Source organism: Nafulsella turpanensis ZLM-10 (assembly GCF_000346615.1).
Taxonomy (GTDB): domain Bacteria; phylum Bacteroidota; class Bacteroidia; order Cytophagales; family Cyclobacteriaceae; genus Nafulsella; species Nafulsella turpanensis.
The window spans coordinates 1-57,671 of the sequence record NZ_ANNU01000052.1; the positions used below are offsets into that span (position 1 = coordinate 1).

Annotated in this window: 46 protein-coding genes and 1 pseudogene (1 of these 47 running past the window's edge); 29 read left to right on the plus strand and 18 right to left on the minus strand. The window is 44.3% G+C overall.

Annotated features, from left to right (window positions below; genetic code table 11):
• Window positions 1-636 precede the first annotated feature (636 nt).
• Window positions 637-1,950, minus strand: coding sequence for a S41 family peptidase (locus F752_RS0118495; RefSeq protein ID WP_236614034.1), 1,314 nt, complete (start codon window positions 1,948-1,950; stop codon window positions 637-639).
• Window positions 1,951-2,978: 1,028 nt separating this feature from the next.
• On the opposite strand from F752_RS0118495, the gene F752_RS24565 reads away from it, so the two are divergent.
• The 15 genes and pseudogenes from F752_RS24565 to F752_RS24575 all read left to right on the plus strand — a co-directional run bounded on the left by F752_RS24565 (window position 2,979) and on the right by F752_RS24575 (window position 23,207).
• Window positions 2,979-4,052 carry a sensor histidine kinase gene (locus tag F752_RS24565; RefSeq protein WP_017733242.1) on the plus strand — a complete coding sequence of 358 codons (1,074 nt, stop codon included), beginning with the start codon at window positions 2,979-2,981 and terminating at the stop codon, window positions 4,050-4,052.
• Window positions 4,033-4,794 (plus strand): LytR/AlgR family response regulator transcription factor, encoded by a 762-nt coding sequence (locus tag F752_RS0118510; RefSeq protein ID WP_017733243.1) that lies wholly within the window; start codon window positions 4,033-4,035, stop codon window positions 4,792-4,794. The genes F752_RS24565 and F752_RS0118510 overlap by 20 nt, the downstream gene beginning before the upstream one ends.
• A gap of 84 nt (window positions 4,795-4,878) precedes the next feature.
• Entirely contained in the window at window positions 4,879-6,327 is a 1,449-nt protein-coding gene (locus tag F752_RS0118515) for a serine hydrolase domain-containing protein (protein WP_017733244.1), read from the plus strand.
• 148 nt (window positions 6,328-6,475) lie between these two features.
• Complete coding sequence (locus F752_RS0118520; protein ID WP_017733245.1) at window positions 6,476-7,393, plus strand: ABC transporter ATP-binding protein; 918 nt, start codon at window positions 6,476-6,478, stop codon at window positions 7,391-7,393.
• Entirely contained in the window at window positions 7,390-8,160 is a 771-nt protein-coding gene (locus tag F752_RS0118525; RefSeq protein WP_081604605.1) for an ABC transporter permease, read from the plus strand. The genes F752_RS0118520 and F752_RS0118525 overlap by 4 nt, the downstream gene beginning before the upstream one ends.
• 432 nt (window positions 8,161-8,592) lie before the next feature.
• Window positions 8,593-9,327 (plus strand): sensor histidine kinase, encoded by a 735-nt coding sequence (locus F752_RS24570; protein WP_081604606.1) that lies wholly within the window; start codon window positions 8,593-8,595, stop codon window positions 9,325-9,327.
• Window positions 9,328-9,336: 9 nt separating this feature from the next.
• Window positions 9,337-10,095, plus strand: a complete 759-nt coding sequence (locus F752_RS0118540; protein ID WP_017733249.1) for a LytR/AlgR family response regulator transcription factor — start codon at window positions 9,337-9,339, stop codon at window positions 10,093-10,095.
• A 161-nt stretch (window positions 10,096-10,256) separates the two neighbouring features.
• A pseudogene (locus tag F752_RS25880) lies at window positions 10,257-10,445 on the plus strand (integrase core domain-containing protein); the annotation flags it as partial.
• Between the two features lie 239 nt (window positions 10,446-10,684).
• The gene (locus tag F752_RS0118545; protein ID WP_017733250.1) at window positions 10,685-11,596 is read left to right on the plus strand and encodes an ABC transporter ATP-binding protein; all 912 of its coding nucleotides are present in this window, start codon (window positions 10,685-10,687) and stop codon (window positions 11,594-11,596) included.
• On the plus strand, window positions 11,593-15,180 hold the full coding sequence (locus tag F752_RS0118550; protein ID WP_026135837.1) for a M1 family aminopeptidase: 3,588 nt from the start codon (window positions 11,593-11,595) through the stop codon (window positions 15,178-15,180). The genes F752_RS0118545 and F752_RS0118550 overlap by 4 nt, the downstream gene beginning before the upstream one ends.
• Window positions 15,181-15,331: 151 nt before the next feature.
• Window positions 15,332-16,864, plus strand: coding sequence for a sensor histidine kinase (locus tag F752_RS0118555; RefSeq protein ID WP_017733252.1), 1,533 nt, complete (start codon window positions 15,332-15,334; stop codon window positions 16,862-16,864).
• 20 nt (window positions 16,865-16,884) lie between these two features.
• The gene (locus tag F752_RS0118560; protein ID WP_017733253.1) at window positions 16,885-17,565 is read left to right on the plus strand and encodes a LytR/AlgR family response regulator transcription factor; all 681 of its coding nucleotides are present in this window, start codon (window positions 16,885-16,887) and stop codon (window positions 17,563-17,565) included.
• A 1,005-nt stretch (window positions 17,566-18,570) separates the two neighbouring features.
• Window positions 18,571-21,003 carry an outer membrane beta-barrel family protein gene (locus tag F752_RS0118565; RefSeq protein ID WP_017733254.1) on the plus strand — a complete coding sequence of 811 codons (2,433 nt, stop codon included), beginning with the start codon at window positions 18,571-18,573 and terminating at the stop codon, window positions 21,001-21,003.
• A gap of 87 nt (window positions 21,004-21,090) precedes the next feature.
• Window positions 21,091-21,450 (plus strand): BlaI/MecI/CopY family transcriptional regulator, encoded by a 360-nt coding sequence (locus F752_RS0118570; RefSeq protein WP_040664876.1) that lies wholly within the window; start codon window positions 21,091-21,093, stop codon window positions 21,448-21,450.
• Between the two features lie 59 nt (window positions 21,451-21,509).
• Window positions 21,510-23,207, plus strand: coding sequence for a M56 family metallopeptidase (locus F752_RS24575; protein WP_160164140.1), 1,698 nt, complete (start codon window positions 21,510-21,512; stop codon window positions 23,205-23,207).
• A 177-nt stretch (window positions 23,208-23,384) separates the two neighbouring features.
• Here F752_RS24575 and F752_RS24580 read toward each other — a convergent pair whose 3' ends face one another.
• A complete protein-coding gene (locus F752_RS24580; RefSeq protein ID WP_017733257.1) occupies window positions 23,385-24,602 on the minus strand; it encodes an IS256 family transposase in 1,218 nt (405 codons plus the stop codon).
• 925 nt (window positions 24,603-25,527) lie between these two features.
• Here F752_RS24580 and F752_RS0118590 point away from each other — a divergent pair.
• Window positions 25,528-25,770 carry a hypothetical protein gene (locus tag F752_RS0118590; RefSeq protein ID WP_017733259.1) on the plus strand — a complete coding sequence of 81 codons (243 nt, stop codon included), beginning with the start codon at window positions 25,528-25,530 and terminating at the stop codon, window positions 25,768-25,770.
• 528 nt (window positions 25,771-26,298) lie between these two features.
• Here the strand turns inward: F752_RS0118590 and F752_RS0118600 are convergent.
• On the minus strand, window positions 26,299-26,754 hold the full coding sequence (locus F752_RS0118600) for a GNAT family N-acetyltransferase (RefSeq protein WP_017733261.1): 456 nt from the start codon (window positions 26,752-26,754) through the stop codon (window positions 26,299-26,301).
• A 1,275-nt stretch (window positions 26,755-28,029) separates the two neighbouring features.
• Here F752_RS0118600 and F752_RS25560 point away from each other — a divergent pair.
• Window positions 28,030-28,230: a hypothetical protein gene (locus F752_RS25560; protein ID WP_017733263.1), complete on the plus strand. Its 201-nt coding sequence runs from the start codon at window positions 28,030-28,032 to the stop codon at window positions 28,228-28,230.
• A 52-nt stretch (window positions 28,231-28,282) separates the two neighbouring features.
• Here the strand turns inward: F752_RS25560 and glmS are convergent, their stop codons facing one another.
• From glmS to F752_RS0118625, 3 genes are read right to left on the minus strand one after another with little or no spacing between them, the layout of a single operon-like run.
• Window positions 28,283-30,121 carry a glutamine--fructose-6-phosphate transaminase (isomerizing) gene (glmS, locus tag F752_RS0118615; RefSeq protein ID WP_017733264.1) on the minus strand — a complete coding sequence of 613 codons (1,839 nt, stop codon included), beginning with the start codon at window positions 30,119-30,121 and terminating at the stop codon, window positions 28,283-28,285.
• Between the two features lie 28 nt (window positions 30,122-30,149).
• Entirely contained in the window at window positions 30,150-31,520 is a 1,371-nt protein-coding gene (locus F752_RS0118620) for a DUF4270 family protein (protein ID WP_017733265.1), read from the minus strand.
• The gene (locus F752_RS0118625; RefSeq protein WP_026135838.1) at window positions 31,504-32,316 is read right to left on the minus strand and encodes a glycogen/starch synthase; all 813 of its coding nucleotides are present in this window, start codon (window positions 32,314-32,316) and stop codon (window positions 31,504-31,506) included. The genes F752_RS0118620 and F752_RS0118625 overlap by 17 nt, the downstream gene beginning before the upstream one ends.
• 130 nt (window positions 32,317-32,446) lie before the next feature.
• Between F752_RS0118625 and panC the strand changes: the two genes are divergently transcribed.
• The 7 genes from panC to F752_RS0118660 all read left to right on the plus strand — a co-directional run bounded on the left by panC (window position 32,447) and on the right by F752_RS0118660 (window position 38,253).
• Entirely contained in the window at window positions 32,447-33,298 is an 852-nt protein-coding gene (gene panC, locus F752_RS0118630; RefSeq protein ID WP_017733267.1) for a pantoate--beta-alanine ligase, read from the plus strand.
• A 33-nt stretch (window positions 33,299-33,331) separates the two neighbouring features.
• The gene (gene panD / locus F752_RS0118635) at window positions 33,332-33,679 is read left to right on the plus strand and encodes an aspartate 1-decarboxylase (RefSeq protein WP_017733268.1); all 348 of its coding nucleotides are present in this window, start codon (window positions 33,332-33,334) and stop codon (window positions 33,677-33,679) included.
• A gap of 5 nt (window positions 33,680-33,684) precedes the next feature.
• Window positions 33,685-34,710 carry a lysylphosphatidylglycerol synthase transmembrane domain-containing protein gene (locus F752_RS0118640; RefSeq protein ID WP_017733269.1) on the plus strand — a complete coding sequence of 342 codons (1,026 nt, stop codon included), beginning with the start codon at window positions 33,685-33,687 and terminating at the stop codon, window positions 34,708-34,710.
• Window positions 34,703-35,191, plus strand: coding sequence for a D-glycero-beta-D-manno-heptose 1-phosphate adenylyltransferase (gene rfaE2, locus F752_RS0118645; protein WP_017733270.1), 489 nt, complete (start codon window positions 34,703-34,705; stop codon window positions 35,189-35,191). The genes F752_RS0118640 and rfaE2 overlap by 8 nt, the downstream gene beginning before the upstream one ends.
• Window positions 35,192-35,206: 15 nt before the next feature.
• Window positions 35,207-35,896 (plus strand): zinc metallopeptidase, encoded by a 690-nt coding sequence (locus F752_RS0118650; protein ID WP_017733271.1) that lies wholly within the window; start codon window positions 35,207-35,209, stop codon window positions 35,894-35,896.
• Between the two features lie 169 nt (window positions 35,897-36,065).
• The gene (locus tag F752_RS0118655) at window positions 36,066-37,205 is read left to right on the plus strand and encodes an acyl-CoA dehydrogenase (RefSeq protein WP_017733272.1); all 1,140 of its coding nucleotides are present in this window, start codon (window positions 36,066-36,068) and stop codon (window positions 37,203-37,205) included.
• Window positions 37,206-37,332: 127 nt separating this feature from the next.
• Window positions 37,333-38,253, plus strand: coding sequence for a helix-turn-helix domain-containing protein (locus F752_RS0118660; RefSeq protein ID WP_017733273.1), 921 nt, complete (start codon window positions 37,333-37,335; stop codon window positions 38,251-38,253).
• Here the strand turns inward: F752_RS0118660 and F752_RS0118665 are convergent.
• From F752_RS0118665 to F752_RS0118680, 4 genes are all read right to left on the minus strand, one after another.
• A complete protein-coding gene (locus F752_RS0118665; RefSeq protein ID WP_017733274.1) occupies window positions 38,239-39,009 on the minus strand; it encodes a phosphoglycerol geranylgeranyltransferase in 771 nt (256 codons plus the stop codon). The two genes, F752_RS0118660 and F752_RS0118665, sit on opposite strands and share 15 nt — an antisense overlap.
• Window positions 39,010-39,023: 14 nt before the next feature.
• Window positions 39,024-39,362 (minus strand): hypothetical protein, encoded by a 339-nt coding sequence (locus tag F752_RS0118670; RefSeq protein WP_017733275.1) that lies wholly within the window; start codon window positions 39,360-39,362, stop codon window positions 39,024-39,026.
• 81 nt (window positions 39,363-39,443) lie between these two features.
• A complete protein-coding gene (locus tag F752_RS25565; protein ID WP_017733276.1) occupies window positions 39,444-40,037 on the minus strand; it encodes a phage holin family protein in 594 nt (197 codons plus the stop codon).
• A gap of 121 nt (window positions 40,038-40,158) precedes the next feature.
• Window positions 40,159-41,346, minus strand: a complete 1,188-nt coding sequence (locus F752_RS0118680; protein ID WP_236614035.1) for a Na/Pi symporter — start codon at window positions 41,344-41,346, stop codon at window positions 40,159-40,161.
• Window positions 41,347-41,697: 351 nt separating this feature from the next.
• Here F752_RS0118680 and F752_RS0118690 point away from each other — a divergent pair, with 351 nt between their 5' ends.
• Window positions 41,698-42,831: a hypothetical protein gene (locus F752_RS0118690; protein WP_017733279.1), complete on the plus strand. Its 1,134-nt coding sequence runs from the start codon at window positions 41,698-41,700 to the stop codon at window positions 42,829-42,831.
• A 200-nt stretch (window positions 42,832-43,031) separates the two neighbouring features.
• Here the strand turns inward: F752_RS0118690 and F752_RS0118700 are convergent, their stop codons facing one another.
• From F752_RS0118700 to F752_RS0118745, 8 genes are all read right to left on the minus strand, one after another.
• On the minus strand, window positions 43,032-44,240 hold the full coding sequence (locus F752_RS0118700) for a M20 metallopeptidase family protein (protein WP_017733280.1): 1,209 nt from the start codon (window positions 44,238-44,240) through the stop codon (window positions 43,032-43,034).
• A 2-nt stretch (window positions 44,241-44,242) separates the two neighbouring features.
• Window positions 44,243-44,779 carry an SPOR domain-containing protein gene (locus tag F752_RS0118705; protein ID WP_152425205.1) on the minus strand — a complete coding sequence of 179 codons (537 nt, stop codon included), beginning with the start codon at window positions 44,777-44,779 and terminating at the stop codon, window positions 44,243-44,245.
• Between the two features lie 182 nt (window positions 44,780-44,961).
• Complete coding sequence (gene secA / locus F752_RS0118710) at window positions 44,962-48,354, minus strand: preprotein translocase subunit SecA (protein ID WP_017733282.1); 3,393 nt, start codon at window positions 48,352-48,354, stop codon at window positions 44,962-44,964.
• A gap of 227 nt (window positions 48,355-48,581) precedes the next feature.
• Entirely contained in the window at window positions 48,582-49,370 is a 789-nt protein-coding gene (gene dapF / locus F752_RS0118720; protein ID WP_040664893.1) for a diaminopimelate epimerase, read from the minus strand.
• 548 nt (window positions 49,371-49,918) lie between these two features.
• On the minus strand, window positions 49,919-50,272 hold the full coding sequence (gene rplS, locus F752_RS0118725) for a 50S ribosomal protein L19 (protein WP_017733285.1): 354 nt from the start codon (window positions 50,270-50,272) through the stop codon (window positions 49,919-49,921).
• A gap of 96 nt (window positions 50,273-50,368) precedes the next feature.
• Window positions 50,369-51,067: a tRNA (guanosine(37)-N1)-methyltransferase TrmD gene (gene trmD / locus F752_RS0118735; RefSeq protein ID WP_017733287.1), complete on the minus strand. Its 699-nt coding sequence runs from the start codon at window positions 51,065-51,067 to the stop codon at window positions 50,369-50,371.
• A 109-nt stretch (window positions 51,068-51,176) separates the two neighbouring features.
• Window positions 51,177-51,704 (minus strand): ribosome maturation factor RimM, encoded by a 528-nt coding sequence (gene rimM / locus F752_RS0118740; RefSeq protein ID WP_017733288.1) that lies wholly within the window; start codon window positions 51,702-51,704, stop codon window positions 51,177-51,179.
• A 15-nt stretch (window positions 51,705-51,719) separates the two neighbouring features.
• Entirely contained in the window at window positions 51,720-52,283 is a 564-nt protein-coding gene (locus tag F752_RS0118745; RefSeq protein ID WP_017733289.1) for a 30S ribosomal protein S16, read from the minus strand.
• 370 nt (window positions 52,284-52,653) lie between these two features.
• Between F752_RS0118745 and F752_RS0118750 the strand changes: the two genes are divergently transcribed.
• From F752_RS0118750 to lpdA, 4 genes are all read left to right on the plus strand, one after another.
• Window positions 52,654-55,446: a 2-oxoglutarate dehydrogenase E1 component gene (locus tag F752_RS0118750; protein WP_017733290.1), complete on the plus strand. Its 2,793-nt coding sequence runs from the start codon at window positions 52,654-52,656 to the stop codon at window positions 55,444-55,446.
• Window positions 55,447-55,529: 83 nt separating this feature from the next.
• On the plus strand, window positions 55,530-57,149 hold the full coding sequence (gene odhB / locus F752_RS0118755) for a 2-oxoglutarate dehydrogenase complex dihydrolipoyllysine-residue succinyltransferase (RefSeq protein ID WP_017733291.1): 1,620 nt from the start codon (window positions 55,530-55,532) through the stop codon (window positions 57,147-57,149).
• A gap of 30 nt (window positions 57,150-57,179) precedes the next feature.
• Window positions 57,180-57,548, plus strand: coding sequence for a four helix bundle protein (locus F752_RS0118760; RefSeq protein ID WP_017733292.1), 369 nt, complete (start codon window positions 57,180-57,182; stop codon window positions 57,546-57,548).
• A 38-nt stretch (window positions 57,549-57,586) separates the two neighbouring features.
• A protein-coding gene (lpdA, locus tag F752_RS0118765) for a dihydrolipoyl dehydrogenase (protein ID WP_017733293.1) crosses the window boundary here: on the plus strand, window positions 57,587-57,671 show its 5' portion. The gene runs 1,316 nt beyond the window's last position; 85 of the gene's 1,401 nt are visible here — the first part of the coding sequence; it begins with the start codon at window positions 57,587-57,589; its stop codon lies off the right edge, out of view.

Consider the following 57,671-nt stretch of genomic DNA (forward strand, 5'->3'; position numbering starts at 1 on the left):
ATGAATTGTTACCACTAAAAATAAAAAGGTCGGAAGAAAAAATCTTCCGACCACTCCTGGTAGCTTTGCCTGGTCTTTTTTGATACATCTTATATGGGACTTCTTTGGGATGGAAAAAAGTCGGTACACTTCAAATTGGAACTTGCCAAGATTTAATCATTTTAAGCCTTTTTCAAAATGGACAAACTTTATTCTTTCACTACAAAGTGTAGCTTGTGGAAACGGTTCGGACAAAATAATATTTGTGAATAAGGGATGAAGTAGCCTAGGGAGTGTTTTTGAGAGGAATTTATAGCTGCTCTCTGGGTAATAAAGAGGATATACTTTCGTGCCTTAGGATGTAATTTTAGATTTTAAAATAAATGGTTTTTCGGTTTGTGGAAATTGAATGAGAGCAATAAGTCAAAACTTAACCTGAGAGCATGTTTAAATTTTGAGAAAGGTATAAAAAAGGCGTAAGCGTCCCATTCCATAGAAAGTGGGAGGCTAAAACTACCTTTCCGCCAATAAAGCCGATAAGCTGATATGCCTGGCTCCTGTGGAATCTTACAGAAGCTTTCCTCTTTGGTTATTCTTGATAAAGCAAGGGGTAGACGGGTTTAATTTCCATGCCACTAAAGATAAAAGAATTTTACATTATTCTATTCTTATGACTTCTTCCGTCCTGCCGTCCTGGTACAGCAGGAGTAGCTTCCAAATACTTCCGTCTTCATTCTTGATGCCTTTTACCCTGAGGTAATCCAGATCTTGGATGCTGAAAGTATCTTTTGTCAGCGGGGTCATTTTCTTTTTCGGGTAATTGTATTCTTGGAAGTACAATCCATCTTCATAAAGCAGGAGCTTTCTGTCTCCGTACCTTCCTGCAAAGGGGGTTAACTCTTCATGGCTCAACTGAATCGGATGGAGTTCTGCCTCCACTATATTTAGCTCCCAGCTTAATTCCGCTCTTTCCATTGAAGAGGAACTGGAATCCCGTAATTTGGCTAGAGCAAGGTATCGGGCCTTCAGCAGTGCCTTGTCTGCCTCTGAGGGTATATCCGGCATGACGCCTCTGCCCTCCCAATTCGTTTTCGTTACTGCATTGATGGCTCTTGCCACCGGTACATTAAGGACGAGATCATCATTGACTGCGAAGGACTGGGTAGGGTGGGCGCCTCCTCCTGTTACTTCCCCTACGATAGTGGCCCTCTTTTGCGTCTGAAGATTATAGGTGAGTTCCTCCGCTGCCGAAAAAGTAAAGCCACTGGTGAGCACATACAGCTCCACTTCCGGCATCCGGGGACCCTCTACTGTTTTTAAAGTATAATAATCTTTGGTGGTATTGGTGGGGCGATCGTACAGGCTGTTGTAATGAATGGGTTTTTCCTTGAAGAAATAGCTCATGATTAACTGCACCATTTCAGGATGTCCTCCTCCGTTCTTTCTCAAATCAATAATAAGGGCATCGGCATTGCGAACAAAACCCATGGCAGATGCTACTGTCTGGCGGGCTTCCTTTTCTGGTGGGGCAAACTGCCTGAAATCTATATACCCAATATTACCTGGCAGGTGCTCCACCTTTACAAATCCAAAGTTCAACCTCTCCGCCATTCGGATCTGCTCCTGTTGAAAAGCAGAATCCTGTTTTTGAGATTCCCATTGACGGATGAAAGCTACCTGCCTGGGATTGTAGTGAAGGCCCAAATGTAGGTCGCGGTGTGTTCTTTGCAGATCTCTGTGCAGGGCCTGGGCAAACTCCTGATAAGTAGACTGTTGCTGGTAAGCATCTTTCTTATTCTGCTTCCGTAGGAATGTTGCCATTTCCCTGGCCTTGTCCGGAAATACATAGTTTTTAATAAGGAGTGCGCTTACATTTTTTATTATTTCATCCTTTTCTGCCTCAGAAAGGGAGGCTTTTTCCTGTGCCAGAACGGGCAGGCTCATTACAAAAATAAAAAGTAGACCAATCATTTTTTTCATAGTCGAAAGGGAATTGGTGAACAATCATTTCTTATTAAACAGTAGGCAGGGAAAAGGATCCACCTTGCGGAGGGGAAAAGTAGGAAACTGCTTGTCCTTTTTTCCTGCAGCTAAGTAGTTTTGGTAGAGTGAAATAAATTAAGTTATAACTTACTAAAGTTATTTATAATTATGGTAAAAAAGAAGAGGCGATGACAGAAATCTTGAGGAAAGAGAGATGTTTGCTTCAATAGGTTTATTGCTTTTTATCCATTTTATTGGTGTGAAGAGCCCGAGGGAAGATTTGCTATTGTGTCAGAAAAATGAAGGCAAAAAGATTCATTACCCATTTTAATAAACTTTTATTAATACTGAAGTTGCCTTAAATTATGGTTCCTTACCACTTTTGATGACTGTTTATCTATTTTAGCAGTACCTTTTAAAAACATTGATTGAAATACGTAAGTAGTTACTTATAGTTTTTTGCTTTAAATTTCCTGACCCCATTGCTGGTATTGGGTGGCGTATCACACCGATCCTCCCGATTATGGGTTTCTTTACCCGCTATTCGGCAGCGTTCCAAGGGCTCATGGCTCATCATGATTGGAGTGACTGCAGTTGCCCATTCTACATTAATTAATGGGCTGGTATGCGGAACCGCGAAGAGGGCATTAAATACCATTTTCTGGTAATAGGAGTGGAGGTGAGATTGGCGGTGGTAGATAATGAAAAATGGCGGCCCGGCCACTGCCTTTCAACAAGGAAGGCTAAGCTGCCGGAGTATCAAAGGCGCAGGTGTATCCTTCAGATGGAAGGTTCCCGATCAACTGCCTTTCTTCACTTTGCTCACTTGCTTTATTACCCGGTTCAGCCCCGGTTTTTCCCGTTTCAGCAGGAAACCTTTATTCATGATTTTTTCCTTGTGTACATTTAGGATAATAAATGCTTAGGGCAGCTGAAAAGCAGGATAAGTTTGGCAGCGGTGAAAGGAGCTGCCACCTGCAATGGCATTAGATAATACTACCAAAGGGTGAGCTTATATGGAAACGACTACTAATTATGAAGTTGAAAGAGTCTGGCGGTGGCTTAAGTGGGCATATGCCATTAGCGTAAGTGTATTTATTTACATTCTGCAAATATTGATGAGCCTACATGGAGAACCTGTGGAGCTGCCTCTGTGGGGTTACATCCTGATATTCATTTCATTGCTCCTGCTCTGGACTCTCTGTGAATGGATTCATCATAAGCTGCATGTAGCTAAAGCAAAAGCAAGTATAAAACTGGTATTGCTGCAGGTAGTGCTTAGCCTTGCCGGTAGCCTGTTGGTGTATTTGTTAGTCTACCTTTTAGTCAGGCAGGGGGGAAAGCCTATTGAAGGAGCCCGTGAGCTACTGGAAGGGGAGGTTGTAATAGTACTGTTAAGTATTTGGATGATTTTCTCCTGTCTCACGATAATTTTTCTTTTGGGAAGTTACCTGATTATTCACTGGAAGCAATCAGCTGTAGAAAGCCAGCAGTTGAAGAAGGAAACCGCCCTGGCCACCTATAATGCACTTAAGAGCCAGATAAACCCGCATTTTATCTTTAACAGCCTTAATACCCTGCACGCTCTTATCCATGAAGACCCAAAGGGAGCTGCCCAATTCCTGGAGCAATTAAGTGAAATATTACGGTATACTCTACAGAACCGGAATAGCGAGGTGGTGCCTGCCAGGGAGGAGCTTGCTGTTACCGAGGCATACCTGCAGCTCTTTAAGGCAAGATTCGGAAAATTGTTCAGCTATACCATAGAGAACAATGGTCAAATAGATGATTTCCAGATCGTAAGTCTCACCTTACCTACACTTTTAGAGAATGTTTTCAAACATAATGTGCTCTCCGGGGAGGCGCCTCTTCTGATTAAGATTAGAAGGGAGAATGGTTACCTCATCGTTGAAAATACAAAGGGCGCTGCTAAAGAGGCAGGGCATTCCCTCGGAGTTGGTCTGAGCAACATCAGGGAGCGCTATGGTTTATTAGGAAGTGAGCCTGTGGTGGTTGAAGATACCGCCAGCTTATTTCGTGTGAAAATACCGCTACTTCACATCATGACTTATGAAGATTCTAATTATTGAGGATGAGTCAGCTGCTGTAACTAATCTCCTGCGATTACTGCAGCGGCACCTACCAGAGGCAGAAGTGGTAGGTACATTGGAAAGTGTGGCAGGGGCTGTTAAATGGTTCAGGTCAAATCCGCAACCGGATTTAGTACTGATGGATATTGAGCTGACAGATGGCAGGAGCTTTGAAATATTACAGCAGGTGCAGGTAGAGGCCGATGTTATCTTTACCACAGCCTACGATGAGTATGTGCTTAATGCTTTTGATTTTAACAGTGTGGATTATCTGTTGAAACCGATTCGTGAGGAAAAGTTTGCCCAGGCTGTTTTAAAATTCAGGCAGCGGCACATCAGGCAGCTTTCTTTTGAAAAGTTAGCCCATATCCTAAAAGGTGCTGAGGCTGCGGATTCACCTTATAAGAAACGCTTTTTAGTAAAAAAGGGAAACAAACTGCTGAGCATTAAGCAGGAGCAAATATCCTACTTCTACCGTGATGAATACGTGTTTCTGGTAACGAGGAAGGGAGCAAAGTTTCCGGTTAATCAAAGTCTGGAAGAACTGGAGACCATAGTAGATCCGGCTGCTTTCTTCAGGCTGAACAGAAAATATGTGGCGCACATAGAAGCCATCTCAGACGTGGAAAGCTACGATAAGTCTCGTTTGCGTATTGAGCTTCGCCCGTCTAATAATGAATCCATCATTATCAGCCAGGAAAAGAGCCGCCTTTTAAAAATATGGATGGAGAATGCTTCCTGAGTCTCCTGGTAATGGGAGATTCGGTTTTTAAACAACGGAATGCGATTCATTCCCGGGCAAATATAAAATCGTAAAACAAATATCATGAAAAATTTTACCCGAATAACGGCCTGCGTAAAGCAGGCATGCGCCAGTGCTTTGCCTATTCTCGGCATACTCACTGTGATAAGCTGTGCCCCTAAAGGATATCTATCAGATACCTCATCTCCGAATATCGATTTAAAAAGAATAGAGTCAGTTGCAGATTCCCTGGCTTACGCGCATCTGGCTGAGAATTTTATGCCGGGCATGACAGTGGCCGTAGCCCGGAACGGAGAGGTTGTTTTCTCCAGAGGGTATGGCAAGGCCGATGTGGAAATGGGAGTGGCCGCCGGCACAGAAACCGTCTATCCGATTGCTTCTATCTCCAAACAATTCACAGCAGCCACTATTATGCGGCTGGTGGAGAAGGGAAAGATTTCTCTGGAGGATTCGATAACCAAGTTTCTGCCCAACTATCCTGTGCAGGGTCATCATGTAACAGTACACCACCTGCTCAATCATACATCCGGCATTAAGAGTTATACGGATTTGGGTGAGGAAGCTCAGCAGAAGCTCAGGCAGGGCCTTTCTTATGAAGAAATGCTTGAGTTGTTTGCCAAAGAGCCTTTCGACTTTAAGCCCGGTGAGCATTTCCGGTATAACAACAGCGGGTATTATCTTTTAGGGCAAATCATCGGCAAGGTTACGGGGATTCCTTACGAAGCGTATGTAGAAGAGGAGTTGTTACAACCATTAGGACTTCACCACACGCTGTTTGGAAGTCCGGAGCGTATCATTCCTAAGCGGGCAAAAGGCTACAAATATGAAAGGAGCATAGACGGGAAACTCCTAAATGCATTTCCTCCCCATTTAAAGAATAATGCTGCGGGTGGATTATACTCCACCGCTGGGGATTTAGTCCGCTGGACCCACCTGCTGCACAGCGGAAAGGTGGTTTCCCCGGAGTCGCTGCAAAAAATGACCACGCCGACTGCACTTTCCTCAGGCGGAACCAGGACCTACGGCTATGGACTGGACCTGGCGCAGCTTGGCGACCATCCAAAAGTGGTCCATGTTGGAGACATCGATGGCTTCAATTCTTCTCTTGCCTTCTATCCTGAAGATAGTCTTACAGTGGTAGTGCTGGCAAATTCTGACGATACGCAACATCAGGAAATCGAAGAGTTTCTGGCGCGAGCGGCTTTGGGGATGGAATTGCCCCAGGTGCCTGACCTGCCGGTAACCGCAGAGGACATGGCCCGGTACGAAGGAACCTATTTGCTTGAAATGGGAAAGAGAACTGCTGAGCTGCAGGTATTGAATGTTAATGGTAAGCTGAAAGTACAACTCGGTGGAGGAAAAGCTTTCCGTCTCCGCTCCCAGGGGAATCATGCCTTTATTCCCGTCATAGATGATGAAATCCGGCTGGTTTTTATGGTGAAAGATAAGCGTGCGGAAGGTGTTGTTGTCCACCAGGGCGAGCGGGTATCATACGGTAAAAAGAAGCTTTAGGCGTGAGTCTGCCCGGTTTTAAGCCGGACATTCCCTTTTTTTCAAAGCAAGAATTTTAATGTGGCCCTTGAGAAGGTTCAGCCAGTGACGTATAACGGAAGTGGGGGAATCATTCAGGCCCAACGGAAATTATCAGAAGCCCCCAGCCATGAGTAATACAGCTGTAATTAGAACATCCGGACTCCACTACCACTACTCTTCTAAAGAGGCATCAATCTTAGTGGACATCAACCTGCAGGTTGAACGGGGCAGTGTATATGGCTTTCTGGGGCCAAACGGTTCCGGGAAAACAACTACCCTGAGCTTACTGCTGGGTTTACTGAAGAAGCAGAAGGGCAGCATTGAAATCTTTGGGCAGGAGCTTCAGGCAAACAGAATCGACATTCTGAAAAGAATAGGTTCTTTGGTTGAAAGCCCATCGCTTTACAATCACCTAACCGCCAGAGAAAACCTGCAGGTGTACCGTTCTATTTATGGAGCGCCGAAAAAACGAGTGGAGGAAGTATTGCAGCTGGTGGGACTGGCGAATACGGGCACGAAAAAGTATGGAAATTTCTCCCTTGGTATGAAGCAACGACTGGCGATTGCACTGGCCCTATTGCCACGCCCTGAGTTGCTTATTCTCGATGAACCCACCAACGGACTTGACCCAAACGGAATTGTAGAGCTGCGTGAACTGATTTATAGGCTGAATAAGGAAGAAAACATTACGATGCTTATCTCCAGCCATCTCCTTTCAGAGGTGGAAAAGATGGTCAGCCATGTGGGGATTATCTTTCAGGGAAGGATGTTGTTCCAGGGTTCCCTAAAGGAGCTTCATCATGTTCAGAAACAACAATCGCTGATTACCATCCATACATCAGATAATGGAGCTGCTATGAAGGTTCTGCAGGACTATGAGCCTGAGAGAAATTTGGATGAACTATCAGTTTCCTGTAATAGCCTCCAGGATATAGCCCTTATCAACAGATTATTAGTTGAAAACGGCATTGATGTATACCTGTTGCAGCCCTGGAAAAAAAGCCTTGAACAACTTTTTATGGACTTTACCACTACTGATTTATGAGCTTTATTTTGTCATTACAGTCGGAAATATTAAAGACCAAACGAACCGTGCTTTGGTACCTGACAATATGTGCTGCTGCAGTTGTTCCATTAATAATGATAACTGATACAGTTATTTCACCTGAAGCAACAAATGCATTTAAGATGGACCCTTGGAATCTCTATTTTAAAGCAGGAATGGACTATGCAAGCACCTTGGTTTTGCCTGTATATGTTATTCTAATTTGCACCCTGCTTCCCCAAATAGAGTATAAGAACAACACATGGAAGCAACTTTTAGCCTCCCCTCAGTCTTTAAGGAACGTGTTCTTCTCCAAGCTTTTTCTTATACAGTTATTGATTATTCTATTTTTTTTTACCCTCAGTTTTTTGATGGCTTTTTCAGCTCTTTTGGTAAATGTACTTGTTCCGGATTTTAATTTACTTCAATACAGCATTGACTGGGAAAAATGGTTTATTTTAAATTTGCAGGCCTACTTTTCTATCCTCGGTATAAGTGCATTTCAATTTTGGCTAGGCTTAAGGTCCAGGAGTTTTATAATTCCCGTAGCTGTAGGCATTGGCCTGATTATGCTGGCAGCAGTTCTGCATTTTGAAATTAAGTGGGAAAATGTAGATATGTTTCCTTTTGCTTTTCCCATTCTTATAATCATGTCAAAGTACCAGTCTGTTTTGCCTCTTATTCTTTGGAGTTCCCTGGCTTATGCTGCTTTCTTTCTTGGACTTGCTTTCCTTGATTTCAGGCTGAGAAAGATAAAAGTGGGATAATGGACTTTTGATAATGATGGTGCGACATTATTCTTGACAGGATTGCTATAGTGCATGATGGATGCTGTAGAGCTAAAAGTAGCTACCAAAAAAAATATTATATTGGCCTTATATTATGTTCAGTTTTTAATACCATCATCAAATGAAGTTCCAACTCTTAAATCCTTCTTCTGCCTTATCATTGGCCATTATTTTTCCAATGCTGTTCCTCCTGCACCCTTTGTCTTCCTTTTCCCAGGGAAGAACTTCTGAGGGAGTTGTGATAGATAGCTCAGAAGTAGGGAATGTTACTACTCACCCTGTTTACAAAGTAAAATCTAAATCTAACGATCATTATGAGGTAAGTTTCCTGATATCCGTCATACGACCCGCAGGATTCTTACGCAGGTAGGCCTATCCCTGTAATATACGGTAGGCGTTAACTTTCTGCTAATGCTGATAATGTATGCATTATCGATAGTCCCTTATCAGGTGGACTTTCACCTGAGTGCTCTTTACATGGGCTTGATCATTACAGCCATTATCTCGTCGATATATGAAACCGTTTTTTATTTTCAGCTCTGGAAAGAAACGCTCCTGGAAAGTGAGCGACTGAAGAAGACAGAGGCTGTTTTGCAGTTTGAAAGTCTGAAAAATCAGGTTAATCCGCATTTTCTTTTTAATAGCCTGAACACCCTCTCTGCCCTTATCCGGCTTGATCCGGATAAGGCAGAGCTTTTCGTTAAGGAATTCTCCCGGATTTATCGCTATGTGCTGGAGGTGAAAGATAAAGCATTTGTACCACTGGAAGAGGAAATAGACTTTGTCCTGTCCTATGTTTTTCTTCAAAAAATAAGATTTGACAATCAGTTAATCTTCAACAGTAAGCTCCCTCCTGAGGTGGGTTTATATTTTATTCCTCCACTTATTCTCCAGAATCTGGTGGAAAACTGCATTAAACATACTACCATCAGTGAAAAGTATCCTCTACGTATAGAGTTGACCGTACAGGACGGAATTTTGACGGTAAGAAATGCTCTGCGGGAAAAAATCCACACCACCAACTCTACCCGAACCGGACTCAGCAATATAACCCAAAGGTTGAGGTTGCTCAATGAGCAGGAGCCGCGCTTCTACAAAAAGGATGGTTACTTTTACGCTGAAATTCCACTCACCGAAGCTGAATAATCCCTGATTATGGAAGCTATTATTATTGAAGATGAAAAACTGGCCGCTCAACGATTGAAAATGATCGTTCACAAAGTTGCTCCGGAAATCAATATTAAGACGAAACTGCCAGGCGTGGAAGAAGCGGTACATTATCTGCAGCAGGAAGAGCCGGAACTGATTTTCATGGATATCCATCTGTCTGATGGCAGCAGCTTTGGAATATTTGAAAGGGTAAAAGTAACCTCCCCTGTTATTTTTACTACTGCGTATGATGAATATGCTTTAAAAGCCTTTAAAGTGAATAGCGTAGATTACCTGCTTAAGCCTGTGGAAGAAGAGGCCCTTTCCCAGAGCTTACAGAAATTCAAGGCACTGAAGCATGGCCGGAAGATAGCCATAGTAGATTATGAGCGACTACTAAAGACCTTTAACGACCAGAAAATCCATTACAAGCAAAGGTTCCTGGTAAGTTTCGGGAATAAAATTAAAACCATTAGAACAGAAGATGTTGCCTATTTTTATGCGGACAGCAAGGCAGTTTTTCTGGTGGAAAAACCAGGCAGTAAATATGTGCTGGATGAAACGCTGGACCAGTTGCAGGAAACCCTCGATCCTGTTCAGTACTTCAGAGTCAATAGGGGCTTTCTGGTGAGTGTAGATGCTATTGAGCAGATGTACAGTTATTCCAGAAGCCGTATTAAAATTGACTTAAAGCCAGCAGCACCAAAAGAGTGTATAGTCAGCACTGAAAAAACGCCGGATTTTAAAACTTGGCTGGGGCAATGAAAGCTTTTGTTCGGGAGTATATTTTAAAGATAGAAGCCCGCTTTGCCAATCAATGCCAAATGAGATTCAGCAAATAAAATTCAGCAAGATAGGAAGGAATCAAGGCTAAGGCAACGAAGGCAAGTACCAGTAGTTGACGAGTTCTTTCCGTACCCCTTGCCCTTGAATCATTCAATGGAACCTTCCGAGATGAATGCCTGAATGAGAATTGGTTCTTATCCTTGGAAGACTCACAGGAAAAAATTGAGGAATGGAGACAGGAGTACAATTGCTTCAGACCTCATAGTTCCTTGGGGGATTTAACGCCCGAAGAGGCGATTGAAAGACTGAATGTAAGCCCGGCTTTTTGATTTTACGCTGGCCCTAATATTGGGAGGACCTCATTTCTTAGACTATAACTGAATCTGGAGAGGTGTGTAAAGGGTGCCTTTTTCCTGAAATTTTCTTAATGCTTTAGCTTCGTCACATTTTCTTGGCCTTTCGTCACTTTTACTTTGGGTTTTGAAAAATTTGGCTGACTTTTCCCACAGTTCCCAAAAGTACTTCTAATGCTAGGGGATGAACTGTTGAGAAATTTTATCACTCAATTATGGAACTAAACATTCGGAGCATTTCCAAAACCTATTCTAATGGAGTCCATGCGCTAAAAAACGTCAGCCTGACAATTCCGCAAGGCATGTACGGGCTGCTGGGCCCAAATGGAGCAGGTAAGTCTTCGCTCATGCGCATTCTGGCCACTTTGCAGGAGCCGGATGAAGGTGAGATTCATCTTGGAGAGATAGACATAATTCGCCAGAAGGACGAGTTGCGTAAAACATTGGGTTACCTCCCTCAGGAGTTCGGGCTCTTACGCAATGTAAGGGCAGAGGAGCTGCTCAACCATTTTGCTGTACTGGAGGGTATTACCCAACGGAAGGCACGGCGTGAGGTTGTGGAGGCGTTGCTTCGTCAAACGAATCTCTGGGACAAGCGCAAGCAGAAGGTGGGAGGCTTTTCGGGTGGAATGCGACAACGTTTTGGTGTGGCAGTAGCCCTGCTGGGGAATCCACAGCTGATGATCGTTGATGAACCTACTGCCGGTTTGGACCCAGCGGAACGGGTGCGTTTCCTGAACCTGTTAAGTGAATTGGGAGAGAACAGTGTAGTGATCCTCTCGACGCATATCGTGGAAGATGTCTCGGAACTCTGCACCCGCATGGCCATTATCAAGCGTGGAGAGATACTTTTGGAGGCTCAGCCGCTAAGTGCTGCCAGGGAGTTGAAGGGACGGATCTGGCGGCGGGTAGTTGAAAAGAGCATGCTGTCTGAGTTGGAACGCGAGAACAGCGTCATTTCCACAAAGTTACTTGGGGGGGGTACTGTAGTGCATGTCTACAGCGAGGGGAAACCGGGTAAAGAATATGAGTCGGTGGAACCTGATTTAGAAGATGTTTACTTCAGTACAATGGCAGGACTACACCATCGGACAAGTGAGCAGCAATGGCAGGAGGTGGAACCATGAACTTCTGGGAAATCTATCGATTTGAGGTCACTTATCAGTTAAGGCGTGCTTCAACCTGGATCTATTTTACAACTGTTCTGGGGCTTACTTTTCTGTGGATCACGGGCTTTATCGATAATGCCCGTAGTGGAGAAATTCATCTAAATTCCCCACTAATAATTGCAGGAATTACTGCTTTTTCCAACCTGTTTGGCTTGTTGATTATAGCAGCACTAGCCAGCGATGCAATCCTAAGGGATAATCAGGCAAGGATGGACCAATTGCTCTACACAACCCCACTCAGCAAGATTACCTGTCTGGGAGGTCGGTTCCTCGGCACTTTTTCCCTAGTCAGTGTGCTGATGTTGGTAGTAGTTCCTCTGGGGCTGGTAGTGGTCAGCATTATGCCAGCGGTGGAGAGTAACGATTTTGGGCCTTTCCGCCCTATGGCTTACATTGGTTCTTCTCTTTTATTTACCTTGCCATATATGTTCATTGCCACAATGCTGCTCTATTCAATGGTATTGCTTGGCAGAAATGCTATGCTGAGTTATATGGGGGGTGTGCTGCTTTTCCTATGTACAGTTTTCAGTACGAACGTAGTAGGAGGGATTTGGAGCCAATGGGAATTGGGGAAGCTGCTGGACCCATCAGGTTTTACCATATTAAAGGAACTGCGGCTATCTTTAACAGCATCTGAGATGAATGAACAAGTAATTGAACTGGAAGGATCCCTGTTAACTAACCGCCTTCTCTGGCTAAGCATTTCAGGAATTTTATTCACACTGGCATACCTGCGCTTTGGGCTATCCGGCCCCACAGCGGGTAAAAGGCGTAAGACGGTTGTGCCGGATAGCACTACCCTGGTGCGAGAAAGAAAAGCTCCGGTCTGCCTGCCATCTGTTCCTAGAGCATTTGGCTTTAAGGCTCGGGTGCAGCAGATACTTTATCTTACATTCTACTCCTTTCGGGAGATGGCAGCCAGTCATGGCTGGCTGGTAGTGCCGGCTATGGCAGTTATTCTCTTCCTTATGCTGCCTGAACTGCTGGAGGGGCCACTTGGTGTTCCCGCACTTCCGACTACAGGAAGAGTAATAGGCCATTTTGACCACTTTGTCATTGGAATGATCGTTGCCATGCTCATTACCTTATATGCAGGACAACTGGTCTGGCGGGAACGGGAGGCGCGCATGAATGAAATTGCTGACATCCTTCCAGTTTCGAATGGGGTACAGCTCATAAGCAAGCTACTGGCCCTTACGCTCATGGTTTTTGCAGTGCAGGTGGTGTTGATGGTGACAGCCATAAGCACTCAGGCCTGGATGGGTTATTCGGAGTTATTAGAGACAGGATTGTACCTGAAGGTCTTTTTTTGTATACAGCTGGTTGATTATCTTTTGCTCATACCTGTTGCTTTGGCTGTTCACGTTCTGGTAAATCAGAAATATGTAGGACACCTGCTCATATTACTTTTTTACTCCTATACGATTTTACCTGAAATGCTGGGAATTGAGCATAACCTGTTAATATATGGATCTGACCCTGGCTTAACTTATTCTGAAATGAGTGGCTTCAATCTTTCCATCGCTCCATGGTTTTGGTTCAAACTCTATTGGGCAGGCTGGGCTCTTCTCTTTATTCTGATGGCTAAGCTATTCTGGGTGCGGAGTGTGGAGCCTGGTCTGAAGTGGCGGGTAAAGGGAGCACAGTTAAATCTTACTGTTCCAAATATTATAGGAGCGGAGGTGATTATGATTCTCATTTGTGCATCAGGTACTTTTATCTTCTATAACACCAATGTGCTGAATGAATTTCGCACAGCAGGTAAGGGAAATGAACGCCGGGTAGAATATGAACAGCGTTTTGGAAAGTACCGTGGAGCTCCGCAGCCTCAACTGACAGCAACAAGTTTACATGTGGAGATTTATCCTGAACTAAGGGGGGCAGTGATTCATGGGGTCTTTCGGTTAGAAAACAAAACCAGCGTGGAGATTGATACCATTCATCTGGCCATCGCCTCTGAAGTAATCACTGGTGTAGTAGATTTCAGCCGACAGGCACAGTTGATAATCGCTGATGAAAAGCTGGGGCACCGGATTTATCGTCTTGAAAAAGCGCTCCAACCCGGGGATTCGCTACGGCTGAGTTTTGAGGTTTCTTATCAGTCACAGGGGTTCCGGAATCGTGGAATTAACCCGGATATAGCTGGCAATGGAACTTACATTAGGAATATTGACTGGCTGCCTGCCATTGGTTATCAGCCAAACAGGGAGCTGAATAAGGCTGAAGAGCGAAAAGCCTATGGGCTTGCTCTACGCTCAGCTGTTCGCTCTCTTTACGACAAGGAGGCGCGAAAAGACCACTCAGGACGTGAGCGGATACATTTTGAGGCTACCATTGGTACAGATGCTGACCAGGTTGCCCTCGCTCCCGGTGCATTACGCCAGGTTTGGGGGGAAAAGGGGCGACACTATTTTCACTACAAAACAGACAGTGCCATTCGGAATAGCTACCCCATTCTTTCTGCAGACTATGCAGTGCACGAGACCCGGTGGAAAGGTGTTGAGATTCAAATATTTTATCACCCAAGGCACAATCAGAACCTGGAGCGGATGGCTCAAAGTTTGCAGGCCTCTCTGGCTTATTATTCTAAATACTTTGGGCCTTATCCGCACCGCCACCTAAGACTTGTACAATATCCCGGCGAAGGGAGTCTGACCTCCTTTCCTGGCTTGATTACCTATCCGGAGGAGTTCGCCCTCCTTCAGCCTGAGGAGGACCCAAGGAATATTGACATCCCTTTTGCCGTAGTGGCGCATGAGGTAGCGCACCAATGGTGGGGGAATCAACTCATACCTGCCTATGTGGAAGGGGCTCCCCTGATTACTGAGAGCTTGGCTTGGTATAGCGCACTGGGGGTGGTGCAGGAAACTTATGGTGTAGAGCACCTCCGGAGGTTTCTGGATGTCATGCGCGAAGCTTATTTAACACCTCGCAGTAAAGCCAATCTACCTCTTCTTCGTGCTACTGATCCGTTTCTCGCTTATCGAAAGGGGCCTTTTGCAATGTATGCGCTTCGTGAGTATTTTGGTGAGAATCAGGTAAATATGGCACTACAGCACCTGCTAAGAGAATACAGTTTAGGTGAGTCTCCCTTACCAACGTCTCTCGACCTCTACAGACAACTGCAGTCGGCAATGCCTGACTCACTAAATTACCTATTGCGTGATCTTTTCGAGCTAAATACTTATTGGGAACTAAAAACGGAACAGGTGTGGGCAGAGCCATTGGAGGAAGGTGAGTGGCGTGTGACTTTAGAGGTGCTGGCAAGGAAGGTTGCTGTGGATAGCCTTGGTGCAGAAACAGAGCTACCCATGAATGACTTTATTGAAATTGCGGTCTTTGCCGATGAAGCTTCAAAAAAGACAATTTACCAGCGCAAACATAGAATCCATTCAGGTAATCAGCGAATTACAGTCCTGGTTCCATTGGAACCGAAAAGAGCTGGCGTCGATCCCCGGGGCTTGCTGATAGATACAAAGATGACCGATAATAGTAAAAAGGTAGCAGTAGGAGGAGTGCGGACGCAACCAAAGCCTAATTAAGTAACAGACATTTGAATCTCTGAAAAAAGGACCTTTTATGGTCCTGTGTATTGGCAGGTATAAGTTGAAACAGAAGCTTGAATCTGTTTGGTAGAAAGTTTCTGCTATTTTAGGAGAGAAGTTTTCTTTTGCTAGCTGGAAAATTGTGAAAATGAGAAGTTTAATTAGAAAGGTTGTAGATTTTAAGAAAATTGAATTTTGGGCACTCACCACTTTCTTTGTGTTTATGCTCTTCTTCTTTATTAGAGATGGAGTTCAAGGGTCTTCTACAATAAATCCGACTAACAAGACCTTCTTTGAGGAGGCGGGAGCTCAATTCAGTTTTTATAGGAATTACTTTTTTCCTCAACTTGTTCGCCTAATTATCCTCTTTCTAACTTTTCTAATGCTGAATTTTGTTGTCATTCCCAATTTGGTAAGAAAGGAAGCGGTTCCCAGAAATATATTTTTAGTGGTTGTGTTGTTTTTACTGTGTGCCATGGTCTTGTGCGTAACGAATATTTACCTGAAGAGCTATCTTTTTTCTCACTACCAAAACGTGCTGGGGGCTTATATCAGGATTTTCCAGGAAAGCTTCCTGTATTCTACCTGGTTACTTTTATTATTAGGGTTTTACTCGGCAATCAAATATTCCGGGCTTTACCTACTGTCCTGCGTGGAAGTCCTCCGGAAAAAGTACCGGTTTATAGATTTTAACGGGCTTGCTGCCCTTGTTCTGTGGATGATGGGGCTGTTTCTTCTATTGATAATAAATGAAGATAATAAACAAATAGCTGCTGTCTGGGGAGTAGTAGGTTTATCCGGGATTTTCCTTTACTGGTACTCCTTCTATTTACTTATTCCAAATTCTTTAATCAAAAAAAGAAGTATTCTTGTTTATCTAGGAAAAGTCATATTTACTTTAGTAGTTGCTTTCCTTCCAACAACCTTTTTATTAATGCCATTGGTTATTCTTGATGATGTGGCCTTCAGTATCAGTCTTTTCAATACTATTTTTCAGTTGTTCATAACTGCGCCACTGAGCTGGCTACTTTTCAAGCGAAAAATGAGGGGAAATGAAGAAATTTATATTTTGAAGAAGAAATTAAGGCATTCAAATGCCAGCCTCGATTTCCTTCGATCTCAGATTAATCCACACTTTCTTTTTAATGCACTGAACACTATTTACGGAAATGCCTTGGTGGAGAGAGCCGTGCGTACTAGTGAAGGAATAGAAAAATTAGGCGATATGATGCGATTTATGCTCCAGGAGAATATGCAGGAGAAAATTTCACTGGCTCGTGATGTTGAAAATTTGAACAACTTCATCAGTCTTCAGACGCTACGCACCGATCTTAATGCTAATATACAAATACAGGCGGAGATCGAGCAGCAAGCGAACAGTGTTGAGATAGCCCCGATGCTGTTGATCCCTTTTATTGAAAATGCTTTTAAGCATGGGGTCAGTTTCAGGAAACCTTCCTACATAAACATTGTCTTAGAGCTAAAAGATAATATTCTTTATTTTGAGGTACATAACAGTAAACATGCAAAACAAGAAAGTGACTCTGAGAAGAATAAAAGTGGCACTGGCCTGGGCAATGTAAAACTGCGTTTACAACTTTTATATCCCGATAAGCATGAGCTTGCTATCTGTGAAACAGAGAAAGAATTTTCCATTCATTTAATGATATACTTATCTTAGTTTAACCCCATCTACTTTACATGAAAGCAATTGCCATAGATGATGAGCCTGTAGCTTTGGAAGTTGTAAAGCAGCATGCTGCCAAGGTTCCTTTTCTTGAACTAAAAGCGACATTCACAGAAGCCTTTAAGGCATTGGATTACTTGCAGGAAGAGAATGTCGACTTACTGTTTCTGGACATAAAGATGCCTGATATAACCGGTATTGGCTTTTTCAATAGCCTGTCTAAAAAGCCGCTATTAATCTTTACTACAGCATTCTCGGAGCATGCGGTAACGAGCTTTGAAATGGATGCGGTAGACTATCTGCTTAAACCCTTCTCCTTGTCTCGTTTCATCAGAGCCTGCAATAAGGCTTTTGAACTTCATAAATTGAGGAATGCTACTGACCTACCTGATTATATTTTCTTAAAAACAGGGTATGAACAATTGAAAGTTTTATATGATGATATTTTATATGTGGAAGCTGCAGGTAACTATGTGACCTTTGTTTTAAAGGATAAAAAGATAATGTCGCGTAGTTCTTTTAATGAAGCAATTAACCTTTTGCCAGCTGCTAAATTTGTAAGGGTTCATCGATCCTATATTGTGGCAGTTAGTAGAATAGAGAAGGTTGAGAGGCACCAGCTAACAATTGGGAGTCAAAAGTTGCCTGTGAGCGAAGCCTATAGAGAGGGTCTTACATCCATTCTTCATAAATAATTTTTATTTTTTGTTCCATTTATTAGGGGCGGATCAGGAATCTAAAATGGGAAAGGGTTAAAGGCTGGGAGTAGATGAATTTTTATTATTGTGTAGGGGCTCTCTGAAGGACATGCTCATTAGGGATGGTTACCCTGATAGTAAAACTTCTTGCGATAAGAAATTCTAAAGGATACATACAAACAAAAGATTCAAATTCTGACATTTTCCAAAACATCCTGATAACATGAGGAAAGCCATTGATCGCCTTTAAATCTGCGTTCTCATTCTCTGCTGCTTAGAGCGGACTTAAGCTTTACCATTTTTACCCATGGTGCCTAGTTTTAGCCGGACCATTTAAGCTTAGAGGCAGGAATAAGACAAAGAGACGCGAAGCGCCTGCGTCAAGTAATTAGTGGCTGTAATAAACTGTAAGATACTCAAGGAAAGCAGGTAAGAGAGGTCTTTCTGCAGGTGAGAAGTCTCTGTAAATATCATGCTGTTGTGGAATACCAGTATTTTAGCTTTCGTACAACCTGAACGAACGGCCGTTTGTCCTCTTTCATGACAGAAATTTTATGCTGTTAATCAACCTTTCTCCTAATTTCTTCTGCTGTTAAACGGTCCATTTATTTTACCAGGAAGTCCACATTAAATTTCTCACCAATTTTTTGAATCTCATAACTCATAGCCTTAGGAGAAGGAACTGGGCTGGAGGGAGTAGTTTTCTTCTTTAGGAATCCTTTTTTATCAGCAGAATTAGTATCTCAAGAAAAAAATACTAATTAGTTAGTAGTGATACTAATTAATTAGTATTATGTTTGTAGCAGAAGCCTTTTCTTGGGAGTTTACCCATTGTAAAGCACAAATTGTACAGGTTTTCTTAAGCCTGTACGAAGTTTCTGCAAGATTCCTTCTTATTTCTGATCTATTGTGTAGGATTAAAATTGCCACAAAAGTAATGTAAGAGAAAGAATTCCTGATTTTAAATATCAAGCTCTTTACCAAAACTTAAATTTCATCAACATGAAAAAGCTTATCTGCATTTCATTCTTTTTTTTTCTCCTGTTTGTTACCCAGACTGTCCTTTCTCAGGATACAGGGTTTCTTATCGGAAATGTAAAGGATGAAAACGGTGCTCCCATTGGTTTTGCTACCATAGCAGTCGTACAGACTTCAGATACTGCCATTGTTACAGGAACAGTAGCTGATGAACATGGTCAATTTAATATCAAAACTCCAACAACCGGTTCTTACTTTCTTCGAGTGAATGCACTTGGGTTTGCCGCTCTTGAAACACCTGTCTTTGAGATAACTGGTGTTAATTTTAATAAAAATTTTGGTGATATCATTTTGATAGAAGATGTGGTTCAGTTACAGGAGGTGAGTGTTGAATCAATGAGACCCACCATTACTCAGGAGGCCGATCGTATGGTGGTGAATATAGAAGGAACGGCACTGGCGGCAGGTAACACAGCTTATGCAGTCCTTTCCAAGGTTCCAGGTGTTTTTATCGATCAGGATGGTAATATCCAGCTTAATGGTAAGAGTGGAGTGGCAGTAATGATCAATGAAAAGCTTACCTATCTTTCTGCACGGGACCTGCGTAATATGCTGGAGGGTATGTCCGCCGAAAATATAAAAAGTATTGAGGTCATTACCAATCCTTCCGCCAAATATGATGCGGAGGGCACTTCCGGTATTTTGAACATCAACCTGAAAAAGGATATTTCGCAGGGAATGAGCGGGAGCGTCTATACCGGCTATAACTATAATTTTAAGCAGCATGGCTATTCCACAGGCGGGAATATTCACTTCAAAAAGGGCCGGTGGAATTCTTTCCTGAGCTTGGATGCTGCGCGCAGAGTTGGGGGACGGGAGGCTACTTTTACCAGAATATTTTATGGCACTGACCAAACGACTTATTTTGACCAGGTAGCCACTGGAAACTATATCAGCACCGGACCTCCTTCTGTGCGCCTTGGAACAGACTTTGAACTGAATCCCCGCCACAGCATTGGTTTTATGGCCAATTATACCACGAATAAGTTTGAGTCAGAATTCCTTACAGACACCTACATAGGCAGTGCCCCATCCAGTCCTTTGGTACATATTGATGCTGAAAATTATAACAGGAATACTTACACAAATTATACTACAAATCTTCATTATGTCGCAAAATTAGACACTGTTGGTACAGTGATTTCAACCGACCTGGACTATGTAAAGATCATCAATGGTGGAGAGGCTAACTTCTACAACTATTTCACTGATCTTTCCACTGGTTTGGAAACAAAGGATTTCCTGTACACGAATTTCCCAGGCGGTTTTGATATTTATTCGGCAAAATTAGATTTTGCCCTTCCTTTTACAAAAGAACGTAAACTCGAGCTGGGTGCTAAAGCCAGCAGGGTGGTCTCCGATAATGACTCCCGCTTCTATTTTAATAATGATGAGCAGCCCGTGCTGGATCTTAGTCGTACTAACCACTTTATTTATACGGAAAGTATTTATGCCGCCTATGTCAACTGGAATAGCAAGCTCGGAGAAAATCTTACACTGCAGGCAGGGCTTCGGGCTGAGCAAACAGATTCAGAGGGAAATTCTCTGACTACGGGAGAAGTTACGAATCGCCGCTATTTTGACCTTTTCCCCAGCGTTTTTGTGCAGCAAAAGATAAATGAAAACTATGGGATAAACTACAGCTATAGCCGCAGACTCATTCGTCCCAACTATGGAGCCCTGAACCCATTCAGAGCTTACAGGGACCCTTATACCTGGTACCAGGGAAATCCGTATCTGCGCCCGCAGTACACCAATTCATTCAGGATAACCCAAACCTACAAGGAGGTGTATAATCTCACATTAAATTATGAGTATAACATCGATGTAATGGGAGAGATACCGATACTGGATGTAGAGAACGCCACCACCATTTATACAACGGGGAATCTGGATAATGAAAATTATATTGGCATCACCGGGAGAGCACCGCTGCTGATTGCAGAATGGTGGGATAGCCAAAACACCCTGGTGCTTTCCTACAGCAGATTCAGTACGATTTCAAATAATGGACCATTGGTAAATGAACAGATATTCTCAATGCTACAATCGAACCACACCCTTCAGCTACCCCTGGAGGTGCGCATGGAGTTGAATTTGTTGCTCCGAGGCCCGGCAGCTTCCGGTTTATACCATATTGCGCCCATGCACCGGGTGGACATTGGCTTCAGAAGGAGCTTTTTAGAGAAAAAGATCGAACTTAGTTTGAGTGGCAATGATTTGTTCAAAGGTTACCGTTATTACTGGACTACTGACATCAATGGCAACGTCAATGAATTTGACCAGTACTTCCGCGTTCGCAGTATCAATGTTTCGCTTCGCTACAATTTCAGCAAGGGAGAGGCAGTGGAGAAGCGTCGGAATACAAATCTGGAAGAGCTGAACCGGACAAATTAGAAAAAGTAACTGTCAATTCGGATTTTCCAGCTGTTAAATAAAAGCACTAACTCATTAGTAGTATATTTAAAGTAAACTTTTAGACGAATGAAACTAGCTACAAGAGAAGAACAGATTATGCAGGCTTTCTGGGAGCTGAAGAAGGCCTTTATACGGGATATTATCCCGCTGCTTCCCGATCCTAAGCCTCACTATAATAGCGTAGCCACGATGGTGAAAATTTTGGAAGAAAAAGGCTTTTTAGCGCTTGAAATGATCGGCAACATGAAATGTTATTACCCTGTTGTTGCCCGGGAAGATTACCAGAAGCATACGATGAAGGATATTGTAAGCCAATACTTTGGTAACTCCTATCCAAAAATGCTGGCCTTTTTTGCCAAAGAGGAAAATTTAAGCGAGGAGGATTTAAAAGAAATCATAGAAATCATTAAACCTAAAAAGAAATGATACCCTATGTTCTGCACGTGGCCCTTATTCTCACCGGCTGCTTTGCCTTTTATAAAGTGTTGATTCAAAAAGAAACCTTCTTCCAATTGAACCGCTTTGTTCTACTAGGTTGCCTTATTTTATCTTTTGGTCTTCCATTTGTTCCAGTTCCTGAACAGTGGGCGTTTAGAGCACAGGAAGTATCCTCTTTTATAGAGAAGCCTGGTCTCGGGATGCAAAACCACCCCCGTGTTGTTCCTGAAATGGCACTAGAGGAGAGTCTGCCTCCCTCCAAAACAGAGTCTGCGCCAAAGGAGGTAATAAGTATTCAAAATACTTTTACACTTGTTGTTTGGCTTTATTGGATTGGAGTGGCCGCTTTTGGTATAAACTTTATACTGCAATTCACTATCCTACTGTATCGTTCTTATACTAGCCCCATTATCAGAGATGGACAGTTTCGAATTGTAGAGCTTTCTGGCGATAAGGCACCATGCTCGTTTGGTAATACCATTTTCATCAATCCAGAGAAGTATGAATGGGAGGTTTATAACCAAATTCTTGAGCATGAAAAAGTACACGTTCAGCAAAAGCACAGTCTTGATCTGGTAATAGCGGAATTAATGCTTGTTTTTCAATGGTTTAACCCTTTTGCTTGGCTTTACAGAAAGGAACTGGAAAATAATCTGGAGTTCTTAACAGATGATAAGGTGCTCCAGCAGGGAGATGTTGAGAAGACCAGTTACCAGGTGAGTCTTCTAAAAGTGTCTGCACCACATTTTCCCCTTAGCTTTACAACCAATTATAACCAGTCCCTCCTTAAAAAAAGGTTAGTAATGATGAATGCTAAGAAGTCTAACCTGAATGTTACCTGGAAATATCTCTTCCTATTCCCCCTCCTGGCTTTGTTTATCTGCTCGTTTAACGAACCTCTAGTGTCTGGGCGAAACTCTGCTGACGATAGCCAAAAGGAGGGAGAGAATCTATCATTAGAGGCTGAAGGTTCGTGGATTGCCAAGTTGGAAGGAAATCATATTATGATGCAGTTTTTCGACCACTATGGGGAACGAGGCAGTGCTTTTTTAATTAGTGAGTTGAAGGGGCTCCTAAAGAATGATACTGGAACTATCTCCCTGGCTCGGGAGGCAGGAACCTTATATTTCAGTGGGAGGCTAGAAGGAGATGAAGGCATGGGCCGATATAAATTCATAGGTAATCCTGATTTTAATGAGGCTATGTACAAAGAAGGAATTGATGTGGAGGGCGGAAAAGAATCCATGACATTCTTCTTACTGGATATCACTACCTCTTATGTGCTGATGCTCAAGGAACATGGCTATCCTGGGTTAAGAAAGGAAGATCTTACTTCTTTGGCAGCACAGAGTGTGGGTAAGCAAGAAATCAAGGAACAGGCTCTTTTAGATGTGCCTGAGCCGAAGGAGGAGGATGAAGATCCGTTAAGTGTTATGATTAATTTCAAGGCATCAGGCGTGACGGAAGAGTACATCAGGAGCTTTGAAGGCATGGGCTATAAGAATATCTCTCCAGGGCATCTGATCAACTTCAAGTCACTTGGAGTGACTCCGGAATATGTGAAGAGTTTTGAAGAGGCTGGCTATAAAAATATACCATATGGAACCATTGTTGATTTTAAGTCTGTGGGAGTGACTCCCGAATTTATAAAAAGCTTTGAGGATGCAGGGTATAAAGATATTTCATACAGTACTATTATTAACCTTAAAGCGACAGGGGTTTCACTGCCAACAAAAAATAAATAGTATTTAATAAAGCACTTTTGTGTTGGTAATGAAATGAGGCAATAAGAAGGTCATTTCATGTAAAATCTTTTTCCAGAGGGAGTGTAAATGGAACTGTGTCAGCTGGCTTTTTTCTGTGAACGGCCTTGTGCCTTCACAGAAAAAAGTCAAACCTTTCCATGCTGCTTGATTCTTTCCTCAAACATGATATAAAGCTGGGAGAAAACGGTCCGCCGCCGCGGTCAATGGCCAATTACGTAATGGCATCGTCCATTTTTTGGAGACATTCATCACCACCAGGTAAATAAGCTTCTGTAAGGCTGTATCTGAAGTAAAGGCACCTTTCGTTTTCGTCACTTTTCTCACCTGGCGGTGGAATCCTTCAATCGTATTGGTCGTATAAATGACCCTTCTGATTTCATGGTCATAGGCAAAGAAGGTGGAGAGGTACTCCCAGTTATTCAGCCATGACTGAACAGCTACAGGGTATTTTCTGTTCCATTTTCCTTCCAGAGCTAACAGATTCAGATAGCCTTCATCTTTATTGACAGCCTGATAAACTGGTTTTAAATCAGCCATGAATTCCTTCTTGTCTTTTTCCACCACATAGCGCATGGTGTTGCGAATTTGATGGATAACGCAGGTCTGTATCTGAGCATGAGGAAAAACAGCCTCTATAGCTTCAGGAAACCCTTTTAATCCATCTACACAGGCAATCAGAATATCCTCCACACCTCTGCTTTTCAAATCAGTAAGTACTGAAAGCCAGAATTTAGCCCCTTCGCTCTCTGATATGTACATGCCTATCAGCTCCTTTCTTCCCTCTTGTGAGATACCTAACACATTATAGACAGCACGGCTTACTACTCTTCCCTGATCTTTTACCTTATAATGTATACAGTCCAGATAGACAAAGCAATACAGGCTCTCCAGTGGTCTTACCCGCCACTGGTTCATAGCTGGTATTACCTTATCTGTAATCTCTGAGAGCTGAGTAGCGGAGAGCTCCATACCGTAAATCTCCTGAATATGAGAAGAGATATCTCTGAGGCTGTTGCCCATGCCGTAAAGGGCAATCACTTTCTCTTCCAGCCCTTCTGTGATGATAACCTGTCGCTTACCTACTACCTGAGGCTCAAAAGTACCTTCTCTATCTCTGGGAGTCTGTAAATCAAACTCGCCTGAAAGACTCTTTACCTGTTTAGTGGCTTTACCATTCCTGCGGTTCTTTAAAGGAGTATCCCTGGATTTCTCTTCCTGTAGGTGAGCGGAGAGTTCTCCTTCCAAAGCCGATTCCAGAAAATGCTTTAAAAGTGGAGCGAAAATACCATTTTCACCTGTTAAGGACTTGCCTTCATACAAGCCCCTGATAGCCTCCTGCTGGAAGCGTTCGTAATCAAATTTCTTCTCGGACATACATTCTGTGTTAAAGCTAAATTAATTATTTTTCTAACTTTGACACAGTTCCGTGTGCAGTCTCTTTCCAGATGGTTATAGATTCTTTATTTCGAAGTTGTTGGCTTAGCGGAAGTCGGCTTTTGGCTACTTTTGGTAAAAGAATCCTTGTGTTTAGCCTATCTGTAAGCCAATTCGATTCGTTACTTTAAGTGCTTTAGTGGCAAAACGTTAAGAACGTATCATCTTCTAAAATAAACTCAATATCCTTAATTTGGAATAAAAAAAGACACCTTCTGCAGCATTTCAAGCTGTTGTTTTTTCATTACAGTATCTTTGCTGTTGTGATTGTATTTTTTTTCTTTGCTTTCTTTTGCCTTTAACAACTCGAGTTAGTGGGGGCTTAACAAAAAAGCTTCGTGAGCTTTTTCAAAGCCTTGTTCAAAAAAAGTTCAATACAATTTATGGGTGCTTACCCTTGGCAAAAGAACTAAACCCTTCTTAGCTTTTTCTTATCATTTTAACTTTGGTCCCTAGCTTTATCTATGTTTTGGAGTCTATCATTTTTCCAAGGCCAAAGAAGTAGAGTGAAAATGCAAAAGGTAATCTTCTCTTGATGTTAGCAATTCTTTTCTGTGTGTCCGAACCTAATAAAAACTAATGCGTTAGTAGTAATACTAATATATTAGTAGTATATTTATTTTGTGCTATTAGACAAGTGAAGCTGTTTTCAAGAAAAAACGCAGCAATTAAGAAGGCAGGATCAGGATTCCATCGTGGTTTTATTCTTCTGCTTCCTACTGTAAATCTTCTCTATTGGAAATTTGTCTCTAAGACAGGGCTGAATTTTAAGAGAGAGAATTTTAGGAATGGCTGCCAAAGACTTGAAAAAGCAGAACTTGGCTTCTGGTATATTTTAATAATTCTTTAACTAAAAGATGAAAAAATGAAAACAGTTAAAACAAACACAGGAAGTCGGAAATTGAAAGCAATTCTTTTCTCAGGTTTCTTTACTTTTCTTACCGTCAGTTGTGAAGATAGGGCAATGGAAGAATTGAGGCAAGTAAGCGAGATTCCTTCTGCTCCGGCTATTCCTTCTGAACCTAATGCTGCTACAGAGGCAGAAATTCCCCCTGCGCCTCCGGCACCACCTGTACCTACTGATCCCGGCCCTCTTGAAAAAGAGTGAAGTGGACGAAGCCACTAACCAATATCCAAAGGTAAGCCCCTGCCAGAGAGGCGGGGGATCCTTTCTCAAAGGCAGGGTTAAATCAAAAAGAAGCAAACTCAGTTCGTAAAAGGTTTAAACTTGGTACACTGGAGCAAGTGGGTCTTTATTTTTAAGCCAATAAAGATTTAGCTTTTGAAGTATAAAAATAAAATTTGGGCTGAGAATCTTCCAAAAGGAGTAATTATTGAGGTAGAGGTTATACTCCGCTTTGCAAATAGGGGGTGTAATCAGCGATAGCTGAATGGTCATTCTGGAGGTGGTTACTTGTTGGGATTCTTGTCAGAAACCTCTTAAGAAATGGAGGAGTCAGTGACACATGGATATACTTCAAGAAGAAAACAAACTTCTTTAAGAGCAGCTAATCTATGCTGAAAATCGTGCTGAAAAGACGGTTTCAGGTGGTTGTCTTTATTTAGTGGAGCTCAAAAGGTACTTCTTTTGGTCCTGTGTGTTAGAGAATGGCTATTTCAGCCTTTTTTGTTTGTGCTAAGAGGCAGTCGCTTTCCGTTGTTCCCATACTTTTTTTGATAATTCAAAGCGAATCTCTCCATCTTCGTTCATTTCAGTTATTTTCCAACCTGCTTTTAAATAGAAAGACTCAGCCCGAGTGTTAGGGTCAGTTGAAAGCCACAACTGTTCTAATGATGCATGTTCGAAGCACCAGTTGACCATGGTATTGTGCAGGCGTAAACCAATTCCTTTGCCTTCAAAATCAGGTAGTACAAACAAAGCCCAAATACTGCTGCTGACTGCATCGGCGATTGCAAAGCCTACTACTTGTCCTTCTATTTCGCAGAGCCACCCAACGCCCCTCTCATTCAACATGAGGGAATAATCCTCAAAGGAGACTTTCGTAGGATCAGAAAGTTTGTTCTCCTGCACTGACATTCGTACATGATGCAGCTCCTTATAATCTTTGATTGTTGCGTTTATTATGTCCATTTCTTTTTATGTGGGAGAACTTATTTTTATTGATAATTTGATTTTATCCATTGCCAATCCCACTTCTTTCTTCTTCAGAGCTTGTACGTAGACGGCATCTGGCGTTAGGCTATTGTTTTCAAAGCAGGGAAGTAAAGGCTGAGCCACTAAACAGTTTTGGTATAACAATTGGATGCTACATATTTTAGAATTTTTAATTTTTTATATTGGGTTATGTAGTCAGGGGGTTCTCATTTTACCCTGTTTGTATCTATTAAATGTAAGATGTTTCACAAAATTAACAAATGAATATTAATATTCCCATTAAAAGAAAATATTATGCTTTTAGCCAGTTAAGATGAGATTGCATTTTTAATTATTTATGATAACTGTTTATTTTGTGAAATTTTTCTAGAGAGGTTATTGGTTCTTACTTATTGGTAATAATTTCACTCGCCAAAGAGTAAGTTATAAAAAGCTTTTAAACCTTATCGCCTATACAGACGTTTTAGTCCAGAGGTTTTTCCTATTCTGGACCGGCTACTATTAATAAACAAGCAGAATGCTTTTTTTGCCTAGGCTCATAAAAACCTTAATCGATTTTTTATCAAGTTTACTCAAGAGGTAGTATCGGTTCTTTTTAAAGTAAACTCCATACTGATTTTTCAGTTTCCTCAATCCCAGTTCTGCTAATAGGATTAAATGTATTAGTGCTGGCAGCCGGTTTTGAAGTGGAGTTAAAAATACCTTTTTAACGATATAAATTATTAAATTGCCATTTATTTACGTTATTACTAACATAATTTTTTGAGCGAATAAACGCTCTTTTTCATGGTTTAAATTTTAAGCAAAAGAATTGCACTTAGCTAGGGGTGGGTTATTTTATACAAGTATTACATAATGTAGCATTTGCAAAACTACTTCTATCCATAGGTAAAAAATTATAAGCGGTGATTAAACATACAAATTGATTGATTTTAGCACTAAGTATGGAACCTACTACCTTATTTACATCTACCTTATCAATCTCGACAGCTTCCCTGATGCTCCAGACAACTTTAGGTCTCATCAATCTTTGTCCATGGGGCTCAGAAAATGCTGGGATGGTTTGGGCATGGCTATAGCTAAACCCTTGAGGCTTGGACAAAGTGGTTCGGCTTTCCAAAAATACACTAACTCCCCTTGTGATTGTGGGTGAATTTATAGCTCCAATCCTCCTTATTTTGGTTTGTTTACCAATATGCAGCAGCCATAGTTGGATCCATTACAGTTGTCCATGCATCATGAAGCTTCTTTATGAACTGGTATGCAGAGCCGCGAAGAGGAGAGGGATTTGAATATCATCTCCTTGTAATAGGAATGGTACTTTGCCTGATTATTTTAGGTGATGGAAAATGGTCGCTAGCTCATTACCGTTCTTTAGAAGAAAAGCCGCCAGAATTGCTTCCAGCGGCTCTAACAGAATTTTATTTTGCTTCTTGTCTGCTGCTAAAATAGCTTGTCCGAACCGTTACCACAAGCAACAAAGCTCCGGAAACCTATCCTTTCCTTATTCTACCGTAACCGATTTTGCGAGGTTACGGGGCTGGTCGACATTACAGCCACGCATAACAGCTATGTGGTAGGAGAGAAGCTGTAATGGAACTACTGACACCAGTGGCATCAGCACTTCGTTTACGGCTGGCACTTCTATCACAAATTCTGCCATTTCGGGAATTACATCGTCACCTTCAGTCACTACCGCAATAACCCTTCCTTTACGGGCTCTTACTTCCTGTATGTTCGAAACAATTTTCTCGTATGATTTATCTCGTGTAGCAATTACCACCACCGGCATTTCTTCGTCAATGAGGGCAATAGGGCCGTGCTTCATCTCTGCCGCCGGGTATCCTTCCGCATGGATGTATGAAATCTCCTTCAGTTTTAATGCTCCTTCCAGTGCTACAGGGAAATTAAAGCCTCTTCCCAGGTACAGGAAGTTTCGCGCGTCTTTGAATATCTCTGAAATAACTTTTATTTCATCATTTAGCTGCAAGGCCTTTTCTACCTTTGAAGGAATGTTCTCCAGCTCCACCAGCAGTTCTTTATACTTGCTCAAAGAGATAGTTCCTCTGTTATGAGCTGTCCGCAGAGCCATCATTGATAAGACCGTCAGCTGAGCAGTAAATGCCTTTGTACTGGCCACACCAATCTCCGGGCCGGCATGTGTATAGGCTCCTTCATGCGAGGCGCGGCTGATAGACGAACCAACCACATTACAAACACCAAAAATGATGGCGCCCTTGCTTTTTGCCAGTTCAATGGCAGCCAGTGTATCGGCCGTTTCGCCTGATTGTGAGATGGCAATTACCACATCTCCTTCATTGATAACGGGGTTCCTATAGCGAAACTCGGAGGCATATTCTACCTCTACAGGAATACGGCAGAATTCCTCAAACATATACTCGGCCACAAGGCCGGCATGCCAGGAGGTGCCGCAGGCAATGATAATTATACGATCTGCATTCTCAAGCTTTTTGGCATATTCGCGAATGCCGCCCAGGCGAAGGTAACCATCTGCTGCATTGAGGCGACCGCGCATACAATCAGCAATAGAGCGGGGCTGTTCACAGATTTCCTTTAGCATAAAGTGCTCAAAACCACCTTTTTCGATTGCTTCCAGCTCCATGTCAAGCGTCTGGATGTAAGGATTTGTGGGAACATCCTGCGTATTACGGATGCTTAGCTTATCATCTTTAATAACAGCAATTTCAAAATCGTTCAGGTATACTACCTCATTGGTATACTCTACAATGGGAGTCGCATCGGAGGCCAGAAAAAACTCGCCTTTACCGACGCCAATCACCAGCGGGCTTCCTTTACGGGCTGCCACCAGGGTGTTAGGCTCATCTTCATTCATTACCACAATGGCATAGGCACCTACCACCTGCGTTAATGCCAGGCGAACGGCCTCTTCGAGGCTGCAGTTTTCATGGAGTTTAATATCCTCGATAAAATGGATAAGTACCTCCGTATCTGTCTGGCTAGTAAAGGTGTGCCCTTTTTTTGTTAGCTCCTTTTTAATAGCATCGTAGTTTTCGATGATGCCGTTATGGATAATGGCTAATTTGTGGTTGGAGGAAGCGTGTGGGTGAGCATTTTCATCACTTGGCGGCCCGTGGGTAGCCCAGCGGGTATGGCCCATGCCGATATTGCTTTCTAGTTGCTTTCCCTGTACATATTCTTCAAGATCGGCAACTTTACCCTGCTTTTTATATGTTTTTAGTTTATCCTCATTGATAACTGCTACACCAGCACTGTCATACCCTCTGTACTCCAGTCGTTTTAAGCCCTTCACTACAACGGGATAGGCATCCCTATGCCCAATATATCCTACAATTCCGCACATACAGTATAGTAATAGTAAATTTTATTGATTAATCTTCTTTAATAATGGTATAGTAGACCTTTAATGTTATATCGGCAGGTTCTGTTACAAAGCTTGCAAGAGAGCTGGGGCCCGCCGGATAAACGATACCCTGCAGGTAATGGTCATTGGCATTTAATGCATATTCTTCCAGCGCCAGGGCAAGATCGCCCTGGTATCTGAACAAGGTATCCTGTCCTGCAATGAACGTTCTCATTTCAAGTGAAACAGGAAGGTCTGCTCTTGTAACCACAGGGATAGGGCTATTGTTTCCATCTACAAAGTTCATCGAAAGGGCCGATGGCAAGGGCTGGAAAGGGCCATTTGCCTCAATACTATCGATTGCCAGTATTGCCTGATTGATGATAATACGATACCCTTCAAGCGAGTCTGCAGTAATTAAATCTCTAAAAGCTGCATAGCTGATTTTTGGTACCAGCCCGGCAGAGGAGCGGAAGTAAAGCTGGCCATCAGTGGTCTGGAACTCTTCATTATATCCGTACATGGGAACATTCTCAAGACCTGTTCCGCTGTAATCAGCTTCTAAATGATAATAAGCCGGCAACTGAAGCAGGGTTTCCTCCTCCATTTCTTTTGGAATAAGCGGAAAGCTTACCCGCGCGCTGTCACCTCCATAATACAAATCTATTTTTGAAAGGGCTGGGCTGTAGCTATTAATGAAAGTATTCTCCTCTCCGGGTACGATGGCCAAACCACGAATAAATTCATTAAAAGCGGCCTGGGTAGAGAAGGTTGTTGTGTCAGCCTTCAGTTGGTCCAGAATTCCTGAGGCAAAGAGATCGCTTAGTGGAATGCTTAAAGTATTGTTTACCACGGCAGAAGTGTCGAAGGTAAGCTGACCGATTTGCTCCCCCAGTACTTCGCTATCATTAGTATAGTACCTGTATGCCAGGTTCCCATCCACTGCAGACGTTGGTTCAATGGCATCCTGTAGCTGGTAAATGGTTAAAGTTTGAGCAGCACTCAGTTCATCGCCAAAAAAGCTACTGCCAAAGCGAAGCCGCAGGAAAGCAGAATCCAGACTAGCGCTTGCTGCTACCGGGGGTATGGAATCGAGGGTACCGATATTGGAATAAGCGGTGGCAGTAAGAACACCGAAGTCTTCACTTTTATTTCGCCCGATGTATACAGGAGTAATGCTGGTAATGACACCCGCATTGTTTCTTATAATATTAGAACTGCTGAATATACTATCAATATGTACCTGGGCAGTTTCCAGTGGTATTTCTACATAGTGGGTGGAGATGGCATCTCCCTTAGGGTTCAGCTCAAGGCCGAGTTCACTTGGTTCTTCGCAGGAGAAGAAGAAAAAGAGGGCTGGCAACAATGCCAGCCCCTTTTTATTAGCCAGCAAGTTCATTATAGAGGTTGTAGTACGAATCAAGGTAGTCAGTGTCTTTATCAATCGTTTCTATTTTCTGGTTATCCGTTACATGCATGAACAGTTTGTTCAGGCTTTCACTGAATTTTTCTTCCGCCTTTATGGCCGCATCGGAGTAGGCGATGCCGATCTTGATAAAGCCTTCAAAGTCCCCGGACTGGAGAGGAATGAGCATGCTGTCCTCAATATCAAGCATTTTTACCTTCTCCAGCAGATCGCCGTTAAATTTATGCTTAAACGGATTGTTATAAACGGTAAATACTGTTTTGGTATTTTTGAACAGCGGGTCGTTCTTATAGGTAGTCTTCAGGTACATTGGAATCAGGCTGGTCATCCAATCGTTGCAATGTACAATATCGGGAGCCCATCCAAGCTTCTTAACAGTTTCTATTACGCCTTTGCAGAAGAAGATGGCACGTTCGTCATTATCCTTGTAAAAGTTGTTCTCTTTATCAAAGAATACAAATTTTCGGTGGAAATAATCTTCGTTATCGATAAAGTACACCTGTAATTTGGCATTGGGGATAGAGGCTACTTTTATAATTAACGGCTTTTCTTCATCACCTACAGCGATGTTGATGCCTGAGAGCCTTACCACTTCATGCAACCTGTTCTTGCGCTCATTAATCAGGCCGAAGCGGGGCACCAGTATCCTAATCTCCATCCCGCGCTCCTGCATTTCCTGAGGTAGCTTCCGCACAAAATCGGCTACTTCGGAGGTTTGCAGGAAAGGATTGATTTCGCTGGCAACGTACAAAATTCGTAACTTTGACATATATATATGAAGGTTTGTTAGACTACTTTACGAAGCCACAAAAATACAAAATTTTTAAGGGATTCTCAAGATTTTTCAACTTATAAAACGTATGTTTGCCGCAATTTAGTATAATACTTTCCTTCCGGATATGCTCGTTTTTGATAAAAAGGCAGAACTGACAGAGTATTTGACACAACAACGGCAAACCGGTAAACTGATTGGTTTTGTGCCAACCATGGGTGCGCTTCACCAGGGGCATCTTTCCCTTATCGAAGCTTCTCTCTCCCAGACAGACTTAACTGTCTGCAGCATATTTGTAAATCCTACTCAGTTTAATAACCCGCAGGATCTCGAAAAATATCCGCGGACGCTGGAAAAAGATCGGGAACTGCTGGAAAAAGCAGGATGCCAGGTGCTTTTTTGCCCCGGGCAGCAGGAAATGTACCCTAACGTTAGCTATACAAATTTCTCTTTTGGCCTGCTGGAAACGGTAATGGAAGGGTACTTCCGGCCCGGGCACTTCCATGGAGTGGGCCTGGTGGTTTCTAAGTTATTTCATATTGTGCAGCCCAATCTGGCCTTTTTCGGACAGAAAGATCTGCAGCAATGCCGTATTATTGAGCAGCTGGCAAAAGATCTTTTCTTTAATGTATCTGTAGTAGTGGTACCCACCATGCGGGAGGCCGATGGGCTGGCCATGTCTTCACGCAATGTGCGCCTGCAGCCGGGCGAGCGGAAGGAGGCTGCCATCCTGTACAAGGTTCTTCAGGAATCTGCCAATCGCCTGCTTGCCGGCGAAGGGGTACAGGAGATAAAAAAAGCGGCGGAGCGTACTTTAACAAATACCACCACAGGAGTGCGTTTGGAGTATTTCTGCATTGCCGATGGCGGAACTTTGCAGCCGGTGAAGGACGTTCAGCAGCATAAACAACTTGCCTTATGTGTGGCAGGATATGTAGGAGAGGTACGGCTTATTGACAACCTGCTCTTAGAGTTGTAATTTGTTCTAAATTGTACTGATTGTATTGAACATATGTTTATCCAAGTCTTAAAATCAAAGTTACACAGGGTTAAAATTACACAGGCCGAGCTGCATTATGTGGGAAGTATTACCATTGATGAGGACCTGATGGATGCCGCACGGTTGATAGAAGGCGAAAAAGTGCAGATTGTGAATGTGAATAATGGCGAACGCCTGGAAACGTATGTGATAAAGGGCGAGCGTGGGAGTGGTATGATTTGTATGAACGGTCCTGCTGCCCGCAAAGTGCAGGTAGGAGATATCATCATTATTATTTCTTATGCCATGATGGCGCTTGAAGAGGCTAAAAAATACACCCCTGCCGTAGTTTTCCCTGATGAGTCTAATAAACTAAGTTAAGCGGTGTGAGTAAGAAGCTTGTAAAACCGGTTCTGCAGTATACCCTCTCACTGGCGGTAGCTATCGGTATTCTCTGGTATGTGCTGAGCCAGGTTGAGCTGGAAAAAATGCTCGGTAAGCTTCATCTCCTCAATTACTGGTGGATTGGAGCTTCTGTGTTTTTTGGCTTACTTAGCTATCTGCTACGGGCGTACCGCTGGAATCTCCTGCTGGCGCCCATTGGCTACAGGCCAGGCTTTGTCCCGACTTTCCTGGCCACCATGGTGGGCTATTTGGCAAACCTGCTGCTGCCCCGCTTCGGAGAGGTGGTGCGTTGTGGTATGCTAAAGCGAAGTGATGCCGTGCCTGTATCGGCCTCCCTGGGAACGGTACTGGTTGATCGGGCTTTTGATCTCCTTGCCTTGCTATCTATTGTTGGGATGGCTCTTTTCCTGGAATTTGATGTGCTGAAGGATTTTTTGGCGCAGATTTTTCAGGGAGAAGGAACTGACAGCTCTTCCCAAGGTTTTTTCTTTTATTATCTTCTGGCAGGAGTGGTATTGGTGGCCGGGCTGCTCTGGGTAATCTATCGACTGTACCGTGTGCAAATTCTTCAGCATGCTTTATACCAGAAGGCATCTGGTTTTGTGCGCGAGCTGCTGGCAGGTGTTATGAGCGTTCGGAAGCTGGAGAGTCCTGTTGGTTTCTGGCTGTCCACAATCCTTATCTGGGTCATGTATTATCTCATGTCCTATTTAATTGTTTTCTCTCTGCCTGCAACCTCCGATATTGATTTTATTGCAGGTTTATCCATTCTGGCAATGGGAGGAATTGGAATGGCTGCTCCTGTGCAGGGAGGCCTGGGTACTTACCATCTGCTGGTGAGCGGGGTGCTGATGTTGTACGGTGCAGAGGAAAATGAGGCTGTCCTGCTGGCCTTTGTATTGCATACCTCACAAACCCTTTTGGTAATTGTGGTGGGAAGCATCTCTTTTCTTATTAGTATGTTACGGAAAAAGGCGCAACCAATTACCAGCTCACAGCATGTATAAGGAACCGACCGGGCAAAAAATATATAAGCTGCCAACCCTAAAGAACTTAATGACAAAATGGCGGGAAGAGGGAGAGCAGGTAGTTTTCTCTAATGGGTGCTTTGACATTCTGCATCTCGGGCATATCGATTACCTCGAAAAAGCCCGCCAGCTCGGCAGTAAGCTTATTATTGGCATTAATTCTGATGCTTCTGTAAAAAGATTGAAAGGACCGGAAAGGCCTGTTCAGCCGGAGGAGGCTCGCTGCAGGTTAATTGCGGCCCTTGCTTTTGTGGATGCCGTAGTGGTGTTTGAGGAGGACACTCCCCTGGGGTTGATAGAAACACTTCGGCCACACATTCTCGTAAAAGGAAATGACTATGCTTTTTCGCAAATTGTTGGTGCGGATTTTGTAATAAAAAATGGGGGAGAAGTGAAGACCATTCCCCTGGTGGAGGGCTACTCCACCACCCGAATAATTGAACAGATAAAAAAATTATAGAAAGGAGTATAAACTATGTTTTTCGACGGAACAGGATTATTAATTTTCGCTGTTTTTGCGCTGGCCAGCTGGGCCGTTGGCCACAGGCTTAAGAGTAAGTTCAGGAAGTATTCGCAAATTGGCCTGCGTTCCGGTATTAGCGGGGCAGAGGCAGCAGCTAAAATGCTGCAGGACAATGGTATAAACGATGTGCGTATTGTGTCCACTCCCGGCCGCTTAACCGACCACTATAACCCGGCCGATAAAACCGTTAACCTCAGCCACGAGGTGTACCAGGGTCGTAATGCGGCTGCAGTGGCGGTAGCAGCTCACGAGTGCGGGCATGCTGTTCAGCATGCTACAGCTTACAGTATGCTCAAGTTTCGCTCTGCCATGGTGCCGGTACTAAATGTGTCTTCGCAGTTCCTTACCTGGATTATCCTGATCGGTATCCTCTTGATTAATACAACGCCCATACCGTTGCTGTTAGGAATAGGGATATTTGCCCTTACAACCATATTTTCTTTTATTACCCTGCCGGTGGAGTTCGATGCCAGCCGCAGAGCCCTGGCCTGGATGGATAGCCAGCGGGTAGTAACCAGCCAGGAGCATAATATGGCAAAAGATGCTCTTAAATGGGCCGCTATGACCTATGTAGTGGCGGCGCTGGCTTCTCTCGCCCAACTGCTTTACCTGGTGTCAATTTTCCTGGGGCGTAGGGACTAAAAAATAGATGCAAAGCTTTTTAAAGGCGGATGGGAAAATTCCCATTCGCCTTTTTCTTTATCTACTGTTATAACATCGGATCCGAGGCAGTTACTTAATTGAATTTTTCGTATATTCGCCCCGTCATAAATTATATCAAACGTTTTAGCGCATCATTAAATATAGAACAATGGTATTTGAACTTACTGAAGAACAAAAAGCGGTACGCGACGCAGCCAGAGATTTTGCCCAAACCGAACTGCTGCCTGGCGTTATCGAAAGAGATGAAGAGCAACGCTTCCCGGCTGAGCAGGTAAAGAAAATGGGGGAGCTTGGCTTTTTAGGCATGATGGTGGACCCGAAATACAATGGCGGCGGCATGGATACCGTTTCCTATGTACTGGCGATGGAAGAAATCTCTAAAGTCGATGCCTCTGCTTCTGTAGTGATGTCGGTAAACAACTCGCTCGTGTGCTGGGGCCTTGAGAAGTTTGGAACAGAAGAGCAAAAACAGAAATATCTTACACGCCTGGCAACCGGCGAAGTTATCGGAGCCTTTTGCCTCTCGGAGCCTGAAGCAGGATCCGACGCAACATCTCAGCGAACCACTGCCGAAGATAAAGGAGATTATTACCTGCTGAATGGTACCAAAAACTGGATTACCAACGGAAGCAGTGCTTCAGTGTACCTGGTAATGGCACAGACAGATCCTGAAAAAGGCCATAAAGGCATCAACTGCCTGATTGTGGAGAAAGGAATGGAGGGCTTTACCATTGGTAATAAAGAAAATAAAATGGGTATCCGCGGTTCCGATACACATTCACTTATGTTCTCAGATGTAAAGGTTCCTAAAGAGAATCGTATTGGGGAAAATGGGTTTGGATTTAAGTTTGCCATGGCTACCCTCAACGGCGGCAGGATTGGTATTGCCTCGCAGGCTCTTGGTATTGCTTCCGGTGCGCTGGAGCTTGCTGTCAATTACTCTAAAGAGCGTAAAGCTTTTGGTAAGCCTATTGCGGAGCACCAGGGCGTATCTTTTAAGCTGGCCGATATGGCAACGAAGGTAGAAGCCGCCCGTATGCTATGCCTGAAAGCCGCCTGGTTGAAGGACCAGGGCAGGGACTTTTCAAAGGCCAGTGCAATGGCTAAACTATACGCGGCAGAATCGGCCATGGAAATTGCTACGGAAGCGGTTCAAATACATGGAGGCTATGGCTATGTAAAAGAATACCATGTAGAGCGCCTGATGCGCGATGCTAAAATTACACAAATTTACGAGGGTACTTCAGAAATACAGAAAATTGTAATTTCTAGGGAACTTTTAAAATAAAATTTAATGTATATAAAATACATAAAGTGCATTTTATGTAAAAAAATTACACTTTTTTGATATTCTCACCTATATGAAGTTCTTTTGTATAGTTTTAATATAACTGGAAGCGTGATAAAGCTAAATAATGGAAGATTACAATAAAATACTTGAGTCACTCAGCATTCGATTCCTGAAGGTTAAACACTTCCGGGTGGTGGAGCCTGTTCAGGTAAGCAATTACTATGATGTGGAAAACATCATTATTTACCTCCGGAAAGGCGAGATGACGTTTGGAAATGATGAGGTAGTGAAGAGTGGCGAAGCTCTATTTATTCCCGGCGGTAAAAATGCCGAGGTTAAATTTGGTAGCGGTAATGCCCAGACGATACATAACGACGATTTTCTGAACAATCGCGAAAAATACTGGCAGTCTGTTTCTCAGCAGCATATCGATGATGCAGAAGGAGAGATATTTACCTGTGTAAACTTTGAAGCCAAAGTATTCGATTCTGTGAATTTCTTTGCTTCACTCGATATCCCTCCTTTTAAGCTGGAAGATAACCCTGTGTTATTTCACCTTATTGAGGATATTGCAAGGGAGAATAGCTCAGTGCAGCCTGGAAAAGACAGAATTGTGAAACTGAACACCGAGCGCCTGGTGGTAGAAATTGTGCGCCATATACTGGACCGTAAGTTGTTTGTAGAACAGCTGGCGACCAATAGCACCTATTTTAATGATCCGCGCCTGATTGATATCTTTGCTTATATCAAAGAAAATATTTCGGGCGACTTGTCGAATAAAGTACTCGCCGGTGTGGCAAATGTGTCGGAAGATTATGTGGGGCAGTACTTTAAAATGCTGACCGGCATCAATCCGCAGGACTATATCGAATACCAGCGTATGGAAAAGGCGGTAACACTGCTTCGTACAACGAAAAGAAGTATTCGCGAAATTGGAAAAGATGTAGGCTATAAAGACACCGCTTACTTCTGTCGCCGCTTTAAAATGATGTTTGGCATTCCGGCAGGTAAAATGCGCCGCCGCGAATCCTTAATGAATGTTTAAAGCAGCATTTAAATCATTAACAGCATTAGAAACCTCAATCAGTAGATTGGGGTTTTTTTCTATCCCGTTCCCAACCACTACCACATCGGCCCCTGCCTGCAGTGCATCAATGGCCATGCCGGCCGAACGAATACCTCCTCCCACAATCAGTGGGGTATCGACCGATTTTCTTACCATATTAATTACCCGGGGCGAAACAGGCTCCGGAGAGCCGCTACCGGCATCCATATAAATCAGCCTCAGGCCCAGCATTTCTCCGGCCATGGCTGTGCAGGCGGCAATAGAGGGTTTATTATTGGGGATGGGAGAGGTGTTGCTCATATAGGCAACCGTGGTGGGGCTGCCGGAATTGACCAGCATATACCCTGTAGGTATTATTTCGAGCCGGCTTTTCCGGAGAATAGGCGCTGCCACCACATGCTGCCCGATGAGTAGCTCCGGGTTACGGCCTGAAATTAGCGAAAGAAAGAGAATCGCATCGGCATTCATGCTAATGTGCATATTGCTGCCCGGGAAGAGAATAACAGGTATGTGGCAGTTATCCTTTATCTGTGCAACTATCGAATGGTAATTATCATCCGTAACCAGGCTACCTCCCACAAAGAAAAAGTCTACCTTGTTTTCAATGCTCATGTTAATAAGCTTTTGGCAGGCAGCTTTATCGGTTATTTTATCCGGATCGATTAATACGGCAAAGGATTTTATTCCCTGGGTCCGGCGGCTGGCAAGAGAGGAGAGGATAGCATTATTAAGCATTAACAGTTTACCGTTTACTTCTTCTTAAAAGAGTTTTTAACTTCGGTCGTAATAGCGGCAACAGCCATGGTAATAAGCTGGTGCGTGAGCATACGGCCAAAGCCCATTTTTTTAGGTTTCCCTTTGTAATAATAGTATTTCTTTTCCTTCTTTTTACTACTGGTCACCTTTTTTACCAGTTTCCAGCTCAGGTAAAGACCTCCGCCAATCAGGAGTGCCTGCTTTCCAAAATCGCTGGCATCCTTTTTAATGTCCTGCAGCTTTACCTCAAGTTCAGAAGCCAGCTTTTCGCGGGAGACTTTTAATTTACGCTTTGTTTCGTCGATGGTCTGGTTTTTGTCTATGGTATCCATAAGTGCACGTTAGGAGTAAATGTCCTGCTATTCTGTTCGAAAATAAGTGTTTGTTCAAAAAATAAAAAAGTACTACCTGAATTAGCGATCAGTCGGCTTTGACTTATCACTATCATCTTCCTCGATAATTATGGCTGCATTATGACTTCTGCCATCTGCGGTACTGCCGGTGGAGCGGATGTTATGCTCAAACACAACCTTTTCGTGCTTAATTTCCCCATCCTGTGTTTCGCTGACCACTACGGTTTCCTCCCCTTTTACTTCTACTTCCTTAATATCCACTTCTGCTCCTTCCTGCTTTTTCTGTTTCTTAGGTTTGGCTTTTAGGAAGGCCAGGCTGCCATCGCCAAACATATTTTTCACTTTCTCTGAGTTACGGAGGCTGAACAGCGTAAGTACGGCTGCCAGATAAAGGGCGGTAACAATGACAAACCCCCAAAAGGTGCTGTCGAGTGCTTCGTTAAGGGCTAAGGCAATGCTAAGACTTAAAAAGAGGAGGAAAAAGAGGCCCAAAACAGCAATAGAGCCATAGATAACAGCAGCCCGCATGGCGGCCATCATACTATCCTTTACCTCTGCTCTTACCAGCTCAACGCGTGTCTCGATGTAATCAATAAAGGTGTTAATCAGGCTGTCGAGCTTTAATAATTTAAGTAAACCTCTGGGTTGATTCACGGTAAGTATATTTAAAAAGTAAAAATCACATTAAGATAGTAAGTAAACGCAGGGCGTGGGTCTTTGTTTATGCCTGATGCAATATAAGGATTCCGATGTAATGAGGAGAAAGGCTTTGGCTTTATCCGGGAGTGGAATCTTCGCTGACAGCAGAGGGGGCAGGAATAGTGGCTTCTTCAGGCGGAGCAGGAGCTTCCCTTTCCCGGTTCAGGTAAATAAGGGTAAAAGGAAGCAGGAAAAAGGTGATCAGGATATATAAAAAGCCAATCAGACGGTTTTTCGTGGTGAACTTTCCCAGCTTCTTAGCCAGGCGAATAGGAATTCTCCGCATGAACCGGGTAGGAAAGAAAAGTAATACTCCCAGAAGGTTAAAAAGAATGTGGACTACGGCAATACTTACGGCAGCATTGGAATGCGATAAAGCCGCCAGCAGGGCAGTAAAGGTGGTGCCGATATTGGCGCCAAGTATATAGGGGAACGACTTTTTAAGGGACAGCTTACCCGTGGCCACTAAAGGTACCACCAGAGGGGTGGTAACTGAGCTGGATTGTACAAGAGCTGTTAGGCCTGTGCCCCACGCAAAAGATTTTAAAGGGGTAGAGAAAACCACCCGCTGGAAATTATCGCGCATGTTACCAATAAGTAGCTGGTAAAAGAGCCCAGACAGCATCTTTATCGACAGGAACAGTAGCAGAAATGAGAGTAGCAGGATAATGAAATAATTATCTACCGTGGAAACTATCCAGCGGGTAAGGGCAATATCATTCCAGAGGCCATAGCGGAAATCAGACTGAGGTTGGGCGTTAAAAGGAATAATAAAAGAAGTAATCCAGAGTGCCAGCCGGGAGAGCAGACCATAATACAGCTCTAATGGCAGTAGAATAAGCGTGGTTAACACATTAAAAAAATCGTGCATGGTACCGGCAGCAATGGCTTTCCGAAACTCCTTTCGTTTGGTAATATAGCTTAAGGAGACCAGTGTGCTGGTAAGGGTAGTGCCGATGTTGGCACCCATTATCATGGGAACGGCATTGCTTAAATCAATGGAGCCGGCAGCTACGGCGGCTACAATCATAGAAGTGCTGGTGGAGCTGCTCTGGATAATCGCTGTAATAAGTAAGCCAATGAAAAGGCTGATGAATGGGTTGTAGGTAATCGAAAGTATAGAGCGGGCTGTTGCATCGCCCAGCATAATAAATGCCTGTCCCATCAGGTTCAGGGCAAACAGGAAAAGGAAGACCGACGCAACAATCAAAAAGATGCGGGATGGGATATACAGTCTGCTGTTGCGCTGTGGTAGTGTCTCCAAATCTGATCCTGGTGCTAAAGGATGGTCCCGAAAGAACATAATAATCGCTTCTCTAAGTGCTGCTTGATAGGATTCGGGCAGGCAGTTACAAAAATAGTAGATGGGACAGCGAATAGCTAAAAGTGGGTATGAAGCAATTGTTAAATTTTTTGTGGTGTGGATTTCTGCAAGGGGAGAGGAACCCTTAAACTGGTTTCGCTATGTTAAATTACCGGATGCAGCCAGGCTATTCCTTAACATAAGCTTAATATAGTATTTAAAACAAATTCATACCTTTGTGTCGGTTAAACCATGAGGGGCTGAAAACTTCGCCTGCTCTCCAAATTAGAATTAACCTTCCTTTTAAGTTACATGGCAAAGAACATCAACGACAGAATTACGCAGGGTAAGTTAACAAAGCGGACTTACAGGATATTCGACCTGGTAAAGGGAGAAAAGAACTTCCTTATTTTAATTGCCGCTCTTTTTATGCTTTGTGCCGTGGTTTCTCCTTTTTATGAGGTGGCCATGTGGGTAGGCTTCGCTATTGCAGGATATTCTGCCATTGCCAATGACAGTATCCAGACGATTGGCACTTTTATTGCCTCGAACAGTGAAAAGAAGTGGTGGTACCTGTGGCTTTTCATGGGACTTATCTTTGTGGGTACTGTTACCTATAGCTGGGTGGTATACGATGGCGATGTGAGCTACCTCCGGTTATCGGCCAAAGGTTTTAATGAGCAACCGGCTGATTTTACCTTCCTGCACCTGGCCGCCCCGGTATTCCTGCTGATCCTAACCAGGCTACGGATGCCCGTTTCTACCACCTTCCTTATTCTGAGTACTTTTGCTACTACCTCCGATGCCATCCTGGGCGTACTGGAGAAAAGTATTGTGGGATATATTCTTGCCTTTATTGCGGCAATTGTGGTGTGGTTTGGAATTAATTCGCTGGTTAAATATCGTTTTAAAGGGAAGCCTGCCGGCTGGTGGCTACCAGTGCAGTGGGCAACCAGCGGACTGCTATGGTTTACCTGGTTAGCACAGGATATGGCCAATATTGCCGTGTATCTTCCGCGTGAGCTTAGTACGGGGCAGTTTATTGCTTTTGCCGGGTACATTTTCTTTGGTTTAGGTATTCTTTTTTACCTGAAGGGAGATAAAATACAATCGGTGGTATCTGAAAAGGCAGGAATCACAGATATTCGCGCAGCCACTATTGTGGATTTTATTTACGCTATTCTCCTTCTTTACTTCAAAGGTGTCAGTACAATACCAATGAGTACTACCTGGGTGTTTATAGGTTTACTGGGTGGTCGTGAACTGGCCATCAGCTGGACGAAGAGGCGCAACAAAAAGAAGATAAAGAACACGAAACGTGCTCTGCGCATGATTGGTCGCGATCTGCTCTTTGCGCTGATAGGGCTGCTGGTTTCTGTAATTCTCGCCTTGGCCATTAATATGCAGGTAAGGAGTGATGTGTTCGAAACATTGTTCGGAGAATAAAACTGTAAAGATGGTTACCAAAAGGGGCTGCTGCAGAAATCTGCAACAGCCCCTTTTTATTTTCCATCCTCTCTTCCTCTTCTCTTTACTCCCTTCGCTCCGAGACAGCTTTTATTCAGTTAAAAAAGAGATCAACGATAATTTTATAACTTCCAGAAGGACCGTGAAATTTTATGGACCAGTGTTCTGTATTCCCTGGCTTAAGCAGGCTCCCTGGAATTCTCCTGCAGAGATTTAACTGCCAGCCACGCCATTAAGCCAGCTCCAATTTTAAGGGCTCCTTCGTCAATATTAAAGGTAGGCGTATGGACAGAGGAGGTAATTCCTTTGGCTTCATTCCGCACACCGAGACGGTAGAAACAGGCATCGAGTTCATGGGAGTAGTAGCTGAAATCTTCCGCTGCCATCCATAAATCCAGGTCCACCACATTCTCTTCCCCAAGGTATTCAACGGCAGCTTCTCTGCACAGGCGGGTAAGTTCCGGGTGGTTTTCGAGGTAAGGGTAGCCCTTCCTGATTTCTATTTCGCAGCTGCCTCCCATTCCTTCGGCAATACTTTCGGCCATCGTCTTTATTTTTTGATGGGCCGATGCGCGCCATTCTTCATTCATGGTCCGGAAGGTGCCTTCTACCTTTACCTCATCCGGAATAACGTTGGTCGCTCCATTGGCGGTTACTTTTCCGAAGGAGAGCACCGATGGGATTTTAGGATTGGCATGGCGGCTTACAATTTGCTGCAGGGCCACAATAATATGGGAGGTTATGAGCACCGGGTCAATATTCATCTCCGGCATAGCGCCATGGCCGCCCTTTCCTTTTACGGTAAAATAAATTTCATCGGCCGAAGCCATATACATTCCTTCGCGGAAGCCCACCTTACCTACGGGTATTTGAGGCATTACGTGCTGGCCAATAATGGCAGCAGGAGAGGGGTTTTGAAGTGCACCATCTTTAATCATCAGCGAAGCACCGCCAGGGATTCGCTCCTCACCGGGCTGGAAGAGAAATTTTACAGTGCCTTCAAAGCTGTCTTTTACTTCATTTAACAGGCGGGCGGCACCTAACAAAGAGGTTGTGTGTACATCATGGCCGCAGGCATGCATTACCCCCGGGTTTTTGGAGCGGTAAGGCACTTCATTTTTTTCTGTTATCGGCAGCGCATCCATGTCTCCTCTCAGGGCCACTACTTTTTTAGTCGGGTTTTTACCCTTTACCAGTGCGACAATACCGGTACCGGCTACCTCTGCTTTAAAAGGAATGCCGTAGACCTTTAGTTGTTTCTGCACAAAGGCAGCAGTTTCGTATTCTTCGAAGGAGAGTTCAGGATTGGCATGCAGGTGATGGCGGTTGGCAATAAGCTCCTCTTCATGCTTATCGGCCAACTGCTTTAAGCGGTCGATTAAACTCATGGTTATTTATTAATCTGGATGCGGGTAGGAATAATAAGCGCAGTAGGAAATTCTTTTTTAAGGAGGGAGTAAGTCTTCTGAGCTTCCAGCCTTTCCACAAATGAGCCTACCTGCACTTTGTAATTTGGCTGTACATAAATAATCTCCGGCAAATTGTCGGTAATTACATGGAAAACCTGGCGCTCTACCTGTTTGGCCATTTCGCGGCTGGTGCCTGAGTATACCTGTACCGTAAAGCCAGGGATTGATTTTATCTTCTGGTTCTTTTCGGCTACTTCGTCCAGTAGCATCTCAAGTTTACCGGTAATATCGTGGTTTACCGCAAGCATGGCTTCCGGAGAGGTTGAGGTTGTCGTGGGCTCAGAAGCGGGGGTGGTTGCTTCGGCGGTTTTATATTCATGAGCGGCCCTGTGCACAGAGAGGTCTTCCTGGTAATTTACTGTATAACCTCCTGTTTTTTGTGGAGCACTCCCGGAGCTCGAACAGCCGAAGTAGAGCCCCAGCATGACAAACCATATCATATGTAGTCTTTTATTCATGATGTTTAGCTATAACGAATCGTCTTGCCATAATTATAAGTGCTGAACACGAAAATTGGCTTGCCCTGCAATTTAGTACATTAAACTTTAAAAAGATAAGGCAGGTTTTGGAAGCTTCAATAAAAAATGCCGCAACTCTTGAGCTGCGGCATTCAGTAAATATTTTTTAGTCTTATATCCTTTTATTCAACATCAATTAAAACACAACGGCTGGCCTTAATGTCTTCTTCAACGGTTTTGAATTTAACGTTTTTCTTAACCGTGCCATCGGCATACTGCACGCTTACCCGGTCATTACGGCCGGCTACCTTATCGGACTTAACAGGAGCTACTTTCTCTGCTACCTGTGTATTACCTCCTGTGGGGCGGCTGGTGTTCTGGTGACTGTTACCACTCAGCAAAGAGCCGGACTCTTCTTTCTGTTCCTGCAGGCGCTGCTCCTGCTGGCGCTGGCGGGCCGCTCTTGCCTCCTGTACTTCCTGGGTATTGCGTACCGGCAGGTGCGATTTTAACAGGAAGGAAATGGTGTCTTCATTAACCCTGGCAATAAAGCGTTTAAACAGCTCAAAAGCTTCGAACTTATAAATCAGGAGTGGGTCCTTCTGCTCATAAACGGCATTTTGCACCGATTGCTTCAGGTCATCCATTTCGCGCAGGTGGTCTTTCCACAGCATGTCGATAATTGAAAGTGTAATGGATTTTTCCATCGACACTATCATTTCCTTACAATTGGTTTCGACGTTGCGCTCCAGGTTCGACTCCACGCCTATCTGGCGCTTACCATCGGTAAAGGGCACTACAATGTTTTTAACCGTTGCACCCCTGGTTTCGAATACATCCTTGATAATCGGGAAGGCCTGCTGACGAATTCGCTCGTTTTTGTTTTTATAATGCTGATACGACTTGCTGTACAGTTCATTCAGTAAAACCTTACTGCTTATTTTGTGGAAGTCTTCCCTCGAAATTGGGTAATCATAACCCAGCACTCCAAGTACAGTGAGCTTAAAGCTGTCGTAATCGTCTACGCCTTTGGTGTTCAGGAGTATGTCTTCGCAGGTATCGTACAGCATATTCATGATGTCGAGCTGCAGTCTTTCTCCATACAGGGCATTGCGGCGGCGGGTATAAATAACCTCCCGCTGAGAGTTCATTACGTCGTCATACTCCAGGAGTCGCTTACGAATGCCGAAGTTATTTTCTTCAACCTTTTTCTGGGCTCTTTCAATGGACTTGGTAATCATGGAGTGCTGAATAACCTCGCCCTCTTCGTAGCCCATGCGGTCCATGAGGCGGGCAATACGGTCGGAACCGAAAAGGCGCATCAGGTTGTCTTCCAGCGATACAAAGAACTGTGATGAACCTACATCGCCCTGGCGGCCGGCACGCCCACGAAGCTGTCGGTCTACCCTGCGCGATTCGTGGCGTTCGGTACCTACAATGGCCAAACCACCGGCTGCTTTTGCTTCAGGAGAAAGCTTAATGTCCGTACCACGGCCCGCCATGTTAGTGGCAATGGTTACGGTGCCTGCTTTACCGGCTTCCCCTACCACTTCGGCTTCCCGGGCATGTTGCTTGGCGTTGAGTACCTGGTGCTTTATTTTGCGAATATTGAGCATCCTGCTCAGGAGCTCCGAAATTTCCACAGAAGTAGTACCTACCAGTACAGGTCTGCCGGCCTCGCTGAGTCTAACAATTTCGTCGGCTACGGCATTAAACTTCTCGCGCATGGTTTTGTACACCAGGTCCTGGCGGTCGTCGCGCACAATTGGTTTATTGGTAGGAATTACCACTACATCGAGCTTATAGATGTCCCAGAATTCTCCGGCCTCTGTCTCGGCGGTACCCGTCATACCGGCCAGCTTGTGGTACATCCTGAAGTAGTTCTGCAGGGTTACCGTAGCATAGGTTTGGGTAGCATCCTCAATTTTAACATTCTCTTTGGCTTCAATCGCCTGGTGCAGGCCATCGCTGTAGCGTCGTCCTTCCATTACACGACCGGTCTGCTCATCAACGATTTTTACCTTACCATCGGCCAGAATATACTCTTGGTCGCGCTCAAAGAGGGTATAGGCTTTCAGTAGCTGGTTTACCGTATGGATACGGGCCGATTTGGCGGCATAATCTTTAATCAGCTCATCTTTGCGGTTAACCTTTTCCTCATCGCTTAGCTCGCTGTTATTTTCCAGTACTGCTATTTCTCCGCCAATGTCAGGCATAATAAAGAACTGCGGGTCTTCGCCATCATTGGTAATCAGGTCGAGACCTTTTTCCGTCAGTTCAATGCTGTTGTTTTTCTCTTCAATCGTGAAATAAAGCTCTTTATCTGCCTCCGGCATGAGCTTGTTGTTTTCAGCAATGTAAATATTTTCTGTTTTCTGAAGTGCCTGGCGAATGCCTGGTTCACTCAGGTATTTTATGAGTGGCTTATACTTTGGCAGGCCACGGTAGGCTCTGAGGAGCGCAAGACCGGCTTCCTCACTCTTTATATCTTCGGAAAGGCCTTTCTTTGCCTCCTGCAGAAACTGAGATACTACCTTCTTCTGTGCATCTACAAGACGGGAAATCCTGGGCTTAATATCATGGAATTCGTGTACATCTCCTTTTGGTACCGGACCGGAGATAATGAGGGGCGTACGGGCATCGTCAATCAGTACGGAGTCGACCTCATCTATCATGGCGAAGTGGTGCTTCCGCTGTACCAGGTCCTCCGGACTGCGGGCCATATTATCGCGGAGGTAATCGAAGCCAAACTCATTATTGGTTCCATAGGTAATGTCGGCCCGGTAGGCATTGCGGCGTGCCTCTGAATTTGGCTGGTGCTTATCGATACAGTCGATGGTAAGGCCGTGGAAGTTGAAGAGCGGGGCCATCCACTCGGAGTCACGGTTAGCCAGGTAGCTGTTTACCGTAACCACATGCACTCCCCGGCTCGCGAGTGCGTTCAGAAAGGCAGGTAGGGTAGCCACAAGGGTTTTACCTTCACCCGTCGCCATTTCGGCTATTTTACCCTGGTGTAATACCACTCCACCAATTATCTGCACATCGTAGTGGAGCATATCCCAGGTAATTTTATTGCCGGCCGCCAGCCACTGGTTATGCCAGATGGCCTTATCGCCTTCAATGGTTACATGCTCTTTCTTTGCTGCAATTTCGTGGTCGAACTGGTTGGCAGTTACTACGAGTTTTCCATTTTCTTTCAGGCGGCGGGCAGTGTCTTTTACAATGGCAAAAGCCTCTGGCAGCACATCGAGCAGAACGTCTTCCAGCTCTTTGTTTCGTTCTTCTTCGAGTCTATCGATTTGGTCGAATATTCCTTCCTTGGCTTCAATATCCAGGTCGGGCTGGTCGGCAACCTGCTGGTGGAGTTCAGCAATTTGCTTGTCAATACTTTCCAGGTGCTGGTCTATTTTTGCCCTCACCTCATGGGTGCGGCTGCGAAGCTGGTCGTCGCTGAGGGAGGTAAGCTTATTATACTCCTCATTTACCTTGTCGACATAAGGCAGCAAAACTTTTACGTCTCTCTCTGACTTCGTTCCTACAAGTTTCTGGATGCCTTTGGTAATAAAATCAAACATAGGATGCGTATTATCGGACTGATTTCAATATCTATTCTAAAAACCCTTAAAGTTAACAGCTTTTCCTTAAATATTGGTAATGCGGAAAAGGGTTCCTTATGGAAGCGGGCTGTTCTTCAGCATTTGTAAAGCTGAGGTATGTAATAGGCTAAACAAAATTTGTGCATGAATGGTGCAGTATGACTAAATGGCAGTAAAATGTTTTTCTTTCTGCGTTCATTCCTGCTTTACTTCTTTGTATCGACCTTAATGATTCCTTCGAAAACAGGTGTTGCAGGCCCTGATAGGTGAATGTCGGTAAACTGATCTTCGCCTTTAATGGTAAAGGCCACCTGTAGCTGCCCGCCGGGTGTAATCATTTTAACGGGCGACTTATAGCCAAGGTAACTGCTGGCAAGGGCAACTGCCGTTACGCCTGTGCCGCAGGAGAGGGTTTCGTCCTCTACCCCGCGTTCATAGGTACGTACATATACCTTTCCGTCTTCGGTAGGTTCTGCAAAGTTTACATTGGTCCCTTCTGCTTTATAAAGATCGGAGTGGCGAATTTTTCTTCCTTCTTCTACCACATTAATGCTGGGGAGCTCTTTTACAAAGCGAATATAGTGAGGAGAACCGGTGTTAATGAAGAGATCCTCTTCGAAGCGCTCTACCTTACTTACATTGTGCATGCGCAGGTATACCTGGTCCTTGAGCATATAAGCCTCGTGCAGGCCATCGATAGCCATGAACTGGGCATTTTCTCCAATTATTTTTAAGGAACGGGCAAAATGGACTGCGCACCGGCTTCCATTGCCGCAGAGGCTCTGGCTACCATCGGAGTTGAAGTAAACCATCTCGAAATCAGCCTTCGGGTGTTCCTCAATCAGGATAAGACCATCGGCTCCAATGCCAAACCGGCGGTGGCAAAGCTGCTTCACGAGTGGAATATTTTTTCGGTCGAATCGCTTATCACGATTATCGATCATGATAAAATCGTTACCTGTGCCCTGGTATTTATAGAATTTAATTTCCTGCATTGCAATAAAAGGTGTAGGCTGCAATATACGTTATCTGCATTATTTATGCCTGAATTGTTAAACAGTTTGGAGAAGAAAAGGCAATGTTCTTCCCGGGCTTTCCTGCTATATTCTTTCGTAGTATTGTATTGGGTGAGGGGAAAATAAAAAGCCTTTACTGCACAAGGCAATAAAGGCTCTCACAGTTAACTTCTGTGTTTTCACAATGGGTTAAAGTTGGAAATGTGAAATTTTGTAGGCAGTTAATTGTTACTGCAAGATATTATATTCTGATTTATTTGCAACATAAAATACAATATTTTGATAATGAAGTTTTAATATTGTTATTTATAGGATAATGTTTTGTAAGAAAGAGGTTTTGCAACTAATCCAATAGTTGCATTTTTCTAACATTTAGTTTACGGGCTGGTAAATGCTGGCTTTGCAAGCGAAAGGATTTGGCGGGAGTGCGGGGAGCTGCTTTAATTTGGAAGCTACAGGAAGAGGAGAGGGCATAAAAAAAAGCCATGCATTTGCACGGCTTTTCTTTTTGTAGAAGGCAGAGCTTCTTACAGTTTTTCTTTGATACGAGCAGCTTTACCCTGGCGGCCGCGAAGGTAATAAAGACGGGCACGGCGAACCTTGCCTCTGCGGAGTACTTCAATTTTGTCGATGCTTGGAGAAACGATTGGGAAAATCCTTTCCACGCCTATGCCATTCGATACTTTACGTACTGTAAAGGTTTCTCCGTTGGTGCCTGCATTCTTGCGCTGAATAACAGTGCCCTGAAACTGCTGAACACGCTCTTTGTTTCCTTCTTTAATTTTAACGTGTACGTTAATAGTATCGCCAGATTTAAAAGAAGGGAATTTAGAAACCTGTTCCTGATACTCCTTCTCTATGAATTTAATTAACTCGCTCATAGCTTTAATATGTTCCTTGTGTACTTTTTTCTCTCCGTAAAAACGAACTGCAAATATAGAATTAATTTTGTAAAAAGCAGAAGGTGCTCTGCTTTTTTATTTCTCATTTTCCCCTTCCGAACCTTTTAGCAGGTCGGGGCGCCTGTGGGCGGTGCGCTCCAAGGCTTTCTGGTGCCGCCACTCTTCAATTTTTCCGGCATGGCCGCTGAGTAGCACATCCGGTACCTTCATTCCCTGGAAGTCTGCCGGTCTGGAATATACCGGTGGTGCAAGTAGGTTGTCCTGAAAAGAGTCTGACAGGGCAGAGGTTTCATCGTTCAGTACGCCGGGCAAAAGCCGGATAATGGAATCGGCCAGTACGGCAGCAGCCAGTTCACCTCCGCTTAAAACATAGTCTCCTATGCTTATTTCTTTGGTGATGTACTTTTCCCGCACCCTTTCGTCCACTCCTTTATAATGGCCGCAAAGAATGATGAGGTTTTTCTTCAGGCTCAGGGCATTGGCCATACCCTGCTCCAGGCGAGCCCCGTCGGGCGTCATATAAATAATTTCGTCGTAGGTCCTTTGTTCCTGCAGGTGCTCTATACAGCGGGCAATAGGTTCAATCTGCAACACCATGCCGGCTCCTCCGCCATAGGCGTAATCATCGACCGAGCGTTGCTTGCTGCTGCTATAGTCGCGCAGGTTGTGGACCACTACCTCCACCAGGCCTTTTGCCTGCGCACGCTGGAGAATGGAATGTCCGAAAGGACTTTCCAGTAGCTCGGGCAAACAGGTGATGATGTCGATGTGCATAGGGTGAATGGTGAGTTATATGCTGATATGCTAATGAGTAAATAATCGATACTGAACTTCCTGTGCCGGCCCATTATTACATTAACTTATCAGCACATTAGCATATTAATTACTCTTCCAGGTAGAGCTCGATAAGACCATCGGGAAGTTTTACGTGGAGGCGTTTATTGTCGCGATCTACGCTTTCAATCAGCTCGTCCGTAATCGGGAAGAGCACTTCTTTTCCTTTATGGTCGCAGGCAGCCAAATCCTGGCTGGAGTTACTGAAGACTTCTCTTACCGGACCTATGGTACCAAAAACCTCGTCAATTACTTCAAAGCCTATAATTTCGTGGTAGTAAAAGGCTTTTCCTGAAAGTGGAGGCAGGGCATTAAGCGGAAGATACAGCTCTTTTCCTGCCAGTTCTTCTGCAGCCTCAATATTGTCAACCTCTTCAAACTTCAGGATGCTCTTCTTAGGCGTAATTTCCAGGTGTTCAATAAAAAATGGAATCAGTTTATTGTTGATGTCAACAAAAACCGATTCCATTTCTCTGTATTCTTCAGGAGAATCCACATCCAGAAAAGCTGCTACTTCGCCGTTAAGGCCATGAGGCTTGGTAATATACCCCAGTAAGTAACAGTCCTCTTTTTGCATGGCTCCTTAAATAGCTTATGCCTGAGTGTTTTCTTCCTCAGTAGTATCTCCTTCAGCAGCCGGAGCTTCAGTGCCTTCTTCTTCGGCAGGAGCTTCAGCGGCTTTTGCAGCAGCTTCTGCTTCTTCCTGCTTCTTGCGGAGCGCTTCGGCACGTGCTTCTTTTACTTTAGTCTCAGCTTCGTGACGTGCTTTTGCAGCAGCAGCTTTATCAGAAGCCAGTTGCTCAGTTTTGCCGGCAATTTTCGCTTCTTTCTTTTCTGTCCAGTCTGCAAGACGCTTGTCAGCTTCTTCCTGAGTGATAGCTCCTTTTGCAACACCAATTTGCAGGTGCTTGCGGAACATTACTCCGCGGTAGCTAAGCATGGCACGAACGGTATCGGTAGGCTGGGCGCCCTTCATTACCCATTCGAATGCTTTCTCTGCATCTACATTAATAAATGCAGGATTCACATTTGGATTGTATGTTCCAATCTTTTCAATAAAGCGACCATCACGTGGTGCTCTGGCGTCGGCTACGACCACGTCGTACATCGCCAGTTTCTTGCGGCCTCTGCGGGCCAGTCTGATTTTTACAGCCATAGTTTGCTATTGGTTTAATCGATGGAACCCGTCCATCTAACAGGTTGCAAAAATAAAACATTTTCTTAAGATATCATAGATGTGCATAGATTTATCCTGCCCCGGGAGTTAAATATTGGCCTGGATAATAGGGTGGAACCAATTTTATTTCTTTATTTCATTAAATCGGGCTTTTTTTAATCAATATCGCTTCTGTCTTGTTGAGTAAAAAGGCTGTTTTAGCGGTTGACGGGCAAACGAGCAGAGAGAGCCATTGATGGCTGGATGTTAATAAGCTGAAAAACAGTGATATTTGTATAAGCGATTATAGGGTTTTGAAGTTCTGAGAGCTTTTGTACCTTTGTAATTTAAACGACCTACTATAATATCCATGGATAAATATTCTTACATCGCCAACGCGCATGGCAATTATATAGATGAGCTTTACGAAGCTTATAAAAAAGACCCGGCTTCGGTTGATCCCAGCTGGCAGAAGTTTTTTGAGGGCTTCGAATTTTCCCGCGAGTCGTACGACCTGCTGCCCGGCCAGAATGGAAAGGCCTCTTCCAATGGTCGAAATGGAGTAACTGAAATAGAGAAGCCTGCCGTAGGTGCTCCTACCATTACCGATGGTAATCCAAAAGAGCTTAATGTAAGTCAGCTGATTCATGCTTATCGCTCCAGGGGCCATCTGCGTGCCAAAACCAACCCTGTGCGGGAGCGTCGAAACCATAAGGCCTACCTCGATATTACAGATTTCGGCCTTACCGAAGCCGATCTGGACACAGAATTCCAGGCCGGGAAGGAAATTGGCATCGGCAAAGCCACCCTGCGTAAAATCGTAGAAGCGCTCCGCTATATATATGTAGGCACGGTTGGCTTTGAATATATGTATATCCGCAATGCCGATATGCTGGAGTGGTTCAAGAAGAAGGCCGAAGAAGAAGCTTTGAACTTTAACCCTTCGCTCGAAGAAAGGAAGCAAATCCTCCGCAAACTAAATGAGGCTGTGGTGTTCGAAAATTTCCTTCACACCAAATACCTCGGACAGAAGCGCTTTTCCCTGGAAGGGGGCGAATCGACTATTGCCGCCCTCGATGCTGCCATTACTCATGGCGCTTCGCTTGGAGTAAAGGAAGTAATGATTGGTATGGCGCACCGCGGTCGCCTGAACGTGCTGGCCAATATCATGGGTAAAACCTATGAGCAGATATTTACCGAGTTTGAAGGTACTGCAGATCCGGACCTTACCATGGGTGACGGGGATGTAAAATACCACATGGGTTACAGTAGCCAGATAAAAACACCTGCCGGGCAGGAGGTAAACCTGAAGCTGGCGCCAAACCCTTCACACCTCGAAGCGGTGAACCCGGTGGTAGAAGGTTTTGTGCGTGCCAAGGCAGAGTTCGAGTATGACAATGACCTCAATAGCGTACTGCCTGTCCTGATACATGGCGATGCGGCCATTGCCGGACAGGGCATTGTATATGAAGTGGCGCAGATGAGTAACCTGAAGGCTTATAACACCGGCGGTACCATTCACTTCGTCATCAACAACCAGGTCGGTTTTACCACCGACTACGACGATGCCCGTTCTTCTATCTATAGTACCGATGTTGCCAAGGTAATCGATGCACCGGTGCTGCACGTGAATGGCGATGACCCGGAGGCTGTTGTTTTCTGTATGAAGCTGGCGGTAGAGTATCGCCAGAAATTCAACAATGATATTTTCATCGACATGGTGTGCTACCGCCGCCATGGGCATAACGAGAGCGATGAGCCAAAATTCACGCAGCCGCAGCTCTACTCCAAAATCAGCAAGCATGCCAATCCGCGCGAAGTATACAATAAGCGCCTCATTGAAAAAGGGGAGGTAGATGCAGACCTGGCACGTAAAATGGATGAGGAGTTCAAGCAGTTGCTGCAGGACCGCCTCGATATGGTGAAGCAGAAACCGCTTCCTTACCAGTACCAGGAGCTGGAGAAAGCATGGCAAAACCTGCGCCGCTCCAAGCCCGAAGATTTTGACCAGTCGCCCGACACCGGCGTGCCGATGAAGGAGCTGGAGAAGGTTGCTAAAGCGCTTGTAAAAGTGCCGGAAGGCTTTAAGCCGATTAAGCAGATTGAAAAGGCACTGAAGCTGCGCAACGAAATGTTCTTTAAAACCAAAGAACTCAACTGGGCAGCAGCTGAGCTATTGGCGTACGGCTCCTTATTGCTGGAAGATAAAATCGTTCGCCTGGTGGGGCAGGATGTGGAGCGGGGAACCTTCTCGCACCGCCACTCGGTGTTGCACGATGCCAAAACCAATGAAGCTTATAACAGCCTTAACCATATAGAGGGTGCCAGGGAGCAGTTCAGGGTATACAACTCCCTGCTTTCAGAATATGGCGCCATGGGCTTTGAATTTGGCTATGCCATGGCCAACCCGCATGCACTCGTCATCTGGGAAGCCCAGTTTGGTGACTTCGCCAATGGTGCGCAGGTAATGATTGACCAGTTCGTTACCCCATCTGAAACCAAGTGGCAGCGGATGAATGGCCTTGTGCTGTTGTTGCCTCATGGCTATGAAGGGCAGGGGCCGGAGCACTCCAATGCTCGTCCGGAGCGCTTCCTGCAGCTATCGGCCGAATATAATATTGTGGTGGCAAACGTAACCGAACCATCGAACTTCTTCCACCTGCTGCGCCGCCAGCTGGCATGGCCTTTCCGGAAGCCGCTGGTCGTAATGTCACCGAAGTCGCTGTTGCGCCATCCGAAGGTAGTTTCGCCTATGGAAGAGCTTACAAAAGGCCGCTTCCGCGAAGTACTGCCCGACACTTATGTTGACAAGAAAAAGGTGAAGCGGGTACTGCTGTGCACCGGTAAAGTGTATTATGATCTGCTGGAGGAACAGGAAAAAGAAAAGCGTAAAGATGTGGCCATTGTCCGCGTAGAGCAGCTGCACCCTTTCCCGGAAAAGCAGATAGAAGCACAGCTTGCGGAGTACGACAGCAATGTAGAGGTGTACTGGGTACAGGAAGAGCCAAAGAATATGGGTTACTGGGCCTTTATCCTCAGAACTTACGAAAGCCGTCGTCTGAAGGTGATTGCCCGTAAAGAAAGCGCCTCTCCTGCTACCGGCTACAATAAAGTGCATGGGAAAGAGCAGACCGAAATTGTTAAAAAAGCATTTGAGTTATAATTGCTTGCGCCAGGTACTAAAGCGGTACCTGGCACTTTTACTTATTTTTTAAGAAAATACTACAGAACCAAACCTAAAATAAAATGGGCTTAGAAATTAAAGTGCCTGCCGTTGGCGAATCAATATCCGAAGTAACAATTGGCCAGTGGTTTAAAAAAGAAGGCGATTACGTTGAAATGGATGAGGTAATTGCCGAGCTGGAATCTGATAAAGCAACTTTTGAATTACCAGCCGAAGCGGCAGGTGTACTGCATATTTCAGTAGAAGAAGGAGAAACGGTAGAGGTAGGCGCTGTAATATGTGTGATTGAGGAAGGTGAAGGTGGAAGTGCCCAGCCTGCAGCCCCAAAAGCAGAAGCCAAAGAAGATGCTTCCAGAGAAGGAAAAGTATCGGAAGGTAGTAAAGTAAAATCGGCAGGTGATGATTCAGCCGGAGCTCCTGCCCCTGAAAAAGCAAGCGGCGAAGCCAAAGTAGTGGATATGATAGTGCCAACCGTTGGGGAGTCTATAACAGAGGTAACGGTTGGGCAATGGCTGAAGGAAGACGGAGACACTGTTGAACTGGATGATATTATTGCCGAAATTGAGTCGGACAAGGCCACTTTTGAGCTTCCTGCTGAAGCGAGTGGTGTACTTCGCATTAAAGCACAGGAAGGCGATACCATTGAAATTGGCGGACTCATCTGCCAGATAGAAGTAGGTGCCGGTCAGTCTGCAGGAAGAACGGTCCCGGCCAAAGAAGAAACTTCTGGTGCATCAGCTGCCTCATCATCTTCCAAAGAAGGAAAAGAAAGCTATGCCACCGGTCATGCTTCTCCGGCGGCCGCTAAAATTCTGGCTGAAAAAGGAATGGATGCCAGTCAGGTAAAAGGTACCGGCGTGGATGGCCGCATTACCAAAGAAGATGCGGAAAAGGCACAGAAATCACAGTCCAAAGAAGTGCGTTCGGAGCCTTCCAGAGCGGAGGAGCGTGTGGTAGAATCTTCTCCATCAGCAGAGGGCGATAGAAACCAGCGGAGAGAAAAAATGAGCTCGCTGCGCAGAACAATTTCCCGCCGCCTAGTGTCCGTGAAAAATGAAACGGCTATGCTTACCACCTTTAACGAGGTGAACATGAAGCCGATTATGGATATCCGCAGCAAGTATAAGGAGCAGTTTAAAGAAAAGTACCAGGTTGGTCTTGGCTTTATGAGCTTCTTTACGAAAGCGGTATGTGTAGCCCTGCAGGAGTGGCCTGCCGTAAATGCTCAGATTGATGGAAATGAAATCGTATACAACGATTTTGTGGATGTTTCCATCGCGGTTTCTTCTCCAAAAGGTCTGGTTGTACCGGTGGTGCGCAATGCCGAGCAGATGAGCTTTAACGAAGTGGAGGCGGATATCCTTCGTTTGGCGAAGAAAGCCCGTGACGGTAAGCTGAGCATAGAGGAAATGACGGGAGGTACCTTCACCATCACCAATGGAGGTGTATTTGGTTCCATGATGTCTACGCCTATCATCAATGCACCACAGTCAGCCATCCTTGGTATGCACAATATTGTGGAGCGTCCGGTAGCAGAAAACGGAGAGGTAGTCATTCGCCCGATGATGTACGTGGCGCTGAGCTATGACCACCGCATCATCGACGGCCGCGAATCAGTAAGCTTCCTGGTACGTGTAAAAGAACTGCTCGAAGATCCAACAAGATTGCTCTTGGGAGTCTAATTATGAATTAGAAATTAGAAATTAGAAATTGTGGAAAGTGGTAGAGCATCTGAAAATATCATTCTGACAAAGAGCTATGATTTTGCTCTGAGGGTGGTGAAAGCATATCGCTTTTTGACAGAGGAACAAAAAGAATTTGTTCTTTCTAAGCAGCTACTGCGGAGTGGTACCTCTATTGGGGCGAATGTTGAAGAAGCCGTTGCCGCAAGTTCTAAAGCTGATTTCATTCATAAGCTCAATATTGCAGCAAAAGAAGCTAGGGAAACTTCCTACTGGCTGCGCCTCCTCAGGGACAGCCAGTATTTTCCTGATAAAGCTTTTTCTTCAATCCATAATGAATGTCTCGAAATTAGAAAAATTTTAAGTAGTATCCTGATTACGCTTAAGAGCAAGACCTAATTTCTAATTCATAATTTTTAATTTCTAATTCAAAAGAAATGCAATACGACGTAACGGTTATCGGTTCAGGGCCCGGCGGGTATGTGGCGGCTATTCGCTGTGCACAGCTCGGATTAAAAACAG

Excerpts from the sequence above, each read along its gene's own strand:
- F752_RS0118495 (WP_236614034.1), bottom strand. The coding sequence starts at position 1,950 with ATGATTGGTCTACTTTTTATTTTTGTAATGAGCCTGCCCGTTCTGGCA.
- F752_RS24565 (WP_017733242.1), top strand. The coding sequence starts at position 2,979 with ATGGAAACGACTACTAATTATGAAGTTGAAAGAGTCTGGCGGTGGCTT.
- F752_RS0118510 (WP_017733243.1), top strand. The coding sequence starts at position 4,033 with ATGAAGATTCTAATTATTGAGGATGAGTCAGCTGCTGTAACTAATCTC.
- F752_RS0118515 (WP_017733244.1), top strand. The coding sequence starts at position 4,879 with ATGAAAAATTTTACCCGAATAACGGCCTGCGTAAAGCAGGCATGCGCC.
- F752_RS0118520 (WP_017733245.1), top strand. The coding sequence starts at position 6,476 with ATGAGTAATACAGCTGTAATTAGAACATCCGGACTCCACTACCACTAC.
- F752_RS0118525 (WP_081604605.1), top strand. The coding sequence starts at position 7,390 with ATGAGCTTTATTTTGTCATTACAGTCGGAAATATTAAAGACCAAACGA.
- F752_RS24570 (WP_081604606.1), top strand. The coding sequence starts at position 8,593 with ATGCTGATAATGTATGCATTATCGATAGTCCCTTATCAGGTGGACTTT.
- F752_RS0118540 (WP_017733249.1), top strand. The coding sequence starts at position 9,337 with ATGGAAGCTATTATTATTGAAGATGAAAAACTGGCCGCTCAACGATTG.
- F752_RS0118545 (WP_017733250.1), top strand. The coding sequence starts at position 10,685 with ATGGAACTAAACATTCGGAGCATTTCCAAAACCTATTCTAATGGAGTC.
- F752_RS0118550 (WP_026135837.1), top strand. The coding sequence starts at position 11,593 with ATGAACTTCTGGGAAATCTATCGATTTGAGGTCACTTATCAGTTAAGG.
- F752_RS0118555 (WP_017733252.1), top strand. The coding sequence starts at position 15,332 with ATGAGAAGTTTAATTAGAAAGGTTGTAGATTTTAAGAAAATTGAATTT.
- F752_RS0118560 (WP_017733253.1), top strand. The coding sequence starts at position 16,885 with ATGAAAGCAATTGCCATAGATGATGAGCCTGTAGCTTTGGAAGTTGTA.
- F752_RS0118565 (WP_017733254.1), top strand. The coding sequence starts at position 18,571 with ATGAAAAAGCTTATCTGCATTTCATTCTTTTTTTTTCTCCTGTTTGTT.
- F752_RS0118570 (WP_040664876.1), top strand. The coding sequence starts at position 21,091 with ATGAAACTAGCTACAAGAGAAGAACAGATTATGCAGGCTTTCTGGGAG.
- F752_RS24580 (WP_017733257.1), bottom strand. The coding sequence starts at position 24,602 with ATGTCCGAGAAGAAATTTGATTACGAACGCTTCCAGCAGGAGGCTATC.
- F752_RS0118590 (WP_017733259.1), top strand. The coding sequence starts at position 25,528 with ATGAAAACAGTTAAAACAAACACAGGAAGTCGGAAATTGAAAGCAATT.
- F752_RS0118600 (WP_017733261.1), bottom strand. The coding sequence starts at position 26,754 with ATGGACATAATAAACGCAACAATCAAAGATTATAAGGAGCTGCATCAT.
- F752_RS25560 (WP_017733263.1), top strand. The coding sequence starts at position 28,030 with ATGAACTGGTATGCAGAGCCGCGAAGAGGAGAGGGATTTGAATATCAT.
- glmS (WP_017733264.1), bottom strand. The coding sequence starts at position 30,121 with ATGTGCGGAATTGTAGGATATATTGGGCATAGGGATGCCTATCCCGTT.
- F752_RS0118620 (WP_017733265.1), bottom strand. The coding sequence starts at position 31,520 with ATGAACTTGCTGGCTAATAAAAAGGGGCTGGCATTGTTGCCAGCCCTC.
- F752_RS0118625 (WP_026135838.1), bottom strand. The coding sequence starts at position 32,316 with ATGTCAAAGTTACGAATTTTGTACGTTGCCAGCGAAATCAATCCTTTC.
- panC (WP_017733267.1), top strand. The coding sequence starts at position 32,447 with ATGCTCGTTTTTGATAAAAAGGCAGAACTGACAGAGTATTTGACACAA.
- panD (WP_017733268.1), top strand. The coding sequence starts at position 33,332 with ATGTTTATCCAAGTCTTAAAATCAAAGTTACACAGGGTTAAAATTACA.
- rfaE2 (WP_017733270.1), top strand. The coding sequence starts at position 34,703 with ATGTATAAGGAACCGACCGGGCAAAAAATATATAAGCTGCCAACCCTA.
- F752_RS0118650 (WP_017733271.1), top strand. The coding sequence starts at position 35,207 with ATGTTTTTCGACGGAACAGGATTATTAATTTTCGCTGTTTTTGCGCTG.
- F752_RS0118655 (WP_017733272.1), top strand. The coding sequence starts at position 36,066 with ATGGTATTTGAACTTACTGAAGAACAAAAAGCGGTACGCGACGCAGCC.
- F752_RS0118660 (WP_017733273.1), top strand. The coding sequence starts at position 37,333 with ATGGAAGATTACAATAAAATACTTGAGTCACTCAGCATTCGATTCCTG.
- F752_RS0118665 (WP_017733274.1), bottom strand. The coding sequence starts at position 39,009 with ATGCTTAATAATGCTATCCTCTCCTCTCTTGCCAGCCGCCGGACCCAG.
- F752_RS0118670 (WP_017733275.1), bottom strand. The coding sequence starts at position 39,362 with ATGGATACCATAGACAAAAACCAGACCATCGACGAAACAAAGCGTAAA.
- F752_RS0118690 (WP_017733279.1), top strand. The coding sequence starts at position 41,698 with ATGGCAAAGAACATCAACGACAGAATTACGCAGGGTAAGTTAACAAAG.
- F752_RS0118700 (WP_017733280.1), bottom strand. The coding sequence starts at position 44,240 with ATGAGTTTAATCGACCGCTTAAAGCAGTTGGCCGATAAGCATGAAGAG.
- F752_RS0118705 (WP_152425205.1), bottom strand. The coding sequence starts at position 44,779 with ATGAATAAAAGACTACATATGATATGGTTTGTCATGCTGGGGCTCTAC.
- secA (WP_017733282.1), bottom strand. The coding sequence starts at position 48,354 with ATGTTTGATTTTATTACCAAAGGCATCCAGAAACTTGTAGGAACGAAG.
- dapF (WP_040664893.1), bottom strand. The coding sequence starts at position 49,370 with ATGCAGGAAATTAAATTCTATAAATACCAGGGCACAGGTAACGATTTT.
- rplS (WP_017733285.1), bottom strand. The coding sequence starts at position 50,272 with ATGAGCGAGTTAATTAAATTCATAGAGAAGGAGTATCAGGAACAGGTT.
- trmD (WP_017733287.1), bottom strand. The coding sequence starts at position 51,067 with ATGCACATCGACATCATCACCTGTTTGCCCGAGCTACTGGAAAGTCCT.
- rimM (WP_017733288.1), bottom strand. The coding sequence starts at position 51,704 with ATGCAAAAAGAGGACTGTTACTTACTGGGGTATATTACCAAGCCTCAT.
- F752_RS0118745 (WP_017733289.1), bottom strand. The coding sequence starts at position 52,283 with ATGGCTGTAAAAATCAGACTGGCCCGCAGAGGCCGCAAGAAACTGGCG.
- F752_RS0118750 (WP_017733290.1), top strand. The coding sequence starts at position 52,654 with ATGGATAAATATTCTTACATCGCCAACGCGCATGGCAATTATATAGAT.
- odhB (WP_017733291.1), top strand. The coding sequence starts at position 55,530 with ATGGGCTTAGAAATTAAAGTGCCTGCCGTTGGCGAATCAATATCCGAA.